Raw genomic sequence first — 57360 nt, 5'->3', positions numbered from 1 at the left:
AGGGGGCGAGGCCGACGGCGAGCGCCAGCAGTACCAGGGGCGACCAGGCGACGAGTTCGGCCCCGGCCAGCGCCGTCGGACGCAGGCCCACCACGGCGTTCACCGCCGGCCCGTGCGTCACCCGCCGCAGCAACCGCAGGAAGTACGCCGCGGCCAGCGCGCCGCCGACCGCGGCCAGTACGGCCAGGACCATCCACAGTGGACCGCCGTGCCGGACCGCGGCGTACACGGTGAACAGCTCGCCCCAGAAGCCGGCGAGGCCGGGCAGTCCGAGTGAACCGATCGCGGCGAACGCGAGCAGACCGGCGAGGCCCGGCGCGACCTCGCGCAGGCCGCCGAGCCGGTCCAGCTCACCGGTGTGCGCCCGGTCCTTCAGCGCACCGGCCAGGAAGAACAGCAGGCCGGTGAGCAGCCCGTGCGCGATGTTGCCGACCAGCGCGGCCTGGAACCCGGTGGCGCTCAGCGTGGCGATGCCGAGCAGTACGAAGCCCATGTGGCCGACGGAGGAGTACGCGATCAGGCGTTTCAGCTCGGTCTGCCGCAGGCACACCAGCGCACCGATGAGGATCGCGGCGGTGGCGAGCACGCCGAGCAGCGGGGCGAGCGTGCGCGCACCGCCCGGTACGGTGCCGACCGCGACGCGGAGCAGCCCGTACGTGCCCATCTTGAGCAGTACGCCGGCGAGGATCACGGAGCCGACCGTCGGCGCCTCGGTGTGCGCGTCGGGCAGCCAGGTGTGCAGCGGCCACAGCGGCGACTTCACCGCGAACGCCAGCGCCAGCAACGCGAACGCCACCACCTGCGTACCGTGGCCGAGGCCGGCGCCGCCGCGCTGGGTGAGCGTGACCAGGTCGGCCGTCCCCGCGCCCGCCACCACCACGAACACGCCGGCCAGCAGCAGCACCGACCCGAACAGCGTGTACAGCACGAACTTGGTCGCCGCGGCACGCCGGCGCGGGCCGCCCCACACCGCGATCACCGCGTACATGGGGAGCAGGACGATCTCGAAGAACACGAAGAACAGCACCAGGTCCAGCGACTCGAACACGCCGAGGATGCCGACCTCGATCGCCAGCAGCAGCGCCACCAGGTAGCGCCCGCGGTCGTCCGGTCGCGCCTCCTCGGCCGGCCCGCCCGGGTCGACGCCGGGCCGGTCCACCCCCGGCACCGGCACCCGCCACACCGTGTACCCGCAGCACAGCAGCGTGAGCAGGGTGGTGAGGACGACCAGCGGCCAGGAGATGCCGTCCACGCCGAGGTGGAAGCGCAGGTCGAGGGCCGGCGCCCAGGGCACGTCGAGCTGGTGCCACGGCCGGATCGCGCCCGTGCCGCCCGGCTCCCGGCCGAACGCCAGCGCCACCGACGCCAGGAACGCCAGCGCCGCGGCCACCGTCCCCACGACCCGGCCGGTACGGTCCGGCAGCAGCGCGGCGGCCAGCGCACCCAGCGCCGGTACGGCCAGCGTCGCGACCAGCAACACGGTCACCGCACACCTCCGACGAGTACGGCGACGAGGCCGAGGACGAGGGCGCCGGCGAGTACCGCGGTGAGGTAGCCGGGCAGGCCGGTGTGCAGGCGCGCCAGCGTACGGCCGAGGCGGCGCGCGCCGCGGGCCGTACCGGTGACGCCGCCGTCGACGACCCGGGCGTCGCCGAGCCACACCGCGGTCGCCACCGCCTGCACCGGCCGTACGACCAGGGCGCGCTGCACGTCGTCCAGCCGGAACCCGGCGGCGAACAGCGCACCCGCGCGGCCGAGTACGCGGGCCGGGTCGGCGGCGGTGTCCCGGCGCCACAGCAGGTACGCGCCGAGTACGCCGGCGGCGGTCATCGCCAGGCTGATCGCCACGACGACCGGGTCCAGCTCCGCCCCGCCGAACGCCCCGCGGCCGTACCCGGACGCCGCGGTGAACACCCCGAAGTGCCGCGCCGGCGCGTACGCGAACCAGCCGAACTCGGTGGTGCGCGGCACCAGGGTCAGCGCGCCGAGACCCACCGCCGGTACGGCCAGCACGACCAGCGGGATCCACATGGTCCGTGCCGGCTCGTGCCCCGCCGCGCCGCGCGACGCGCCGAAGAACGTCCGCAGCCACAGCCGCGTGGCGTACCAGGCGGTGATGGCGACGGTGACCAGGCCGGCGACGAGGACCAGCAGGTGCACCGGCGCCAGGCTCGCCAGCACCGTGCCGGACGAGCCGCGCGCCGCCGCGTCCAGTACCGCCTCCTTGCTCCAGAACCCCGCGAACGGCGGTACGCCGGCCAGCGCCGCGAGCCCGACCGTCATCGTCCAGAACGTGACCGGCATGCCGCGGCGCAGCCCGCCCATCCGGCTCATCAGGTTCGTACCGGCGGCGTGGATGACCGAGCCGGCCGCCAGGAAGAGCAGCGCCTTGAACGCCGCGTGTGTCAGCAGGTGGAAGATCGCCGCCTGGTCCGAACCGGCCGCGAGCGCACCCGCCATGTACGCCAGCTGGCTCACCGTCGACCAGGCGAGTACGCGTTTGATGTCGTCCTGCGCGGTCGCGGCGAGCGCGCCGAGCAGCATCGTCACCGCCGCCATGACCCCCAGTACGGTGAGCGCCGCCGGCGCGCCGAGGAACAGCGGGTACAGCCGGGCGACGACGTAGATGCCGGCGGCGACCATGGTGGCCGCGTGGATCAGCGCGCTGATCGGGGTGGGGCCGGCCATCGCGTCCGGCAGCCAGGTGTGCAGCGGGAACTGCGCGCTCTTGCCGGCGACCCCGGCGAGCAGCAGCAGGCAGGCGGCGGTGACCCGGGCGTGCGACAGTTCGCCGGACGCGGCGGCCCGGATCACGTCGTCGATCCGGAAGCTGTCGGCGCCCGTGCCCAGCAGGATCACGCCGAGCCAGAACCCGACGTCACCGACCCGCGTCACCAGGAACGCCTTGACCGCCGCGGCCGGCGCCTCCGGCAACGTACGGTCGTGCGCGATCAGCAGGTACGAGCAGATGCCCATGACCTCCCAGCCGACCAGCAGCTGGATCAGGTCGGAGGCCACCACCACGGTCAGCATCGCCGCGCAGAACAGGCTGACCTGCGCCGCGTACGGTGCGTACCGGTCGTCGCGGTCGAGGTAGGCCACCGAGTACACCTGCACGAGCAGGGCCACGGTGCCGACCGCGACCGCCACCGCCGCCGCGACCGGATCCACCCGTACGCCGACGTGCACGGTGACGTCGCCGAGGTCGGCCAGCGTCACCGAGCCCGTGGCCGTCTGCCGCAGCGCGGTGAGCGCGACGGCGGCCACCAGCGCCACCGCCGTCGCCGCGATCCCCAACGCCGCCGCGGTACGTCGCGCCGCGGGCCGTACGAGCAGGCCGGCGAGACCGGCGGCGCCCGGCACCGTCGGCAGCAGTACCGCGAGCACGGTCGGCAGGCTCACCGCGCCTCCCCGTCCGGGTCCGGTCGTACCGCGGCGCGCGGGGCATCGGCCTCGCGCGGGGCGTCGGTCTCGGTGGCGGCGCCGACGCCGTCGGTCTCCACCGAGGCGCGCAGCCGGAAGAACCGCAGGATCACCGCGAGCCCGACACCCACCTCGGCCGCCGCCAGCACGATCACGAACAGCGTGAACACCTGACCCGACCGCGGTACGCCGACGATCGAGGTGTCCGCGGTGACGAACATCAGGTTGACCGCGTTGAGCATCAGCTCGATGGACATGAGCAGCAGCACGGCGTTGCGTCGTACCAGGACGCCGTAGACGCCGACGCCGAACAGCAGCGCGGCCACCACGTACGGAATGACCGGGTGCATCAGCGGTCACCCCGGCGGGACAGCACGATCGCGCCGACCAGCGCGGCCAGCAGCAACACCGACACCACCTCGAACGGCAGCACCCACTGCCGGAACAGTGCCGCGCCGATCCGGGCCGCGGTACCCGGCGGCGGCTGGTCGACCCGACCCCACCGGTACGCGTCGACGAGCAGCGCGGCGAGCCCCAGCCCGGCCCCGCCACCCACCAGCAGCCCGGCGAACCGCGGCCGGTCCAGGTCCGGCGACGGGCCGATCGGCGCGCGCGTCAGCATCACCCCGAACAGCAGCAGCACCACGACGGCCCCGACGTACAGCAGGATCTGCACCCAGGCGACCAGCTCGGCCGTGAGCACCAGGTACATGCCGGCCAGCCCGCCCAGCGAGACCACCAGCCACAACCCGCACCGGACGAGGTGCCGACCGGTCACCACCAGCACGCCGGCGCCGAGCGTCACCGCGCCCAGCGCCACCAGCAGTACGTCCGCGACCGTCACGGCACCAACCCACCCATGGTGATCCATCCTGCCGTGTCGGGACGCACGGCGCGACAACACTCCGCAGCGGGTGTCAGGACCCGGCCGGCGGGTCCGGCTCCGACGGCGGCGTCGCATCGGACGGCGGTGTCGGGCCGGCAGGCGGCGTCGACCCGGACGGCGGGGCCGGATCCGCAGGCGGTGCCGCGGGGCGGGACGGCGGGCGGCTGACGCGTACCCGGGCGGCGGGTGCGGAACCCTTGCGCTCGGCGGCGGTGACCTCCTTGGCCGGCTCGCCGTTCGGGTCGTGCGCGGGCGGCGCCGGTACGGTCGCCATCCAGTCGCCGAGCCGTTCCTTCTCGTGCAGCAGGTCGCGGATGTCGTACTCCGCGTACTCGAACTCGGGGGTCCAGTACAGGGCGTCGAACGGGCACGCCTCGATGCAGATCCCGCAGTACATGCAGAGGGAGAAGTCGATCGCGAAGCGGTCCAGCATGTTCTTCTGCCGGGCCCGCGCCGCGCCGGGTACCTGCACGGTCTCCTTGTGCGAGTCGATGTAGATGCACCAGTCGGGGCATTCGCGGGCGCACAGCATGCAGACCGTGCAGTTCTCCGCCAGCAGCGCGATGACGCCGCGGGACCGGGGCGGCAGCTCCGGCTGGACGTCCGGGTACTGCTCGGTGTGCGCCGGCCGCACCATCGTCTTCAGCGTCGTGGCCAGTCCCCTGGCCAGGCCGCCGCCCGGTACCGATCCGCCCATGCCGCCCATCCTGCCACCGCGTACACCCGCCCGCCGGCGCGGCCGACGGCGGGGTTGTCAGAATCGAACCCGCCAGACCCGTCACACCGCAGGTCACGCCGTCGACGCGGGCCGCGCAGGAAGGACAGCCCGGTGGAATACGTACGACTCGGCACGAGCGGGCTCAAGGTGTCCCGGCTGTGCCTGGGCATGATGAGCTACGGCGACCCGGTGAACTGGCGCGAGTGGGTGCTGCCGGAGGCCGACGCGGCACCGTTCGTACGGCGCGCCGTCGAGGGCGGCGTCACCTTCTACGACACCGCCGACATGTACTCGCTGGGCGCCAGCGAGGAGATCACCGGCCGGCTGCTGCGCCGGTTCTTCACCCGCCGCGAGGACTACGTGGTGGCGACGAAGGTGTACCACCCGACCGGCGACGGGCCGAACGACCGCGGCCTGTCCCGCGCGCACATCATGGACTCGATCGACGCGTCGCTGCGCCGGCTCGGTACCGACTACGTGGACCTGTACCAGATCCACCGGTTCGATCCGGAGACGCCCGTCGAGGAGACGATGGCCGCGCTGCACGACGTGGTCCGCGCCGGCAAGGCCCGGTACATCGGGGCGTCGTCGATGTGGGCGTGGCAGTTCGCGAAGGCGCAGCACACGGCGGAGGCGCACGGCTGGACCCGCTTCGTGTCCATGCAGAACCACTACAACCTGGTGTACCGCGAGGAGGAGCGGGAGATGATCCCGCTGTGTGCCGACCAGGGTGTGGGCATAGTGCCGTGGTCGCCGCTGGCCCGCGGTTTCCTCGCCGGCAACCGCGGCCGGGACGGGCAGCAGCACACGGTCCGGTCCCGTACGGACCCGGGCAACCTCGGCTTCTACGCGTACGACGAGTCGGACTTCACGATCGTGGACCGGGTCGCGGACGTCGCCGAGGCGCACGGCGTACCGCAGGCGCAGGTGGCGCTGGCGTGGCTGCTGCACCAACCGGCCGTGACCGCGCCGATCGTGGGCGCGACGAAGGCGCACCACCTGGACGACGCGCTCGCCGCGACCGAACTGCGGCTGTCGGCGGAGGAGCTGGCGCTGCTGGCCGAGCCGTACCGGCCGAAGCCCGTCTCGGGTCACTCCTGACCCGCCGCGGGCCCCCGTCCACCGGGGGCCCGCGGTACCCGGTCAGGCGAAGTCGGCCGGGTGCAGCGTCACCGTGCCGCCGCCCGTACCGACGACGATCGCCGTCAACCCCGCCAGATCCTTCCGCCGTACTCCGGCGTCGCGCAGCGCGGCACGTACGTCACCGCGCCCCACCCGGTACAGGGGGCTGCTGGCGCCGGCGACCAGCCGCAGGTCCCGCCCGAACCCGGCCGGTACCTTCGCCGACCGGGCGTCGCGGGCGCCGCCGACGACCGCGGCGCGCACCGCGGCCCGACCGGTACCGCCGAGGTCGGTGACGGTGACGACCCGCTTGCCGGTCAGGTCGAACACGTCCCCCTCGTACGTGCTGCCGTCGCTGTCGGTCCACGGCCCGATCGCCACCCGCCCGGTACCGCCGGCCACCCGTCGCGCGGCCTCGTCGTACCGGGGGAGGTCGGTGGGGCGGAACCGCGCGTTGAACGTCTCGGCGTCGAGGGTGAGGTGATCGCCGGCGACCAGCGGCTGCACCACGCCGAGCGCACCGCTCTCGGCGAGCTGGGCCACCGCCTCGACCGCGGCGTCACCGGTCCAGCCATGCCGCTTTCCCAACCGGTTCACCAGATCCAGCGCCGCCGTCGAGTCGACCGCGTCCCCGCCGGCCAGCGCGCCGTACGTGCTGAGCCGGTTGGACCGGAGCAGGTCCAGTACCAGCTTCGGGTCGTCGTCGTACCCGCCGCTCAGCGGGAGCAGGAAGACCCAGAAGTGGGGGTCGGGCGAGGTGGCCGTCCACGCCCGCCACTCGTCCGGGTCGGCCGAGCAGGTCACCTTGGCGGAGTGGTTCGGCCGGATCGCCGGCAGCTTCGCCGTACAGGTGGCGAACGCGTGCTTGCCCGCCTTGTCCGTGGAGAACAGGCCGACGAGGTGGCCGCGCCGGGTGGTGTCCCCGCCGTCCGCCTTGACGGTGCCGGACTCCGAGCAGGACGACTCGTCGCAGTACCCGTTGTCGGCCTTGCCGACCTCGTACCGGGCGGGCGCCACCGGGTCACGGTCCCGGTCGACGCCGCCGTACCCGGCGATGCCCTTGTCGAACGCCGACTTCCGCACGTGCGTCACGTCGAACGCGACGTGCGCGGTGTCCGCGGCGCCCACCCCACCGTCCACCGCGACCAGCCGGTACGGCTCGTCCGCCGTCACGTACGCCACGCCGCCGCCCGGCAGCTTCAGCGGCGTGACCGCCGTCCCGTGCACCGACCGCGGGTACGCCGGGTCGGCGTCCACCGCCGCGTGCCGCGGGTCGTCCGCCCGCAGCCCCGCCTTCAGGTACGCGGCGAGATCGGTCGGCGACAGCTTCGACGGCAGCACGGTCAGCCCCGACCCGGCGGTCGCCCACTTCCCCACCAGATACCCGGCGCGCGCCGGATCGGTGGCGAGCACCCACCGCCGGTCACCCCGCACGTACGTGTTCCCGTCGCCGTCGGACACCACGTCGGCGCGTCCGCCGGCCCGCCGGACCGTCCCGTACGCCCGGCCCTTGACGTCCACGGTGAGGTCGACGGTCTGCTGGGTGTCGGTCTCGTCGACGGACAGCCCGCCGGTCAGGTGCACCGCGTCGGCGGCGGCGACCTCGGCCGCCGCGGCCAGCACCCGCTCGGTCGGCGACGGCGCGAAAAGCTTGTGGTAGAGCGGAATCCCGACGAGCCCCACGGCCAGCGCGAGCACCACCACGACCGCGAGACCACCCACCAGCATCCCGGTACGCCGGCGTCGCGTCGGCGGTGGCGGCGGTGGCGGCACGTACCCGGGCTCGTCCAGTCCGATCCGGATCGCGTACGGCTCGCCCGGCCGGTACCCCGCGTCCAGCGCCGACGGCGCGCCGGGCGCGGCACCGTACGCGTCGACCGGGGGCGCGGTCCGGGCGTACGGCTCGCCCGGCGCCGCGGTCGAAGCGTACGGCTCGCCCGGCGCCGCAGCGGAAACCGGCGGCGCGGGAGGAACTGGCGGCGCGGCGGAAACCTCGGGCGCGGCAGGAACCGGCGGCGCGGCGGAGACCTCAGGTGCGGTAGGAAGCGGCGGCGCGGCGGGAACCCCTGCTGCGGCGGGAACCCCGGTGGGAAGCCCAGGTGCGGTGGGAACCGGCGGTTCGGTGGGAACCTCGGGCGAGGTGGGGGCGCCGTCGGCCGGGCGCGCCCACGGCGACGGCGGCGCGCCGGGCGCAGCGTCCGAGGTGGGGCCCGCGGTGGGATCCGCGGGGGCGGGCCGGGCTTCGGGGTCGGGGCGCGGATCGTCGGGCTGTCTGTCGTTCTCGTTCAACGGGGGGATCTCCTCAAGTTCTGGCGGGGTTTCCACCGGAAGCGGAGGTTAGACGCGCTGCGACCGGCCCGGAACCGGCCGTACGGACGAGGACGATCCCGGTGCTACGCCGCCGATCCACCCGAATCGGAACCCGGATCCGCCGGTACGCAAGCGAACCCGCCCCGCCCGGCGGCCCGCGCAACGCGCCCGCAAAGCACGAACTCGCCCCGCACCGCGAACCCCGCACCGCGAACCCGCAGTGCGCGAAGCCGCCCCGCACCGCGCGGCGGTACGGGGCGGATCGGACGGTGGTGCGGCACCGGGCAACCCGGCGCATCCCGTCAGGAGCAGTTGTGCATGGCGGCGGTGGCGGAGCCGACCACGAGGTCGACCGCGCCGGACGCCGCGGTCAGGTGTACGGCGTTGACGGTGAGCCCGCCGTCGCCGCGTACCTGCTCGTCGACGACGAGGCGGAGGCCGTCGCCGAGGTCGACCGTCGAGTTCGGCCCGGTCGACACGTGCACCGGTACGCCGCCGACGGTCACGTGCACGGTGGCGGAGCCGGTCGTGCCGTCGCACCGGGCGGTGGCGGTGGCGCGTACCGCGGAGATCTGGACGAGGGGCAGGTCCTTGAGACCCACCGTCACGTCCGACACCGTGGTGGTGGCCGTGGCCGTACCGGTCGCGGTGGTCACGGTCGGGCAGACGGCGTGGGCGTGCGCGACCGCGAGGTCGAGCGTGGCCGTGCACCGGGCGTGCCGCGCCGTCGGGTCCGCCGTACGCACCGCGCCGGTGTCCGGCTGCGGCACGAGCCGTACGGACAGGCCCGGCAGGCCGGCGGACAGCGACAGCCCGTAGGCCCGGCCCGTCGCGTACGTGAGCCGGACGGTGGCGTTCGTCGACGACGCCGCGTACCTGTCGTCACCGCCGAACGTCGCCTTCACCGGTACGGTCGCGTCCGCGGTCAGCGGCTGCCGCACCGAGCGCACCACGCACGACGCGGTGCCCTTGCCGTCGGTCTTCGCGGTGCACGACTGCGCACCGTTCCCCGTACCCAGCGCGAAGCTCACGGTCCGCCCGTCGATGGCCGAGCCGGACTTCGTGGTGAGCACGGCCGACAGGGTCGCCGCCGCACCGTTCGCCACGTGCTTCGCCCCCGTGTACGCCAGCGTCGTGTCCTGCTTCGCCGGCGGCGGCGGGGTGCCACCGCCCCCACCGACGTCGTACTGGTAGAGGTTGTGGGAACGCATGATGCCGATGATGTTCTTGGCGTAGTTGGGATCCGTGGCGTATCCGGCCCGGGCCACCTCCGTGATGAACCGGTCCGGATCGTTCGTGTACCTGAACGCCGTGGCGTACCGCTTGTTGTCCCGGAGGAACTCGCCGTGGTCCTTGAAGGACCCCTCGGGCGAGGCGTAGTCCCGGAAGTACGCGTAGGCGGGGTGGCAGGTGGGGTCGCACTCGGTGGTCTTGCGCCGGGTGCAGCCGGTGCCGTTGGGGCCCGGGTCGTTCGGGCTGGTGCACTTGATGCCGAAGAAGTTGTTTCCCGGCGCCGCGTCGCCCCACGCGGACTCCCAGGCCGCCTGGGCGATCGTCACCGCGGCCGGTACCCCGGTGGTGCGTTCCGACGCCTGCGCGCCGGGGACGGCCCGGGCGATGAACGTGTTGGGTGGTTGCGCGGCGGCCCGGCCCGATCCGATCAGGGATCCGGTCAGGACGCTGGCGACGACCGCGAGTACCGCGACCGCGGCGAACCTGGTACGCCGGCGATGCGTGTCGCCGCGCGCGTGGTGTTCCGTCACTGCTGCCCCTTCGTGGTGTGTGGTGGCGGAAGGCGGACGCCTCCCGTCTGCTCCGCACCCACGAACTCGGCGGCCCCCGTGGCATCGCCGGTCCCCCTCAGCGGTCGTCAACCGCTTCCACATAAGGGGACTTTCATGATCGATTGAATACTTTTGTCAGCTGTACGCACCCCGTCCGGGTTGTCGGATCCTCGCTTGACGGCACCCGTTCCGACGTGTTCGGTGCAACTTGCAGCGGTCAAATTCTCAATACAGGTGCTAGGGTCCGAACGACCCCGGCGTACCGTTTCGACGCCGGTGGCCAGTACTGCGGGGGGTGCAGGGAAGGGACGCGGCCGATCGGGGCCGCGCCCTTTTCCCCGCTCAGGACTCCCCGCCCGTAGCCGGATTCCCCGGCGTACCAAGGGATTCCCGAGCCGGCGTCAGGACATCGCGACGCGCACGACGGCGGTCAACACCAGCTGCCCCAGCGACACCGGTACCAGCACCAGCCAGCAGAACCGCTGCAACTGGTCGGCGCGCAGGCGCGGGAAACTCACCCGTACCCAGATGATCACGAACGCGACCAGGAACACCTTGACCAGCGTCCACAGCCAGCCGAGCGCGTCGTCCGCGAACGGCCCGCGCCAGCCGCCCAGGAACAGCACCGTGGTCAGCGCCGAGATCACCACGATCCCCACGTACTCGGCGAGCAGGAACAGCGCGAACCGCAGCCCCGTGTACTCGGTCATGTAGCCGAACACCAGCTCGGAGTCGGCCACCGGCATGTCGAACGGTGGGCGCCGGATCTCCGCCAGCCCGGCCGTGAAGAACACCAGCAGGGCCGGCAGCTGCCACGCCAGCCACCACGGGTGCCACGCCTCGACGATGCCGGACAGTGACAGCGTGCCGGCCGCCATCGCCACGCTCGCCGCGGAGAGTACGAACGGCAGCTCGTAGCCGAGCAGCTGCGCCGCCGCCCGCAGCCCACCGAGCAGGCTGTACTTGTTCGCGCTGGACCACGCGGCCATGAGTACCGCGACGACGCCGACCCCGACGACCGCGAGTACCAGGAACAGGCCGATGTCGAGGGCCTGCCCGGCGAGCCCCGGCCCGAGCGGCAACACCAACATGACCGCCAGGTACGGCAGCAGGGCGAGGATCGGGGCGGCGCGGAACACGTGCCTGTCCGCGGCGGCCGGGACGACCTCCTCCTTCTGTACGAACTTGACGCCGTCGGCGACGAGCTGCGCCCAGCCGTGGAAGGCGCCGGCGTACATGGGGCCGAGGCGGCCCTGCATGTGCGCCATCACCTTGTGCTCGATCTGGCCCACCACCAGCGGCAGCACCAGGAACGCGACGATCACGCCGGCGAGCCGCAGTACCAGCTCGGCCCAGAGCGGCATCAGGCGTCACCCCACTCGCCCGGCGCCGGTACGCCCGGTGGCCGCATCGGCGCCCGCTTGCCGGCACCGGCCGAGCCGGCATGGCTCTCACCCGGTTCCTTGGCGCCGGGCCACGGCTTCGCCACCCGGCTCGCCAGGATGAAGTCCTTGCGCAGCGGGTGCCCCTCGAAGCCGTCCGGCAGCAGCAGCGGGCGCAGGTCCTCGTGCCCCGCGAACCCGATCCCGAACATCTCGTACGTCTCGCGCTCGTGCCACGCGGCCCCGGGGTACACCGGCACCACACTGTCCACAGTGGAGTCCGCCGGGTCGAGCAGGGTACGCACGAGCACCCCGTACCGGCCGGCGACCGACCACAGGTGCGCCACCACGCGGAACCCGTCCGGCAGCTCGTCGACCGCGGACAACCAGTCGAAGAAGTCGCAGCCCAGCTCGTCGCGCGCGGCGGTCAGCGCCGCCACCCACCGCCCCGGCGGTACGTCGACGGTGTCCCGCGCCCAGTCGCCGCCGCCGGACACGGACGCGACGCAGCCGTCGCCCAGCAGCTCGGCCAGCCGCGCGCCCACACCCGCGCCCGGCCCGTGGCCCGCGGCGCCGGACCCGTCTGCACTCATGCCGCCCCCGTCGAACGGAGTACGTCGGCGGTTCTCATGACCCGATCCTATTGCCGACCGGGTCCGTGCACCGTCTCGCGCCGGCCCACCGCGTCGCGCGGGTTTGCCCCGTTCCGCCCCGGTACGGCCGGCCGATCGGTCACCATGCTCCCCGGCCCCGTGCCCCGCGCCGCGGACGGCCGGGTCGCGCTGCTACAGACGCTACGGCCGTACCGGCGGGGCGGTCAGCGTGGCGGCGTCGGTGGCGCCGGCGCGGGCGACACCGGGTGCCAGCGGGTCGTCGCGGCGGGCGCCGCCGAGGCCGACCTGCTCGCGCGCGATCCGGTCCTGGAGCCGCAGGATGCCGTGCAGCAACGCCTCCGGCCGCGGCGGGCAGCCCGGCACGTACACGTCGACGGGGATGAGCTGGTCGACGCCCTTGGTCACCGAGTACGAGTCCCAGTAGGGGCCGCCGGAGTTCGAGCAGGCACCGAACGAGATCACGTACTTCGGCTCGGCCATCTGGTCGTACAGCCGCTTGATCGCGGGGGCCATCTTGTCGGTGACGGTTCCGGAGACGACCATCAGGTCGGCCTGCCGCGGCCCGTGCGCGAACGGGATGACGCCGAGCCGGATGAAGTCGTGCCGGCCCATCGACGCCGCGATGAACTCGATCGCGCAGCAGGCGAGGCCGAAGTTGAAGACCCACAGCGAATACCGCCGGCCCCAGTTCAGTACGAAGCGGATCGGCTCGCCGAGCACGCCGGCCACCCCGCGCCGCGGCGCGGGTGTCGGCAGCGGCACCGGTCCGGTCATCCCGCCTCCACGGTCCTCGTCGTACTCCCGTGCCCCAACCTACCGCCGGACGATGCGCCCGGACGACGCGCAACCACCCCCCGACCCGGTACGTGTCCGGCACGGGCAGACGCAGTGGCGGACGTACGGCCGGGACGGGTCGGGGTTCCACCAGACCGGCGGACCGACCGCGTTCGCCCCGCGGTACCAGGACCTGCGGAACGCGACGCTCGACGTCCCCTTGTCGACGCCCGGCGACTTCCCGGGCGGGTCGGCACGGTCGGCAAGGTCGCGGCGAGCACCGAGCACGACGCGAAGGACCCGGGGGGGCGGTCAGGTCCAGCGCAGGACGCCCTTGCGCCACGCGTACAGCAGGCCGAGGAGCAGGACGGCGACGAAGACGGCCATCTCGACGAGCGTCGTCGTACCGAAGCCGGGGCGGGCGAACACGAGCGCCCACGGGAACAGGAAAACGCTCTCCACGGCGAACAGCACGTACAGGTACGCGAAGACGTAGTAGCGGATCTCGGCCTGCGCCCAGTCACCGCCGACCGGGTCCACGCCCGACTCGTACGTCGTGAGCTTGCCCGGATCGGGACGGTGCGGACGAAGCAGCCGGTTCCCCGCGAACGCCGCACCGAACAGCACGACGCCCACGACCAGCAGGATGCCGAGCGTGGCGTACGAGCCGAGATAGCCAGACACGCCACAGAGCGTACGGGCCGATCACCGGTTCGGGCGACTCCTCGCCGGGGTGCCTCGCGCCGGGGTGGCACGATGGACCGGTGTTGATGGTCGGGTTCCCCGCCCGGACGCGCCCGGCGGCCAGTCTCGGCCGGCGGGCTTTCCTGGTTGTCCGACCAGCCATGACGTCGCAGATCGCGCCCGCGCCGACGCATCAGGACCAGCCCGTCGCGTACCGGAGCAGATCATGACGAATCCTCCCGGCGCCCGGGTGCCCGCCTCCGGCTCCTCGCCCGAGCGCCCGCACCGGCCCGACCGGGCCGAGCCCGACACCCAGCGTGCGGCGCAGGCCGAGCCGGTCGACCCCGCCCAGCACCGCCGCACCCGCCGGCGGCAGATGATCGCCGCGATCCTGGCGATCGTCGCGATCGTCGCGTTCGCGCTGATCCAGGGCTTTCTCGGCGCTCCGAACAAGATCCCCGGCACGCACTGACCGACGGCTCAGCCGACCGTGACGCTGGCCGAGTGCCAGCCGGTCGCGCCGTTCGGCGCCACGTCCGCCTGCGCGCCCGTCTGCGTGTACCCGGTGGAGTCGGTGGCGCGGACCCGCAGGACGTGGTCGCCGGGCGTGGCGTCCCAGTCGTACACCCACTGGCGCCAGGTGTCGGCCGTCGGTACGGGGGCCAGCCGCGCCGGCCGCCACGGACCGTCGTCCACGCGTACCTCGACGCGGCTGATGCCCTTGTGCTGCGCCCACGCCACCCCGGCGACCGCGACCCGACCGGCGGGCCGCCGCGCCCCGTCCCGCGGCGTGTCGATCCGGGACTCCGTCTTGACCGGCGCCTGCGCCGAGTACCCGCGGGGCACCCAGTACGCGTCGTAGTCGGCGAACGTGGTGAGTTCCAGGTCGACGAGCCACTTGCAGGCGGAGACGTAGCCGTACAGGCCGGGGACGAGCATCCGGACGGGGAAGCCGTGCTTGATCGGCAGCGGTACGCCGTTCATCGCCACCGCGAGCATCGCGTCGCGGCCGTCGAGTACGACGGCGGTGGGGGTGCCGATGGTCATGCCGTCGGCGGAGCGGCTGACGATCTGGTCGGCGTCGGGGTGGACACCGGCCTCGCGCAGCAGGTCGGCCAGCCGGACGCCGGTCCACCGCGCGTTCCCGATGTACGGCCCGCCGACCGGGTTCGACACGCAGCACAGCGTGATGTCCCGCTCGATCAGCGGCCGTTTCAGCAGCTCCTCGTACGTGAGCGTGACGGGGTGGTCCACCCGCCCGTGTACGGTCAGGCGCCACGTCTCCGCCGCCACCTGCGGCAGCGTCAGCGCGGTGTCCACCCGGTAGAAGTCGGCGTCGCCGGTACGCCACGGGCTCAGTCCGGGCAGCCGCAGGTCGGCGCCGGCCGGTACGGGTGGGGCGGGGCTCGCGGCGCGCGGGATGCGTACGGCGGCGCGGGACCGGTCGGCGGCGAACCGCGCCTTCTGCAACGCCCGCCCGCCGTACCCGGCGAGCGCGGCGGCGGCCACGGACGCGCCGGCGAGCGCGAGGAACCGGCGCCGCTCGTACCCCTCGGGGGTGATCTCGGGGTCGGGGGTGCGCAGCAGCAGGCCGAGGGTGCCGAGCCCGACGACGGCGCCGACCAGCGACGGCACCGGATCGAGCGGGCCGGCGTCCGGCTGCACCGCCGCCGCCACGACCCCGAGCAGGCCGAACGCGGCGAAGCCGAGCATGCCGATCCAGCGGCGCCGGGCGGCGAGCATCCCGAGTAGCGCGGCGATCGGGACGAGCAGTACGAGGATGCCGACGATCAGCGCGGTCTTGTCGTACGCCCCGAAAGTCCGGATGGCGAAGTCCTTGACCGCGGCCGGGGTCAACCGCACCACGCCGGCGCCGACCGCCTCGACCGGCGCCGACTCCGGCCGTACGAAGGCCGCCGCCAGCTCCGCCACGCCGAGCGCGACCGCGCCCGCGAGCACCCCGGCCACCGCGCCGGTCGTCCGCCGTCCCATGCCTTCCAGCATCGTTCGTCCGGGGCCGCACGGGCGCCCGCCAATGGTGACGATTCGCTGACGTCCGGGGCGAGCCACGACGAAGCCGGCGGCCCCTTCCGGTACGGAACCGGCGAGAGGCATGCCGCCTACCGGGACGTGACGCCCGCGATAGGACACCCTTACCGGCCCGACGTAGCATCCGAGGGAGGAGTAAGTGGGCCGTCTCCCAGCCGAACATGCGGCGATTCCCGGCCCGGCGACAGGAGGTACCTCGCCCGTGGCCAAGCAGGTCCGACAATTGGATCGGGTGGTCATCCGGTTCGCCGGTGACTCCGGCGACGGCATGCAGCTCACCGGTGACCGGTTCACCGCGGAGTCGGCGCAGCTCGGCAACGACCTGTCGACACTGCCGAACTTCCCGGCCGAGATCCGTGCCCCTGCCGGCACCCTGCCCGGCGTGTCGAGCTTCCAGCTGCACTTCGCCGACTACGACATCCTGACGCCCGGCGACGCGCCGAACGTGCTGGTCGCGATGAACCCGGCCGCGCTCAAGGCCAACCTGCGCGACGTCCCGCGCGCCGCCGAGATCATCGTCAACACCGACGAGTTCACCAAGCGCAACCTGGCCAAGGTCGGGTACGAGGTGAGCCCGCTCGACGACGACTCGCTCGACGCGTACGCGGTGCACCGGGTGCCGTTGACGTCGCTGACCGTCAAGGCGCTGGAGAGCTTCGACATCTCGAAGAAGGACGCCGAGCGGTCGAAGAACATGTTCGCCCTGGGTCTGCTGTCCTGGATGTACAACCGGTCGGTGGAGGGCACCGAGGCGTTCCTGCGCAAGAAGTTCGCGAACCGGCCGGAGCTGGTCGAGGCGAACGTCACGGCGCTGAAGGCCGGGTGGAACTACGGCGAGACCACCGAGGAGTTCGCCGTCCGGTACGAGGTGAAGCCGGCGAAGCTGCCCCCGGGCACGTACCGGAACATCACCGGCAACCTGGCCCTGGCGTACGGGTTGATCGCGGCGAGCGTGCGGTCCGGCCGGCCGCTGTTCCTCGGCGCGTACCCGATCACGCCGGCCTCGGACGTGCTGCACGAGCTGAGCAAGCACAAGAAGTTCGGCGTGGTGACGTTCCAGGCGGAGGACGAGATCGCGGCGGTCGGCGCGGCGCTCGGCGCGTCGTACGGCGGGGCGCTCGGCGTGACGTCGACCTCCGGCCCGGGTGTCGCGCTGAAGGGCGAGACGATCGGCCTGGCGGTCATGCAGGAGCTGCCGCTGGTCATCTGCGACATCCAGCGCGCCGGCCCGTCGACGGGCATGCCGACCAAGACCGAGCAGGCCGACCTCAACATGGCGCTGTACGGGCGGCACGGCGAGTCGCCGGCCGCGGTCGTCGCCGCGAGTTCCCCGTCCGACTGCTTCTACGCGGCGATGGAGGCGTGCCGGATCGCCCTGACGTACCGGGTGCCGGTGCTGCTGCTGTCCGACGGCTACCTGGCGAACGGGTCGGAGCCGTGGAAGCTGCCGAAGGTCGACGAGCTGCCCGCGATCACCGTCGACTTCGCCACCGAGCACAACCACGAGAACCCCGACGGCAGCACCAGCTTCTGGCCGTACCAAAGGGATCCGGAGACGCTCGCCCGCCCGTGGGCGATCCCCGGCACGCCCGGCCTGGAGCACCGGATCGGCGGCATCGAGAAGGCCGACGGCACCGGCGAGATCTCGTACGACCCGGCCAACCACGACACGATGGTGCGGCTGCGGCAGGCGAAGGTCGACGCGATCGCGCGCAGCATCCCCGATCTGGAGGCCGACGACCCGACCGGCGAGGCGAAGGTACTCGTCCTCGGCTGGGGCTCGACGTACGGGCCGATCGGGGCGGCGGTGCGGCGGCTGCGCGGCAGCGGCCACCAGATCGCGCAGGCCCACCTGCGCCACCTGAACCCGTTGCCCCCCAACACCGAGGAGCTGCTCCGCCGGTACGACAAGGTCGTGGTGCCGGAGATGAACCTGGGCCAGCTGTCCCAGCTGCTGCGCGGGAAGTTCCTGATCGACGTGATCGGCTACAACAAGGTACGCGGCCTTCCGTTCACCGCTGGCGAGCTGGAGACGGCGCTGGAGGAGATCGTCAAGAATGTCTGACCCCGTCACGATCCCGAACGGCCGGCACGCCCTGTCGCTGGTACCCAAGGCCGAGGACAAGCAGACCGCGAAGGAGTTCAAGAGCGACCAGGAGGTGCGCTGGTGCCCGGGTTGCGGTGACTACGCGATCCTGGCCGCGTTCCAGAGCTTCCTGCCGTCGCTCGGCATCAAGCGGGAGAACACCGTCGTCGTCTCCGGCATCGGCTGCTCGTCCCGCTTCCCCTACTACATGAACACGTACGGCATGCACTCGATCCACGGCCGCGCGCCGGCGATCGCGTCCGGCCTGTCGGTGTCCCGGCCGGACCTGTCGGTGTGGATGATCACCGGCGACGGCGACGCGCTGTCTATCGGCGGCAACCACCTGATCCACGCCCTGCGCCGCAACGTCAACCTGAAGATCCTGCTGTTCAACAACCGGATCTACGGCCTGACCAAGGGTCAGTACTCGCCGACCTCGGAGCTGGGCAAGGTCACCAAGTCGACGCCGTTCGGCTCGACGGACGCGCCGTTCAACCCGGTCTCGCTGGCGCTCGGCGCGGAGGCGTCGTTCGTCGCCCGTACGCTCGACTCCGACCGCAAGCACCTGACCTCCGTACTCGCCGCCGCGGCCGAGCACAACGGCAGCGCGTTCATCGAGATCTACCAGAACTGCCCGATCTTCAACGACGACGCGTTCGAGGTGTTGAAGGACCCGTCGTCGCGGGACGAGGCCGTGATCCGCGTCGAGCACGGGCAGCCGATCACGTTCGGCCCGGACGGCTCCCGCTGCGTCGTACGCTCCGGCTTCGGCCTGGCGGTCGCCGACACCGCGTCCGTCGACCCGGCCGACATCGTCGTACACGACGCGCACGACGCCGACCCGACGTACGCGTTCGCCCTGTCGCGGCTGCCCGCCGGCAGCGATGCGCTGATGCACACGCCGATGGGCGTGCTGCGCGACGTGCCGCGGCCCTCGTACGACGACCTGGTGCGGGCGCAGGTCGAGCACGCCGCGACCGGCGCCGTACCGGAGGAGGACCTGGACCGCCTGCTCTACTCGGGCGACACCTGGGCGATCGTCTGACCCAGCGGACGCCACCGACGGCCCGGACCGACCAGGTCCGGGCCGTCGTGCGTCAGGCGAGCGGGAGCACCATGGTCCGCTCGTACCGCGTGCCGTGCGGGCCGGTCTCCTCATGGGTCGCGGTGTGCCGGAACCCGTGCCGGCGGTACAGCGCGGTCGCGTGCTCGTTCCCCACGGTGACGGCCAGCCGGAGGGCGGTCGCGCCCCGCGCGCGGGCCCAGTCGGCCAGCTCGGTGAGGAGACGGTCGCCGACACCGCGGCCGCGCGCGGCGGGCAGCACGTACATGGAGACGATCTCGACGACGCCGGGGTCCTCGGCCGGGATCCCGCTGGCGATGCCGCCGGGCTGCCCGTCCACGAGGACCAGCAGGTTCCGGAAGGCGCCGCCGAGCCGGTCCCGCCACCGCTGCTCCGGCGCGTCCACCCAGTCCGCGTACGTCGAGCCGTACGCGTACGGCGCCTCGTGGAGCGCGGCGAGCCGCACCTCCCGCCACAGCGCCCAGTCGTCGGGCGTGATCACGCGTACCTCCGTCATGGCGGCATCGTCGCCGGTCACGGGGCCGGACGGCAACCGGGTAACGGCAGTCTGTGGACAGCGCCGGACGACCTGTGGACAACCGTGCCCGGAACGCCGAACGCCCCCGACCCGTGGAACGGGCCGGGGGCACCTGGGCGGCTGGCATGGCGGTCGCCTCTCGGCGAGTGGCGCGGCGCGGCTCCAGCCGGCCGGTCGTACGACCGGACCGCGGTATTCCGCGACGGCAATAGGTGAGGCCCGGGGACTCGAACCACACCAGCCGCCCTGCACAACGGCGTGCCCGCACCGACCATTCCGTACGCCGGTATGACGGCGCGCACACCATCTCCTGCGGGGCGGGCGGACGCGTGCGACGATCAACTCGTGCGGATTCTGATCAGGATCGTCATCAACGCGTTGGCGCTCTGGGCGTCGACCCTGCTGCCCGGCATCTCGCTCACCGGCACGACGGGGCACAAGGTGCTCTCGTTGCTCGCGGTCGCGGTGATCTTCGGTGTGATCAACGCCGTGCTGAAGCCGATCATCAAGGTCGTCGGCTGCGGGCTGTACGTGCTCACCCTCGGCCTCATCGCCGTCGTGGTGAACGCGCTGCTGTTCCTGCTCACCGGATGGCTCGCCGACAAGCTGCACCTCGGGTTCCACGTGGACGGCTTCTGGGCCGGGTTCTGGGGCGCGATCATCGTGTCCGTGGTCAGCTTCGTGCTGAGCCTCATCATCCCGGAGCCGCGGGACAAGGACTGAGCCGGCGCCGGCGGCGACCCGTCGTCGCCGGCCACACCCCCACGCCCGTCCACGATGCGGGACATCGCGCGTGAAGCCCGACACAACCGTTAGGACCGGCCCCGGGTACGCCCCTTACGGTGTGCCCTGTGGACGAAACGCGGCGCGGATACCTGTACGGGCTCGCGGCGTACGGGATCTGGGGTCTGTTCCCGATCTACTGGAAGCTGCTGAAGCCGGCCGGCGCCGTCGAGATCCTGGCCAACCGGGTCCTCTGGTCGGCGGTCTGCTGCGCCCTGCTGCTCGCCGTACTGCGCCAGTGGCGCTGGATCGCCGACGTCGCCCGCTCCCCCCGTACGGTGGCGAAGCTCGTCACGGCGGCGCTGCTGATCGCCGTCAACTGGGGCACGTACATCTACGGCGTCAACTCCGGGCACGTCGTCGAGACGTCCCTCGGATACTTCATCAATCCGCTCGTGTCGATCGCGCTCGGTGTCGTCGTCCTGCGGGAGCGGCTGCGCCGGCCGCAGTGGATCGCGATCGCGGTCGGCGTCGCCGCGGTCGCCGTCATCACCGTCGACTACGGCCGCCCGCCGTGGATCGCGCTGACGCTGGCGTGCTCGTTCGGCTGCTACGCGCTGGCCAAGAAGACCCTCGGCCTGCCCGCCGCCCGTGGCCTGTTCGCCGAGTCCGCGGTACTCGCGCTGCCCGCCGCCGGCTACCTCGCGTACCTGGCGTTCACCGGTGCCGGCACCCTCGGTACGGTCTCCGCCGGCCACACCCTGCTGCTCCTCGGCGCCGGCGTCGTGACCGCGATCCCGTTGCTGTGCTTCGCCTCCGCCGCGAACCGGCTGCCGCTGTCCGCCATCGGCGTCCTCCAGTACGTGGCGCCGATCCTGCAACTCGGCTGCGGCCTGCTGCTCTTCCACGAGCCGATGCCGCCCGCCGAACTCATCGGCTTCGTCCTCGTCTGGCTCGCCCTCGCCATCTTCACCGCCGACCTGGTACGCCAGCACCGCCGCACCGCGCGCCTGGTCGCCACCCGTACCCCCGACCCCTCCAACGCCTGAGCGTGTAGCCCGGCTCCGCGACGCGATCCCTGGTGAACGCGGCTCCGTGGTGAAGAGTCGGTCGGTGTAAACCCGAGCCCCGTGGGGACGGAGCGGCCGAGGTCGTCCGCCGGCACGGCGGCGCCCGGCTCCATGAAGGGGTTTCGGTGTAAACCCCAACCCCGTGGGGACGGAAGCGGGGCGAGGTCCGTTCGTTCGCTGGCAAGGCGGAGGAGCCCCCGTGTGCGAACGCACTCGGGGGCGACGACAACGCCGCCAGCGGACGAACGGGCCCGCCCCGCGACCTCAAACAGCAGCGCGTTCGACTTCTAGTAGGGATTCGCCCAGGAGGGCGGCGTGGGCGGCCTTGGCGCCGCCGCGGATGCCGAACAGCCGCTTGGAGAACAGCAGGTACACGACGGCGGCGATGTTGAACAGCAGCGCGCCGATGCGCAGCCAGGTGACCTTCTCGGCGAGTTCGTAGATCTCCAGGGGCAGGAACGCCGCGGTGGCCACGACGGTGAAGTACTCGGCCCAGCGTTTGAGGAGCCACAGGCCGACGCCTTCGACGAGTTCGATGAGGGCGTACGCGAGGAGGGCGGCGGAGATGACGAGCAGCAGGGTGTGGCTGAGGGTGAAGCTCTTGCGGATCTCGTCGACGATCGGCGAGTCGGTCAGGTCGTACCCGAACTTGTCGGCGAGGGGGCGGAACAGCGGCAGGTCGGACTCGAAGACGCGGTGCAGGTTGGCCTGCGAGTCGCGGAACCAGAAGACGGCGAACGCGCCGGCGGCGATGAGCAGCCCGCGGAGGAAACGCTCGACGGCGAGGACGCGGATGACGAGCCGGTCGCGGATGGCGGCGCCGCGCGGGACGAGGGGGGCGTGGTCGGCCGGGCCCGATGCGGCGACCGGGCCGATCGCGTAGTCGCCGCAGCGCAGGCAGCGCCATGCCTCGCCTTGCGGGGTGTCGGCGTGCAGCCGGTCGCGCAGGCCGGCCTCGTCCGGTGCGTACGTCACGTGCCCGCGCCGGGAGCACGCCCGCCTGTTCCAGTCCACGGATGCGAGCGTACGTTTCGCCCGCCACGCCCCGCCGCCGGTACGCCCGGCACGGTGGACCGGGCGTACCGGGTGGTCAGGCCGTGAAGCCGCCGTCGACGAGGATCGACGCACCGGTGACGTACCGCCCGTCGGGGCCGGCGAGGTGCGCGACCATCGCGGCGACGTCGGCACCGGTACCGAAACGGCCGAGCGGGATGAGGGCGCGCTGCTGCTCGGCGTGCGGGCCGTCGGCGGGGTTCATCTCGGTGTCGGTGGAGCCGGGGTGGACGAGGTTGGCGGTGATGCCGCGGGGGCCGAGTTCGCGGGCGAGGCCCTTGGTGAGGCCGACGAGCGCGGACTTGCTGGCCGAGTACAGGGTGAGGCCGGGCCAGGGTGCGCGCTCGGCGAGGTCGCTGCCGATGGTGACGATGCGCCCGTCCCCGTCCGGCAGGTGCGGCGCGGCGGCCTGCGCAGCGACGAACGGCGCCCGCACGTGTACGGCGAGGGTGCGGTCGACGTCGGCGTCGGTGAGGTCGGCGAGCGGTCCGGTCAGGTAGATCCCGGCGTTGTTGACGAGGATGTCGAGCCGGCCGAGGTCGGCGACGGTGCGCTCGACGGCGGCGCGTACGGCGTCGGGATCGGCGGCGTCAGCGGCGATCGCGAGTCCGCGCCGGCCGTGCTCCTCGATCTCGGTGACCACCTTGGCGGCCCGGTCCGCGGCCGTCGCGTACGTGAGGGCGACGTCGGCGCCGTCGGCCGCGAGCCGCCGCGCGATCGCTGCCCCGATGCCGCGGCTCCCGCCGGTCACGAGCGCCACCTTGCCGTCCAGTACTGCCATCTCCGCCTCCATTTTTGTATCGGTCGGCACAAATTAAGGCCCGGCTGGACGGCCGGACAAGGTTTGTGTAACGATCAGCACAGAAAGGGGGCGCGTCGTGCCACGTGGACGACCCCGCGGCTTCGACCGCGACGAGGCGCTCGCCCGCGCCATGGCCGTCTTCTGGGAACACGGCTACGAGGGCAGCTCGATGGCCATGCTCACCGGCGCCATGGGCATCAACTCCCCCAGCCTGTACGCCACGTTCGGCTGCAAGGAGAAGCTCTTCCGCGACGCCGTCGCCCTGTACGGCAAGCACGCCGGCTCGCGTACCGGCCGCGCCCTGGCCGAGGAACCCACCGCGCGGGCCGCGATCGCCGCGATGCTCGCCGACAACATCACCGAGTACACCCGGCCGGGTCAGCCGCGCGGCTGCCTCGTCGTACTGTCGGCCCCGGTCGGCGCGCCCGACCACGCCGACGTCCGGGAGTACGTGCGGGGGCTGCGGGACGACGTGCGCGCCACGATCCGGGCCCGGATCGACCGGGGGGTCGCCGACGGCGACGTACCCGCGGGTGTCGACACGGCGGCGCTGGCCGCCTTCTACTCCACTGTCCTCAATGGACTGTCCGTGCAGGCGCGCGACGGCCGGTCGCGTGCCGAGCTGACCGCCGTCGCCGACACCGCCCTCGCCGCCTGGGACGCCCTGGTCCCTGGCACGATCGACCGGTGACCGACGACCGTACGGCGACCGCCGTGGCCAACAACGCCGCCTGGTGCGCCGCCGTCTGCCGCGCGCACGGCCTGCCCACCACCACCGACCGGTACGCGTGGGCCAGCCCGCGCCGCACCCCGCCGTACTATCCGGATCTCGTGACGCTGGACCCGGACTGCCCGGTCGACGCGCTGGACCGGGTGGACGCCGGGCCGGGCTGCTCGGTCAAGGACAGCTTCGGCACGCTCGACCTCACCGGCCGCGGCTTCGGCGTCGTCATCGAGGCGACGTGGCTGCACACCCCCGCGTACGACGCGGTCGACGACGGGTGGGTCGCCGTCCGGGACGCCACGGCGCTCGCCGGCTGGGTCGACGCGTGGGGCGGCGGCACCGGCATCGTCGTACCGGAGCTGCTGGCCGACGCCGACGTCGCCGTCCTCGCCCGGTACGACGACGGTCGCGTCGGCGCGGGCGCCACGGTCAACCGCGCGGCCGGCGCGATCGGCGTGAGCAACCTGTTCGGGGCGGACCCCGGGCGGGCGTGGGCGGGCGCGGTGGCCGCGGCGTACCGGGTGTTCGGCCGGCACCCCGTCGTCGGGTACGAGCACGGCGACGACCTGGCCGCCGCCGTACGCGCCGGGCTGACCCCGTTGTCCCCGCTGCGGATCTGGCTGCACGCCTGACGATCGGGCCGGCGTGCTCCGGCCCCGTCGGACCCGAACCAGACCGGCGATCCTCGCCGTTGCCGGGCGAGGAGGTCACCCCCGGCGGCGTGGCGCGGTCAGTCGGTGTCGGGGCGGTAGAGGGTGACGAGCAGGCCGTACCGCGGGTGGTCGGGGCCGTCGTCCTCGGCGCCGTCGACCAGCTCGGACAACGCCTCGGCGAGCCGCGCCGCGCGTTCCGGCGTGAGCCGCAGGTGTCGTACGGTCAGCAGCGGGTCGTCGGTGACGCCGGCGAGCTCCTCGGCGACCGCGCCGACCATCGCGGTGGCGGGTCCGGTCTGCCAGCCGTCGATGTCCATCCGCCGGGCGCTGCGCTGGTAGTACTGCTCGGTGCCGCCGCGTACCTGCCGGGTTTCGACGACGCGGACCATGCCGGCCTCGCGCAGCACCTTGAGGTGGTGCGCGACGTTGCCCTTCTGCGCGCCGAGCGCCGCGGCGAGCTGGCTGATCGTCGCCGGTTGCTGGCCGAGCCGGAACATCAACCGCTGCCGGAACGGGTGGCCGAGCGCCTTGAACTGCGCCGGTGTGGAGACGTGCAGGACCTCGTCGCGTGGGGTGTCGGACACGCCATCAAGCGTCTGCAGTTCTTGACACTTTGTCAACCGGGGTGCTCTACTCCCTCCGTCGAAGGGGGCAGCACCATGGAACAGCACGAGGTCACGCGGGTCGTCGGCGACCTGCGCACGCTCGTCACCGAGCGGTACGTCTTCCCCGACGTCGCCGCCCGCGTCGCCGACCTGCTCGGCGAACGCGCCGCCGCCGGCCGGTACGACGGGGTCGCCGACCCGGCCGACCTCGCCGCGCGCGTCACCGCCGACGTACAGGAAGCCAACGGGGACAAGCATCTGCGGCTCATCGCCCATGCCGAACCGCTCGCCGACCTGCCCGGCGAGGAGGCCGTCGAGGCGGTGTTCGCCGCGCGGGCCGAGCGGACCATGGGCGGCATCGCCCGCATCCAGCGCCTCGACGGCGGCATCGGGCTGCTGGAGATCGAACCCGTGCTCTGGAACGCCGAACTGGTCGGCGACGCGATGACCGCCGCCATGACGATCCTCGCCCGTACGAGCGGGCTCGTCATCGACCTGCGCGGCTGCGTCGGCGGCGACCCCGGCGTCGTCGCGTACCTGTGCACGTACCTGCTGGCGCCCGAGACGCACCTCAACGACATGATCGAACGGGTGCCCGGCGGCGGCGAGCGCAGCACCCAGTTCCGGACCCTGCCGTACGTGCCGGGCCCCCGCTACGGCACCGAGCGTCCGATCGCCGTCCTCATCGGCCCGCGTACGTTCTCCGGCGGCGAGGAGCTGGCGTACGACCTGAAGCACACCGGGCGCGCCACCCTGTTCGGCGAGACCACCGCCGGCGGCGCACACCCGCGCATCGGCATCCGCCTGCACCCGTACCTGGAGGCGAGCGTCCCGGTCGCGCGCACCCGCAACGCGGTCACCGGTACCAACTGGGAGGGCACCGGCGTCGCCCCGGACGTACCGGTGGACGAGGCGGACGCGCTGGACGCGGCCCTCAAGTACCTGACCGGCTGATCCGTTGCGGGCACCTCATAGCCTGCCCGGCATGAGACCCCCCGTACGGTGCGTCCTGGTCGCGGCCGCGCTGGTGGCCGCCGTCGCGGTTCCCACCGCCGCGGCCGCCGCGCCGACCCCGAGCCCGTCGCCCGACCGCTGCGACACCGCGCTGTACGACCCGACCAGCGTGCTCGACGCCGCCGACCTGGCGCGGCTGCACGAGGACGCCGACCAGCTCGTCGACGACGGCGCCGAGTTCCACCTCCGGATGTACGGGACGCTCCCGTCCGGCGGGATCGCCGCCGCCGAGCAGGCCGACGAGGCCGCCTGCCCGACCTGGTACGAGTCCGGCTCACGGCGCAGCGACCTGCTCGTCGTCGCGGTGTCGGTCCACGACCGCCAGACCGGCATCTACTACGGCGACAACTGGTCCAGCGTGCTCGACGACAGCTGGCGGGACATCCAGACCCGGCGGATGAACCCCGACTTCCAGCAGTCCCGGTACGCGGACGGCCTGGACGCCGGCCTGCGCGCGCTGCACGAGCAGCTCACCCGTACCTCCACCACCGGGTACGGCGACGACCCGTACGCCGACCCCACCGACAGCCCGTCCGACCCGGCCGCCACCGGTACCGGCACGTCGGGGCTCACGTCCGGCACCGGCGTGCTCTGCATCTCCGTGGCCGTACTCGTCGCCTGCGTGGTCATCGCGCTGGTCCGCCGCTCGACCGGCGGCACCGCCACGTCCGGCGGCGGTGGCTGGGGCAGCGGATCCTCCACCTACCGCCCGTACGACAACGGCACCTCGTTCGCCGCGTTCGACACCGCCAGCTCGTACGACAGCGGCAGCAGCGACTCGGGCAGCGGCTTCGACTCCGGCGGCGGTGACTCGGGCGGGGGTTTCGACAGCGGCGGCAGTACCGACAGCGGCAGCAGCGGTGGGGACGGCGGCGGCTCGACCAGCTGGTGACCCGGCCCGCCGCGTGGCCCCGTCGATCGGCGCGGGCGCAACCGCCGACCAGGGGGCACGCGGCCGTGGCTCGGCTCAGCCGGTGCGGTCGACCACGTAGTCGCAGAGGATCTCCAGCGCCGCCCGCGCCGGTACGTCGGGCAGCGGGGCGAGCTGCGCCCGCGCCCGGTCCGCGTACTCCCGGACGGTGGCCCGGGCCCGCTGCATCCCGTCGGAGGCGCGGAGCAGGCTCAACGCCTCGGCGTGCAGGTCGTCGTCGGTGACCGGCCCCTGAACGATCTCGCTGAGCCGGCGCCCGGCGCGGTCACCGGCGTTCAGCGCGTACAGCACGGGGAGGGTGAGGACGCCCTCGCGCAGGTCGGTGCCGGGGGTCTTGCCCGACTGGTCGCTCTCCGACGCGATGTCGAGCAGGTCGTCCGCGAGCTGGAACGCCATCCCGAACGTCTCGCCGAACTCGGCCAGCGCCTCGACCGTCTCCGGCTCCGCCCCGCCGAACATCGCGCCGAACCGCGCCGACGTGGCGATCAGCGACCCGGTCTTCTCCGCGAGTACGTCGAGGTAGTGCACGATCGGGTCGGCGCCGCGCGGCCCGCTGGTCTCCCGGATCTGCCCGTGTACCAGCCGGGCGAACGTGCGCGCCTGGATCCGGACCGCCTCCGGGCCCAGGTCGGCGACCACGTCGGAGGCGCGGGCGAACAGGTAGTCGCCGGTGAGGATCGCCACCGAGTTGCCGAACCGCGAGTTCGCGCTCTCGGTACTGCGCCGCACGTACGCCTCGTCCATGACGTCGTCGTGGTACAGGGTGGCGAGGTGGGTCAGCTCGACGACGACCGCCGCGCGCACCACCTCGGGGCTGACCGGCTTGCCGAAGTGCGAGCCGAGCAGCACCAGCAGCGGGCGGGTGCGCTTGCCGCCGGCGGGGATCAGATGCCGGGCGACCTCCGTGACGAACGGGTCGGCGCCGGCGACGGCGTCCATCAGCTCGCGCTCGACCTCCGCCAGCCCGGCCACCAGCGAGCCGCGCAGCTCGTCGTCGCCGAAGTCCAGCCCGGGTACGACCATCGTCGCCATCGGATCCGCCTGCGTCCTTGCCACGTCACCCACGATGCCACACCGCCTCTCTGCCCGAACGGTGGAGCCCGCCGCACACGGTCAGGGCGCCCCGCGTCGCGGTACGCGACGTGCGGGACGCCCTGACCCGGCGGGACAAGCCTGCGTCAACCCACGAACTGGGCGGCGCTGTTCGCCACGTCCAGCAGGACGCTGGGCCAGACGCCGAGGAGCAGGGTGACGATCGCGCCGATCGCCAGCGCGGCCGAGGTGAGCGCGCCGGGCACCGCCACGGTCGGCGCGTCGGCGGCCGGCTCCTGCAGGTACATCAGCACGACGACCCGCAGGTACGGGAAGGCCAGCAGGACGCTGGACAGTACACCGAAGATCACCAGCGTGGTCTGGCCGCCGCCGAGCGCCGCCGAGAACACCGCGAACTTGCCGGTGAAGCCGGAGGTCAGCGGAATACCCGCGAACGACAGCATCAGGAACGTGAACACGCCGGCGAGTACCGGGGCCTTGCGGCCGAGGCCGGCCCAGCGGGACAGGTGCGTCGCCTCGCCGTCCTGGTCCCGGACCAGGGTCACCAGCCCGAACGCGGCCAGCACCGTGAAGCCGTACGTCACCAGGTAGAACAGCGACGACGAGATGCCGTCCTTCTGCATGGCGAGCACCCCGGTCAGCACGTACCCGGCGTTCGCGATCGACGAGTACGCCAGGAGGCGCTTGATGTCGGTCTGCGTGACGGCCAGGATCGCGCCGATGACCATGGTGAGGACCGCGATGACGCCGATGACCGGCCGCCAGTCCCACCGGCTGTCCAGGAACGCCACGTAGAAGATCCGCAGGATGCCACCGAACGCGGCGACCTTCGTGCAGGACGCCATCAGCGCGGTCACCGGCGTCGGCGCGCCCTGGTACACGTCCGGGGTCCACACGTGGAACGGGACCGCCGCGGCCTTGAACAGCAGGCCGATCGCCAGCATCGCCAGGCCGATGAACATCAGCAGGTCGCTCTTGCCCGACGAGATCGCCGCCACGGCGATGTCGTGGAACTTCACCGAGCCGGCGAAGCCGTACAGCATGGCGATGCCGTACACGAAGAACGCCGAGGAGAACGCGCCGAGCAGGAAGTACTTGACGGCGGCCTCCTGCGACAGCAGGCGACGGCGCCGGGCCAGCGCGCACATCAGGTACAGCGGGAGGGAGAAGACCTCCAGCGCCACGAACATCGTCAGCAGGTCGTTCGCCGAGACGAACAGCATCATGCCGCCGAGCGCGAACAGCGACAGCGGGAAGATCTCCGTCTGGCTCGGCTGCCGCCGGGCCTGCTCGGCGTCGGCCTCGCTGCCGGCGGTGACCGCCGCCTGCGCGACGAACGCCCCGCCGCGCTCCACCGACCGCTCCGCGATCAGCAGCGTGGCCACGATGCCCAGTACGAGTACCGCGCCCTGGAGGAACAGGCCCGGACCGTCGACGGCGAGCGCGTCACCGGCGGTCAGGGTCGGCTTCTTCGCGTAGTTGCTCAGCGCCAGCCCGATGATCGTGGCCAGCCCGGCCACCTGCGCCACCAGCGACACGAGCACCTGCACCGGGTACCGCAGGGTGCGCGGCAGGAACGCCTCGGCCAGGACCCCGACGCACGCCATCCCCAGCAGGATCAGGATCGGCGCGATCGCACCGTAGTTGATGTGCGGCAGCGTGATGTCCGCCGCGAGTACCGGGTTCACTTGTGCTCCCCTACCGCGCTAGGGACCGGATCGGACTTGCCGATGTCGTGCATGGTCGCGGTCACGGCGGGGCTGATCACGTTGATCACCGGCTTCGGGTAGACCCCGAGTACCAGGATCAGCAGGATCAGCGGCGCGACGACCCACTTCTCCCGACCGGTCAGGTCCTGCTTGAAGCCGTCCGACTTCGCCAGCTCCGGGTTCAGCGTGCCCTGCATGGACCGCTGGTACATCCAGAGGATGTAGCCGGCGGCGAGGATGACGCCCGACGTCGCCACGATCGCGAGCGCCTTGTGCGTGGTGAACGTGCCGAGCAGGACCAGGAACTCGCTCACGAACGGCGAGGTGCCCGGCAGCGCCAGCGACGACAGCCCGGCGATGAAGAAGCACCCGGCGAGCACCGGTACCAGCTTCGCCGCGCCGCCGAAGTCCCGGACGTTCGCCGAACCGCGCCGCTGTACGAGCATCCCGACGATGAGGAACAGCGCGCCGGTCGACAGGCCGTGGTTGAGCATGTAGAGCACCGCGCCCGTACCGGCCTGGCTGGTGAAGGCGAAGATGCCGATGCCGATGAACCCGAAGTGCGCGATCGACGTGTACGCCACGAGCCGCTTCAGGTCGTTCTGCCCGACGGCGAGCAGCGCGCCGTAGATGATCCCGATGACCGACAGGGCCAGCGCGAGCGGCGCGAAGAACCGCGACGCCTCCGGGAACAGCGGCAGGCAGAACCGCAGGATCCCGTACGTGCCGACCTTGTCGAGTACGCCGACGAGCAGCGCGGCAGCACCGGCCGGCGCGGCGCCACCGGCGTCCGGCAGCCAGGTGTGGAACGGGAAGAACGGCGCCTTGATCGCGAACGCCAGGAAGAACCCGAGGAAGATCCAGCGCGCCACCCCGGTGTCGAGGTTCGCGTGCTGCAACGAGTTCCAGTCGAGGGTGTGCCCGCCGACGACCCACAGGCCGATCACCGCGGCCAGCATCAGCAGACCGCCGAACAGCGAGTACAGGAAGAACTTGACCGCCGCGTACTGCCGGCGCTGGCCACCGTACGACCCGATCAGGAAGTACATCGGGACGAGCATGACCTCGAAGAACACGTAGAACAGGAAGATGTCCGAGGCGGCGAAGACGCCGACCATCGTCGCCTCCAGCGCCAGCAGCAGCGCCATGTACGTGTTCACCGAACGCTTCGACCGCTCGGCGTCGTGCCAGCTCGCCACGATGACGATCGGGACCAGGACCGCGGTCAGGGCCAGCATCACCAGCGCGATGCCGTCCACCTGGAACGTGAAGTTGATGCCCCACGTCTTGATCCACGGGTACGAGTCGTGGAACTGGAACCGCTTGCCGTTGGCCTGGAAGACCACGCACATCACCGCGGTCACGACCAGGACGGCCAGCGACCAGACCAGTGCCACGACCTTGGCGAGCTGCGCGTTGCTGCGCGGCAGCAGCGCCACCACCAGCGCACCCACCGCCGGCGCAACAGTCAGCACCGGAAGGAACGGAAACCCACTCATGCCCGCTCTCCGCTTCGTTCCGACCGGTCATGAGGCACGACGCGCGGTGCTTCCCGATTCGCTCGCATACGCTCGCTCATCCGAGCTTCACCGCCATGAGCGCCGCTACCACGACGAGTGCACCTCCGAGGATCGTCAACGCGTACGACCGGACGAAGCCGGTCTGGAGTCGACGCAGCCGGCTCGAACTGCCGCCGACGATGGCGGCCAGCCCGGTCACGATGCCGTCGATTCCCTTGCCGTCAAAGAAGACCGCCGCGCGGGTCAGCAGCTTGCCGGGCAGTTCGAAGACGGTCTCGTTGAAGACGTCCCCGTACAGGTTCTCCCGGGCCGCGCGGACGATCGGGCTGCGGGCCGGCTGCTCGACGAGCGCCGTACCGCGGCGGAACAGCAGCCAGGCGATCGCGACGCCGACCAGCACGACGGCGAGGCTGATGCCGATCATCATGGCCCTGTTGGGCTCGTGGCCCGGCACCTCCGTGGTGCCGAACACCGGCTCCAGCCAGGTCGTGAAGCCGCCGTACACCAGCAGGCCGCCGGCCGCGACCGAGCCGACCGCGAGCAGGATCATCGGCAGCTTCATCACGCCGGGCGACTCGTGCGGGTGCTCGATGTCGTCCGTCCACCGCTTCTTGCCGTGGAACGTGAGCACGAACAGCCGCGTCATGTAGAACGCGGTCAGGCCGGCGCCGAGCAGCGCGGCCAGGCCGAATACCCAGCCCTGCCAGCCGCCACGGGCGAACGCCGCGTCGATGATCGGGTCCTTCGAGAAGAACCCGGACAGCGGCGGGATCCCGATGATGGCCAGGTATCCGAGGCCCACCGTGGCCCAGGTGACCGGCATGTACCGCCACAGGCCACCGAACCGGCGGAGGTCGGTCTGGTCCTTCATCCCGTGCATGACCGAACCGGCGCCGAGGAACAGCCCGGCCTTGAAGAAGCCGTGCGCCAGCAGGTGCAGGATGCCCAGCGCGTACGCCCCGCCGCCGAGACCGACGGCGAGGAACATGTACCCGATCTGGCTGACCGTCGAGTACGCGAGGACGCGCTTGATGTCGTCCTTCGCGCAGCCGATGACGCACCCGAGCAGCAGCGTGAACGCGCCGACCGCGACCACGATGGTCTGGCCGAGCGAGGTGGCGTCGAAGATCGGGTTCGACCGGGCGATCAGGTACACGCCGGCGGTCACCATCGTCGCCGCGTGGATCAGCGCCGACACCGGGGTCGGGCCCTCCATCGCGTCCGGCAGCCACGCCTGCAGCGGGAACTGGCCGGACTTGCCGCACGCGCCGGCGAGCAGCAGCAGCGCCATCGCCAGCGTCACCCCGTGGGGCAGCGCGCCGACCCCGTTGAACACGGTGGCGAAGTCGGTGCTGCCGAGGTTCGCGAACATCAGGAACATGGCGACCAGGAACGCGGCGTCACCGACCCGGTTCATCAGGAACGCCTTCTTGCCCGCGGTCGCCGCGGCCGGCCGGTCCTGGTACCAGGAGATCAGCAGGTACGACGCGAGACCCACGCCCTCCCAGCCGATGAACGTCATCAGGAAGCTGTTGCCCAGCACCAGAAGCAGCATCGCCGAGGCGAACAGGTTGAAGTACCCGAAGAAGCGGCGACGGCCCGGGTCCTCCTTCATGTAGCCGACCGCGTACACGTGGATGAGGAAACCCACGCCGGTGATCAGCAGGACGAAGGTGGCGGAGAGCGGGTCGTACAGGATGCCCCAGTCGACCTTGAACCGGCCGACCTGGATGAAGTTGAAAAGGTCGAGCGACACGGCCTTGTGGCCGAGCCCGCGCAGCGTGAAGAAGTACCAGAGCCCGAGGACGAACGACGCCCCGATGCTGGCGCAGCCGAGGATGTGGCCCCACCGGTCCGCCTTGCGGCCCAGCAGCAGCAACACCGCGGCGCTCGCCAGCGGGATCGCGATGAGCAGCCAGACGCTCGACAGGGCACCGGTGGCGCTCTGGTACTGCACCTGTTCGGCCAGTGTCATCGAAATGTCCTCAGTACTTCAGCAGGTTGGAGTCGTCGACGGAGGCCGAGCGGCGCGTTCGGAAGATCGACATGATGATCGCAAGACCGACCACCACCTCGGCCGCGGCCACCACCATCACGAAGAACGCCATGATCTGCCCGTCCAGCGAGCCGTTGATCCGCGCGAACGTGACCAGCGCCAGGTTGCCCGCGTTCAGCATCAGCTCGACGGACATGAAGACCACGATCGCGTTGCGCCGGATCAGTACGCCGACCGCGCCGACACAGAACAGCGCCGCGGACAGCACCAGGTAGTACGTCGGGGTCACTGGTTTCCGCCTCCCGTCAGGGTGTCCTTCGGGCGGGTGTCCTCGGCGGTCAGCTCGCGCGGCTCGACGAGCGGCGAGATGCTCCGCGCCGACCGCGTCCCGTCCGGGAGGATCGCCGGGGTGGCCACCGAGTTGCTGTGCGCGAACACGCCCGGACCCGCCTTCGGCGCCGGGTGGTTGCCCTCGGCGAACCGCTCCCGGGACTGTTCCTTCTGCGTCTTCTTCTCGCCGTTGCGCTGCACGTGCGCCAGGATCATCGCGCCGACGGCGGCGGTGATCAGCAGGGCGCTGGTGACCTCGAAGGCGAACACGTACCGGGTGAACATCAGCGCGGCGAGGCCCGGCACGTTGCCGCCGTGCGTCGCGTTCGCCTGCTCCAGGCCCTTCGCATCGATCGAGCCGAGCGCGCGGGCGATGCCGCCGCCGAGCAGGCCGGCGAGGCCGAGGCCCACCAGGATGCCCGCCGTACGCTGCCCGCGCAGCGTCTCGATCAGCGAGTCGGACACGTCCCGTCCGACCAGCATCAGTACGAAGAGGAACAGCATCATGATCGCGCCGGTGTACACGATGATCTGGGCCATGCCGATGAACGGCCCGGCCTGGATGATGTAGAAGATCCCCAGGCAGAACATCGTGACCACGAGGAACAGCGCCGAGTGCATGGCGTTGCGGGCGGCGACCATCGCGATCGCGCAGCCCAGCGCGATGATGCCGAGGACCCAGAACGCCACCTTCTCGCCGGTACCCATCGCGCCCGGGCTGGCGAGCGCGAGCACCTGACCGGCGAGCGGATGCGCGAGTACGTGGGTCATGCCGCACCCCCCGACTTGCGCGCCGTCTCCTGCTGGACCGAGTACTCGGCGCCGGCGGACATGCCCGGGTTCTCCAGGGCGCCGACGTAGTAGTCCTGCTCGGAGTGGCCGAGGCGCATGTCGTGCGGCGGCTGCTCCATGCCCGGCAGCAGCGGCGCGAGCAGCTGCTCCTTCGTGAAGATCAGGTCCTGCCGGCTGTCGTTGGCCAGCTCGTACTCGTTGCTCATGGTCAGCGAACGGGTCGGGCACGCCTCGATGCACAGGCCGCAGAAGATGCAGCGCAGGTAGTTGATCTGGTACGTCCCGGCGTACCGCTCACCGGGCGAGAAGCGCTCCTCGTCGGTGTTGTCGGCACCCTCGACGTAGATCGCGTCGGCCGGGCAGGCCCACGCGCACAGCTCGCAGCCGACGCACTTCTCCAGCCCGTCCGGGTGCCGGTTCAGGATGTGCCGGCCGTGGTACCGGGGTGCCGTCGGCCGCATCTTCTCCGGGTACTTCTCGGTCACATGCGGCTTGAACATGTTCGCGAGGGAGACCCCGAAACCCTTGATGGGTTCGAACACGACTCACTCCTCGCTGCCGCCGGAGGCGGCAGTCTCGCTCGGGCCGCCCGCGGCGGCACCACTACCGGCCGATCCCTTGCTGCCGGCCCCGACCGGTTCCTCGGCGCGCTCCGCTTCGAGCCGCTTCAGCCGCGGATTCGGCGGTACCACCAGGTCGAGCGGCGGCACCGGGTAGCCACCGACGCCGGTGTCGATCTCGCGCTTCAGCTGGGTGCGGTCGTCCTTCTGCTTCTCCGGCCACACGAGCACCAGCAGCAGCACCGTGACCACGATCCCGGCGAGTACCAGGTACTTCGTCTGGTCGTTGTTGCGCGCCGCCACCCGCAGCCCGGCCAGGATCAGGATCCAGACCAGGTTGACCGGCATGAGGACCTTCCAGCCCAGCTTCATGAGCTGGTCGTAGCGCACCCGGGGCAGCGTCGCCCGGATCCACACCAGGACGCCCATGAAGATGATCGTCTTGGCCAGGAACCAGATGATCGGCACCCAGCCGGAGTTCGCGCCGGACCACAGCGAGATCGGCCACGGTGCGCGCCAACCGCCGAAGAACAGCGTCACGCACAGGGCGGAGATCGTCACCATCGCGATGTACTCCGCCAGGTAGAACATCGCGAACTTGAACGACGAGTACTCGGTCAGGTATCCGCCGGTCAGCTCCGACTCGCCCTCGGGCAGGTCGAACGGGGTCCGGTTGCCCTCACCCAGCGCCGAGATGAAGTAGATGACGAAGCTCGGCAGCAGCGGGATGAAGTACCAGCTGGGGATGTGCGTGGTGAAGACGCCGAGCTCCAGGGACGCGCCGTGCGCCTGCGCGGCCACGATCTCCGAGGTGGACATCGAGTGCGCGGTCATGAACACCGCGACCATCGACAACCCCATCGCGACCTCGTACGAGATCATCTGGGCCGCGGCGCGCATGCCGCCCAGCAGCGGCCAGCTCGTACCGGAGGCCCAGCCGGCGAGGACCGTGCCGTACACCGCCATCGACGAGGCGGCCAGGATCACCAGCACCGCCACCGGTACGTCGGAGACCTGGAGCATCGTGTGGTGCCCGAAGATGCTGACCTCGGGCCCCAGCGGGATCACCGCGAACGACAGGAACGCCACCGCGCCGGAGATCACCGGGGCGATGAAGTACACCGGCTTGTCGGCCAGCGTCGGGATGATCTCTTCCTTGAACGCCAGCTTCAGACCGTCGGCGAGGCTCTGCAGCCAGCCGAAGCCGCGGGCCTTCCGGTTCGGCCCCGGACGCACCTGGAAGGCGCCGATCACCTTGCGCTCGAACACGACCGCGAACAGCGTCAGCAACAGCAACAGGACGAAGGCCGCGACGACCTTGATGAGAACGATCCACCAGACGTCGTGCCCGAACCCGGCGGGCTGCCCGCCCGCCGCCAGCCCTGCGAGGCCGGAGGTGTTCACTGGTCCTCCTCCTTGGTCTGCTGCGCGAGCAGCGGGCCGCTCGTGCCGCCACCGTCGGCGGCGATCGCGACGACCGCGCCGGCGTCGGTGCCGAGCGTGCGCCGCACCGTACTCCCGGCGGAGTTGGTCGGCAGCCACACCACCCGGTCCGGCATGTCGGTGATCCGCAACGGCAGCGTGATCGCGCCCCGCCCGGTCGACACCGTGACCGGCGCCCCGTCCGCGGCGCCGATCTCGGCGGCGGTGGTCGCGGACAGCCGTACCACGGCGGCCCGGGCCGTACCGGCCAGGTAGTCGGCCTCGTCCTGCAGGCTGCCCAGGTCGAGCAGGTGGTGCCAGCTCGCCAGGACCGCCTGGCCGGCGCCCGGCGTGGGCGGCTCGGCGGGCAGGTGGTTCGGCGGGGTCGGGCGTACCTCGTGCGCGGGCAGACCGGCCAGCTCCGCGCGGATCCGGCGCGGGTCACCCGTACCGAGCGCGATGCCCAGCTCCGCGGCGATCGCGTCGAGTACCCGGGCATCGGTCATCGCGCCGGTCGACAGCACCGTCTCGAAGATCCGCAGCCGGCCCTCCCAGTTCAGGAAGGAGCCGGACTTCTCGACCGCCGGGGCGACCGGCAGCACCACGTCGGCGTGCCGGGTCACCCAGCTGTCCCGGAGTTCCAGCGAGACCAGGAAGCCGACCGCGTCGAGCGCCTGCTCGGCGGCGTCCGGGTCGGGCAGGTCGCCCGGGTCGACACCGCCGACGACCAGGCCGGCGAGCTGCCCGGTGGCGGCCGCGACCAGGATCTCCGCGGTGTCCCGACCCGGCGTACTCGGCAGCGACTCGACGCCCCAGTACGACGCGAGCTGCACCCGGCCGGACAGGTCGGTGACCGGACGCGCACCCGGCAGCAGCGTGGGCAGGCAGCCGGCGTCGACCGCGCCGCGGTCACCGGCGCGGCGCGGCACCCAGGCCAGCCGGGCGCCGGTCACGTCGGCCAGCAGCGCCGCCGCGGACAGCCCGCCCGGCACCGCGGCCAGCCGCTCGCCGACCAGGACCACCGCGCCCGCGGTACGCACCGCCTGGCGCGCCGCCTCGATCTCGGCGACGCCCACCGGCGCGTCACCGGCGAGCGCGGACAGGATCTCCGCCTCGGTACCGGGGGCGGCCTGGATGAGCGTGCCGCCGGTCTTGGCGACCGCCGGGGTCTCGAACGGCTGCACCGAGAACAGCCGCAGCCCGTGCTTGCGGAAACCCTTGCGCAGCCGCAGGAAGACCGACGGGGCCTCCTCCTCCGGCTCCAGCCCGGCCAGCAGTACCACCGGCGCGTGCTCCACGTCGGTGTACGTCACGCCACCGTTGTTCGGGCTGACGCCGGCCGCGTAGTCGGCCAGGAACGCCGCCTCCTCGGCCGAGTGCGGCCGCACCCGGAAGTCGATGTCGTTGGTACGCAACGCGACCCGTGCGAACTTGGCGTACGCGTACGCGTCCTCGACGGTGAGCCGGCCGCCGGTCAGCACCCCGACACCGCCGGCGTCACGTGCGGCGGCCAGGCCCTCCGCGGCCTTCGCCAGCGCCTCGGTCCAGGACGCCTGGCGCAGCTCGCCGTCCTCCCGCACCAGCGGGTACGTCAGGCGGTCGTGGGCCGTCGCGTACCGGAAGGCGAAGCGGGCCTTGTCGCTGATCCACTCCTCGTTGACCGCGGCGTCCTCGCCGGACAGCCGGCGGGTGACCTTGCCGCGCCGGTGGTCGACGCGGATCGCGTCACCGGACGAGTCGTGCTCGTTGATCGCCGGCGACGACACCAGGTCGAACGGCCGCGACCGGAACCGGTAGTCGCTGGAGGTCAGCGCGCCCACCGGACAGATCTGGATCGTGTTGCCCGAGAAGTACGAGTTGAACGGGTCGCCTTCGGAATTCAGTGCCCCGTCCGCAATGCCGTCTCGGTCGCCACCGGCGACGCCGACGTACGGCGAGTCGGAGTAGACGCCGATCTGCTCCGCCGCGCCCCGCTCCATCAGGTCGATGAACGGGTCGCCCGCGATCTCCTCGGAGAACCGCGTGCAGCGCTGGCAGAGTACGCAGCGCTCCCGGTCCAGCAGCACCTGCGTCGAGATCGCCAGCGGCTTCGGGTACTCCCGCTTCTGCTCGACGAACCGCGAGTCCGGCCGGCCGGCGCTCATCGCCTGGTTCTGCAGGGGGCACTCGCCGCCCTTGTCGCAGATGGGGCAGTCGAGCGGGTGGTTGATCAGCAGGAACTCCATGATCCCCTCCTGCGCCTTCTTGGCGACAGGCGAGGAGAGCTGCGTCTTCACCACCATGCCCTCGGTGCAGGTCGTGGTGCAGGACGCCAGCGGCTTGCGCTGACCCTCCACCTCGACGAGGCACTGCCGGCAGGCGCCGGCCGGGTCCAGCAGCGGGTGGTCGCAGAACCGCGGGATCGCGATGCCCAACTGCTCGGCGGCCCGGATCACCAGCGTGCCCTTCGGCACGGTGGCTTCGACGCCGTCGATGGTCAGGGTGACGGTCTCGACCGCCTGGCCCTGCTGCGGAGCAATGGTCATGTCAGTGCGCTCCCACGAGTTCGCGAGCGTCGAGCAGGGGCTTCGTACGGCCCTCGATGTAGTCCAGGTAGTCCTGCTTGAAGTACTTGATGGACGAGGTGACCGGGGAGGTCGCACCGTCGCCCAGCGCGCAGAACGACCGGCCCAGCAGGTTGTCGCAGGCGTCCAGCAGGGTGTCGAGGTCGTCGTGGGTGCCCTGGCCGGACAGGATCCGGCGCAGGATCCGGACCATCCAGTAGTTGCCCTCACGGCACGGGGTGCACTTGCCGCACGACTCGTGCGCGTAGAACTCGATCCACCGGTACGTCGCGTACACCGGGCAGTCCTGGTCGGAGAAGATCTGCGTCGCCGTGGTGCCCAGCATCGAGCCCTGCGCCGCCACCGAGTCGAAGTCCAGCGGGACGTCCAGGTGCTCGGCGGTGAACATCGGCGTCGACGACCCGCCCGGCGTCCAGAACTTCAGCTCGTGGCCCGGCTGCATGCCGCCGGCCAGCTCCAGCAGCTCCCGCAGCGTGATGCCCATCGTGCACTCGTACTGCCCGGGGTTCACGACGCGGCCGGACAGCGAGTAGATCATCGGGCCGGACGACTTCTCCGTACCCATCTGGCGCCACCAGTCGACCCCGCCGAGCACGATGTACGGCACGGACGCGATGGTGCCGACGTTGTTCACCACGGTCGGCGAGGAGTAGAGCCCGTGCGTCGCCGGGAACGGCGGCTTCAGTCGCGGCTGACCGCGGAAGCCCTCCAGCGAGTCCAGCAGCGCCGTCTCCTCGCCGCAGATGTACGCCCCGGCTCCACTGTGGACGACCAGCTCGACGTTCAGCCCGGTACCGAGGATGTTGCGGCCCAGGTAACCCCGCGCGTACGCCTCGGCGACGGCGTTGCGCAGCCGGCGAGCGGCGTGCACCGCCTCACCGCGGATGTAGATGTACGCCCGCTCGGCGCGGATCGCGTAGCACGTGATGATGACGCCCTCGATCAGCGAGTGCGGGTCGTTCATCATCAGCGGCAGGTCCTTGCAGGTACCCGGCTCGCCCTCGTCGGCGTTGACCACCAGGTAGTGCGGCTTGCCGTCGTTCTGCGGGATGAACGACCACTTCAACCCGGTCGGGAAGCCGGCGCCGCCGCGGCCGCGCAGCCCGGAGTCCTTCACCAGCTGGATCAGGTCGTCCGGGTGGGCCTTCAGCGCCTTCTTCAGCCCCTGGTACCCGTCGAGCTTCTCGTACGTGTTGATGCGCCACGCGTCCGGCGACAGCCACCGCTTGGTCAGCACGGGCGTCAGCTTGTTGAGCACATCCTGCGAGGGAGACAACTTACTTGCCCTCCTGCTTCGAGGGGATCGGCGTGTTCGGGTCGAAGCCCGGCACCGAGATGCCGTGGTCGGCGGCCAGCCGGGCGCCGCGCAGCGTCGGCTCGCCGGTCGCGTTCTCGGCGACCGCGCCGGGTCGACCGTCGCCGTACCCGGCGAGCTGCTCGCCGATGCCGGCCAGCCCGGCCGGGGTGGCACCGCGGTCCGGCATGGGGATCTCGCCGGCCTGCAGCCGCTTCACGATCTCCAGGCCCTTCTCCTCGTCGACGTTGTTGTAGAACTCGTAGTCGACGGTGAGGACCGGCGCGTAGTCGCACGCGGCGAGGCACTCGGCGTGCTCCAGCGTGATGCTGCCGTCCTCGGTGGTCTCCTCGTGGCCGACCCCGAGATGCTCCGACAGCGCCTTGTACGTCTTGTCGCCGCCCATCATCCCGCACAGCGTGTTGGTGCAGACGCTGACGAGGTGCTTCCCACCGGTACGGCGCTTGTACATGGTGTAGAAGGTCGCGACCGCGCCGACCTGCGCCCGGGTGATGCCGAGCTGCTCGGCGCAGAACCGTACGCCGTTCGGGGTGACCTTGCCCTCGACCGACTGCACCAGGTGCAGCAGCGGGAGCAGCGCGGACCGCTCGCGGCCCTCCGGGAACCGCGCCCTGATCTCGGCGGCGCGGGTCCGGAGTTCCTCGGTGTCCAGCTCTTCGTACGACATCAACGATCAACCCCACCCATGACCGGGTCCAGCGATGCGCCACCGGCGACGACGTCGGCGAGCAGGCCACCCTCGGAGATCGCGGGCAGCGCCTGCAGGTTCACGAAGCTGGGTTCCCGCACGTGCACGCGGTACGGCCGGGTGCCGCCGTCGGACACGGCGTGGCAGCCGATCTCGCCGCGCGGCGACTCGACCGCCGTGTACACCTGGCCGGCCGGTACCCGGAAACCCTCGGTGACCAGCTTGAAGTGGTGGATCAGGGCCTCCATCGACTGGCCCATGATCTTGGCGACGTGGGACAGCGAGTTGCCCATGCCGTCGGTGCCGATCGCGAGCTGCGCCGGCCACGCGACCTTCTTGTCCTCGACCATCACCGGGCCCGGCTCCAGCCGGTCCAGCGCCTGCTCGATGATCTTCAGCGACTCCCAGCACTCGTGGAACCGGACCATCCAACGGCCGAACACGTCGCAGGTGGTCTCGGTCGGCACCTCGAAGTCGTACGTCTCGTAGCCCAGGTACGGCGTGGTCTTGCGGAGGTCCCACGGCAGACCCGCGGACCGCAGTACGGGGCCGGTCACGCCCAGCGCCAGCGCACCCGACACGTCCAGGTACGCCACGCCCTTGGCCCGCTCGTGCAGGATCGGCTGACCGTTCATCAGGTTCTCGTACTGCTTCAGCCGCTTCGGCATGACCTTGAGGAACTCGCGGATCGCCTCGACGGCCTCCGGCGTGAAGTCCTGCGCCACCCCACCGGGCCGCACGTACGCCATGTTCATCCGGAGGCCGCTGACGAGCTCGAAGATCTCCAGGACCATCTCGCGCTCGCGGAACCCGATGATCATCATCGTGGTCGCGCCCAGCTCCATGCCGGTCGTCGCGAACCACACCAGGTGCGACGCGATCCGGTTCAGCTCCAGCATGATCACGCGGATCAGCTCGGCCCGCTTCGGCAGCTCGATGCCGAGCAGCTTCTCGACGGCCAGGCAGTACACCGTCTCGTTGGCGATCGGCGACAGGTAGTCGGCGCGGGTGACGAACGTGGAGCCCTGCGTCCAGGTGCGGTACTCCATGTTCTTCTCGATGCCGGTGTGCAGGTAGCCGATGACCGGGCGGACGTCGGTGACGGTCTCGCCCTCCATCTCCAGCACCAGCCGCAGTACGCCGTGCGTCGACGGGTGCTGCGGGCCCATGTTGATGACCAGCTTCTCGTGGTGCAGCGGGTCGTCGGAGCCGACGATCGTGTCCCAGTCGCCGCCGGTGACCGTGTACACCTTGCCCTCGGTGGTGTCCCGGGACGTGGCCGCGTAGGGGTCCTTGTTCGGGGTGGTGCTCACTTGTATGCCCTCCGCTCGTCCGGCGGTGGAATCTCGGCGCCCTTGTACTCGACCGGCACGCCACCCAGCGGGTAGTCCTTCCGCTGCGGGTAGCCCTCCCAGTCGTCCGGCATGAGGATCCGGGTCAGGTTCGGGTGCCCGTCGAACACGACGCCGAACATGTCGTACGTCTCGCGCTCCTGCCAGTCCGCCGTCGGGTACACCGGCGTCACGGTCGGCACGTGCGGGTTCTCGGTGGTGACCGCGACCTCCAGCCGCACCCGCCGCCGGTACGTCATCGACAGCAGGTGGTACGTCACGTGCAGCCGGCGCCGCTCGCCCAGGTAGTCGACGCCGGACACGGACGAGCAGAACTCGTACCGCAGGGCCTCGTCGTCGCGCATGGTCTTGCAGACCTCGGCGATGAAGCGCGGCCGGACGTAGATGGTCAGCTCGTCGCGGTCCACGTTGACCATCTCGATGGCCTCGTGGAACTGCGGGAACGCCTCCGCCAGCGCGTCCACCGTCTCGTCGAAGTACGACCCGTACGGGCGCTCGGCGGGGACGGGCAGCGGCCGGCGGCGGACCAGGCCGCCCATGCCGGACGTGTCGCCCGAGCCGTGCACACCGAACATGCCCTGCTCCGCCGGCACGCTCGTCGGCACCGCGCCGCCGGCGACCACCTCGTCCAGCTCGGCCTCCGCCTGCAGCGGGTCGATGCTGTCCGTCGGGTGCTTCACCGGCAGCGCGTCCGGCTCACCCGCGGCAGCGTGCCCCGGATACACCTTCTCGTCCGCGGGCCCCTCGGTCACGTCCCGGCCCTGCGGGAGCCTCTCGCCGGCCGGCTTGGCGTCGGCCGCCGGCTCGTCGTCCGCAGGGTGGGGAAGCTTCTCGTCGGCCACCGACTACCCCTTCCACCGGTCGCGCACGACGGGCGCCTTGTCGCCGTTCTCGTGCATCCAGTTCTCGATCCGGAGCTGCTCCTCGCGCCCCTCGGCCGCGGCCGCCGTCCACTGCCGGCGCTTGGCCTTGTTGTACCGGTAGCTCGACGGCATGGTGCCCGGCCGCACCGCCGGCGCCGGTACCGTCTTCGCGATCTCGGCGAGCTGCGCGCGGCGCTTCTCGCCGAGCGGCTCGTGCAGGATCTTCTCGTGCAGCTTGAGGATCGCGTCGAGCAGCATCTCCGGCCGCGGCGGGCAGCCCGGCAGGTACATGTCCACCGGGACGACGTGGTCGACGCCCTGCACGATCGCGTAGTTGTTGAACATGCCGCCGGAACTGGCGCACACGCCCATCGACAGCACCCACTTCGGGTCGGCCATCTGGTCGTAGATGCGGCGCAGCACCGGTGCCATCTTCTGGCTCACCCGGCCCGCCACGATCATCAGGTCGGCCTGCCGCGGCGAGGCGCGGAAGACCTCCATGCCCCACCGACCCGTGTCGTACCGGGCGGCGCCGGTGGTCATCATCTCGATCGCGCAGCACGCCAGGCCGAACTGCGCCGGCCACATCGACGTCTTGCGTACGACGTTCACCAGCTTCTCGACCGAAACCAGCAGGATGCCGGGGAGGTTCTCCTCCAGACCCATGTCGCGCCCCCTCAGTCCCAGTCCAGCCCGCCGCGCCGCCAGACATAGGCGTACGCGATGAAGACGGTGACGATGAACAGCAGCATCTCGACGAACCCGAAGGTGCCGAGCATGTCGAACGAGACCGCCCACGGGTACAGGAAGATGATCTCGATGTCGAAGACGATGAACAGCATCGCCGTCAGATAGAAGCGGATCGGGAACCGGCCCGCGGGCACCGGCGCCGGCTCGATCCCGCACTCGTACGCCTCAAGCTTGGCCTTGTTGAACCGCTTCGGGCCGACCAAGGGGGCGATGGTGCAGGAGAACAGCGCGAACAGAGCGCCGAGGACGAGCAACCCCGCAATCGGCACGTACGGCGCGATCGACATCGCCTTTGTCTCCAGTTCCCGGCGCGCCGGGTGGCGCGCGCGTCTGCCTGCCTAATGCACTCTCTTCAAAACCGACTTACCCTATTGCGCGCCGGCGTCCGCGCTGCTAGCGGGGGTGGCCGGCGCGCGACCCGCTACACCGCGGGCGCGACGCGGGTCAGCGTGTTGATGATCCGGTCCATCGCGTCACCCCCACGGGGGTCGGTGAGGTTGGCCAGGAGCTTCAGCACGAACCGCATCAGCATCGGGTGCGGCATGCCGTGCCGGGTGCACAGCTTCATGACCTCGGGATTGCCGATCAACTTCACGAACCAGCCGCCCAGCCGGTAGTAGCCCCCGTACCGGTGGGACAGCTCCTTCGGGTAGTAGCGCAGCATCCGCTCGCGGGCCGGACCGGGCTGCCGGGCCAGCGCCTGCGCCGCGATCTCCGCGGCCAGCTCGCCCGACTCCATCGCGTACGCGATGCCCTCGCCGTTGAACGGGTTGACCATGCCGCCCGAGTCGCCGACCAGCATGACGCCGCGGGTGTAGTGCGGCACCCGGTTGAAGCCCATCGGCAGGGCCGCACCGCGCACCGGACCGTCCGCGTACTGCTCGTCGTTCATGGTCCAGTCGTCCGGCGTACTGGCCAGCCAGTCCGTCAGCATCTGCCGGTAGTTCGCCTGGCCGAAGCTGCTCGACGAGTTGAGTACGCCGAGCCCCACGTTCACCCGGCCGTCACCGAGACCGAAGATCCAGCCGTACCCGGGGAGCAGGTTGTCCGCCCCGGTGCGGCCGTCCCGCAGCTCCAGCCACGACTCCAGGTAGTCGTCGTGGGTGCGGGCCTCGGACCGGTAGTAGCGCCGGACGGCGACGCCGATCGGCCGGTCCTCCCGCTTGTTGATGCCGAGCGCCAGCGCGAACCGGCCGGACACGCCGTCGGCGGCGAGCACCAGCGGCGCCCGGTACTCCACCGGCTTCTTGTCCCGGCCGGACGTCGCGGTGACGCCCACGACCCGGCCGGCGGCGTCGGTGATCGGACCGGTCACGTTCGTCTCGGTGAGCAGCCGTACTCCGGCGGCGACGGCGCGCTCGCTGAGCAGCTCGTCGAAGTCCAGCCGGGTACGGGTGAGCCCGAAGTCCGGGTACGTGGCGAGGTCCGGCCAGTCCAGCTCCAGCCGGATGCCGCCGCCGATCACCCGCAGCCCGCGGTTGCGCAGCCAGCCCGGCGCGTCGATGTCGACGCCCATCTTGATCAGCTGCTTGACCGAGCGCGGGGTCATCCCGTCGCCGCAGACCTTCTCCCGCGGGAACGAGGTCTTCTCCAACTGGAGGACGTCCAGCCCGTGCTGGGCCAGGTAGTACGCCGCGGCCGAACCGCCGGGGCCGGCGCCGACGACGATCACGTCGGCCGTGCCCGACACGGCCTCGGAGTCGGCGGACCGGCCGGCTGCGTCCGCCGTGCCCGGCACGGCGTCGGTCGGTACGGCGGTGTCGGTGGCACTGCCGGAGTCGGTCACGGTGACCTCTCAAACGAACGATCGATGGGGGCGATCGGGCCGCTTGTGAAGACTTTCACGAGCGCCGATATGGAGTCTAGGACGCACTGCTGGGCCGCCACCGGTTAGGCGAACCTAACTGCCTCACCGGTCATGATCATGACCTGCGGCTTCCCCTTCACCATGTCATCACGGCGACCGGAGCTTCGCACGGGTACCGGCAGAGCACCCGCCGACGCCGGATCGTCACCTTCCGGTACGCGCCGGCGATTCGGAGCGCGGTGCCGCGCCGGGGTCACCGGCGGGTGGCCCGGTGCAGCGCCACGATGCCGCCCGACAAGTTCCGCCAGGCCACGTCCGTCCAGCCCGCGGCGCCGATCCGGGTGGCCAGGTCGGCCTGCTCCGGCCACGCCTGCACCGACTCCGGCAGGTACTCGTAGCCCGCCGGGTTGCTGCCGATCCGCCCGGCCACGATCGGCAGCGCGCGCACCAGGTACTCCTCGTACACGACGCGGAAGGGGCGGAAGGTCGGGTGGCTGAACTCGCAGATCACCAGTCGCCCGCCGGGCCGCGTGACCCGGGCGAACTCGGCGATCGCCGCGTCGATGTCCGACACGTTGCGCAGCCCGAACGTGATCGTCACCGCGTCGAAGCTGTGGTCCGCGAACGGCAACGCCATCGCGTCGCCCGCCACCCGCGGCGCCGTACGCCCGGCGCGCTGGCCGCGCCGCAGCATCCCCAGGGAGAAGTCGCACGCGACGACCTCGGCACCGGACCGCGCCAGCTCGACCGTCGACACCGCCGTACCGGCCGCCACGTCCAGGCACCGGTCGCCCGGCTGCAACCCCAGCGCGCGTCGGGTGGCCCGGCGCCACAGCCGGTCCTGCCCCATCGCGATCACCGTGTTGGTCAGGTCGTACCGCTCGGCGATGTCGTCGAACATCGCCGCCACCTCGCGCGGCTTCTTGTCCAGCGTCGCCCGGGTTCCGTGCTGTTCGGTCACGCCACCACTCTGTCAGACCGCCCGGTCAGCTCGACGCCGACCGCCGAAACCCCCGGTGGGCCGGGTGCGGGCGGTGGGGCCACCCGCACCCGGCGGTCCGTCAGGCGCGTGCCCGGCGGCGCGCCAGGACGAGTACCGCGGCGCCGGCGACGAGCAGTGCCGCGCCGGCTCCGCCGATCAGGCCGAGCCGGGTACCCGTGACGGGCAGCGAACCGGAGCCGCCGCCGCTGCCACCGGCCGCGGTCGGCGACGCGGACGGCGACGCCGACCCGGACTCCAGCGCGATCCGTACCGGGGCGGTGTTGTTCTTCGGGTCGGGGTCGTGGGCACCGTCGTTCGCGGTGACCCGGCCGGTGCCGAGGTCCGCGGAGGTGACCTTGAGCTGGAAGGTCAGCACCCCGGACACGGCGCCCTTCGTACCGGTGGGCAGGAACTCGCCGTCGTGGAAGCACCGGACGTCGTGGCCGTCCGTCCCGCCCTGCGGGTCGCACATGTACGGCTCGGAGTGGTCGCCGACGGCGAGCGTGGGCGTACCGACGAGGGTGGTACCGCTGGGTTTGTCGGCGTACACGGTGAAGCCGCGGCCGTCGCCGGGGCCGGCGTTCGTGACCGTCGCGCGGACCGTCACCACGTCACCCACCCGCGCCCGGTACGACGGCACCGTGACCTGCACGTCCGCCGGGTTGTCCGCGATCCGGTACGCGAAGGTCGTGGTGTTGTCGCCCGGGTCGCGGTCGGCCGTGTGCGGGGTGACGCGCCGGGTGGGCGCCGCCAGCCGCGCGGCGAGCGACCGGCCGCCGCGCGCGGACCTCGCCGCCGCACCGGTCGCCGGCGACACCTCGAACGTGCCCTTCTCCTCCGCCAGACCCAGCGCGTGCGGGTCCGCCGCCAGGTGCAGCAGGCTGTCGCCCTTGTCGTCGACGAACGCCAGCACCCGGTCCGGACCGAGGTCCACGTCCGGGAGTACGCAGGTGGTGGCGGTCCCGGTCGTCGTGCACTCCTGGTACCGCTCGGCCAGCGACGCCCACGACCAGCGGGTGTCGACCGTGAACGAGACGCCGTGCACCGTGGTACTGCCGGCGTTCGCGACGGCGAGGGCCAGCGGCCGGCTGTGCCCCGGCTCGATCGGCGACGCCACCGGCTCGGCCAGCGCGACCAGGTCGACACCCGGGTCGGTCACCGTGACCGGGAAGCTGCCGCTGTTGTCGCCCGTGTACTCGTCCGTCGTGTCGCTGGTGACGGACGCGACGACCGGGCCGGCGTTGCCCGGGGTCGCCGCCGCGGTCGGCGTCACGACCAGCCCGTACGAGTCGGTGCCGGGCTTCGCGTACGAGTCGACGTGGCAGGTCTCGACCAGGTTCGCCACGGTGCAGCCGGCGTGCCCGGCGAACGTGACGGCCGCCTTCGCCGGGTCGACCCCGGACGCGTCGATCGTGACGACCACGTTGGTCGCCGCGTCGGAGCCGGACTTGACCACGTCGACGGTCATCGGCTTGCCGGCGGAACCGGCCGCGACGCTGTGCGCGGGCATCTCGACCCGGAGGTCGTTGTCCACGTAGTCGGCGTACGCGGGGAGGGCGGTGGCCAGGGCCGCGGTCGCGCCGAGGGTCACGGCGAAACCGGCCCGGAGCCGGCGGGAGTGTCTGGGATCCATGCAGGTCCTGTTCGCAGGTCGGCCGGTGGGGACACGGCCCCGGACGGGCGCCGCGGATCCGGCCGACGGACAACGGGGCGCGAGAACTCTAAGGAACCTTCCCGGTTTCCGGACCATCCGTTCGGCCCACGTTCGCCGACCGATCGCCCGACGCCCCGGTACGTCCCGGCGCCGGCCCCGCTGGGTTGCGCGGCGGCGCTACGCTCCCGCAGTCCGATTCGAGGGAGGGCCGATGGCCGGGAACGGGCCGGAGCCGCGCGATCCGCTGCTGCCGCACCTGGTGTGGGAGGGCGTGCTGTTCGTGGTCGCGCTCGGCTGCGTGACCGTGATGGTCGCACTCGCCCCCGCGGGCGGCGGCGGCACCCTCCTGACGAACTTCCTGATCACCGCCGGCACCACCGGGCTGCTCGCCTCGGGCGTCGCCGTGTCCATGCGTACCGCCACGCCGAACCTCGCGGCCGGCGCGATCTTCTCCGGTGCCGGCCTGGTCACCGCCTGGCTGGTCGGCCAGCACCACTGGTCCCTGCCCGTCGCCGGGTTCGTCGCGGTCACCGCCGCCACCCTCGCCGGCGTACTCCTCGGCGGGCTCACCGGCGTGCTGTCCGTACCGGGCTGGGCGGTGACATTCGGTGCGGCGACGGCGATCCAGGGCGCGATGATCGCGCTGACCCCCGCCGGCGCCGTCACCATGGCGGACGTGACGACGCCGTCCGGCGCCCTGTGGTTCACCCTCTTCGTACTGGTCAGCCTCGGCGGCGGCGCCGTGTGGCTGATCCCCCCGGTACGCCGGGTCTTCGGGTCGTCCCGGCGGGTCGGCGACCCGGCCATGTGGGGCGGCATCGCCGCGGTCGGCGCGGTCGGCGGGCTGACCGTGTCCTGCCTGCTCGCCGGCCTGTCCGGGGTGGTCTTCACGCAGTGGATCCGGTCCGCCACGGTCGTCCCGGGCAACACCCTCGCGTTCGCGCTCGGCGCCGTACTGCTCGGCGGAGTCAGCGTCTTCGGCCGCCGCGCCGGCATCGCCGGCACCCTGCTCGGCGTCGTCGCGATCACCGCGCTCCAGACCGCGCTGGCGCTGCGGGGTTCGAGCAGCGGCGTCATCGCGGTCCTGGCCGCCGCGGCGATCGTGCTCGGACTGCCGGTCAGCCGCCTGCTGGAAACCTTCTCCAGCCGGATGTCCGGCCGGCCACCCGCCGCGGCCGGCGCCCCGCTCGCCCCCGCGATGCCCCCGTCCGACCCCGCCTTCACCGCGCCGCCCGGAGCCCCCGGGACCGCGCCGGCCAGCGGCCCGACGTACGAGGTGGGTCCGCTCGGCGGGTACGACGCGGCCCCGCCGCACGCGGAGACGCCGGTGGGTACGGGGCCGTACACGGAGACGCCGACGTTCGGCGCACCGCCGCCGGCCGCGCCCGGAGTACCGCCGGGGTCGGGTGCGCCGCGGCAGGACGGCCCGGACGGAACCGTCAGACCAGGTTGAGCCGGGTACGCGGGTCGTCGAGCGCGATCGACGACACGTGCGACCGCACCCGCTCGTCGGTCGGGTCGTCGGCGGGCGTGTGGTGCACCCGCAGGTGGTTGTAGAGGGTGTCCCGCTGGGCCGGGATGCGGTCCGCGTTGCGGATCATCCAGACGAGCTGGAGCAGGTTGGAGCGGTGCCGCGCGCCGGCGGAGGAGATCACGTTCTCCTCCAGCATGATCGACCCGAGGTCGTCGACGCCCATGTGCAGCGAGAGCTGGCCGACGTCCTTGCCGGTGGTCAGCCAGGACGACTGCAGGTGGTTCACGTTGTCCAGGAACAGCCGGGCCACCGCGAGCAGCCGCAGGTACTCCTGGTTCGTCGCCTGGGTGCGGCCCTTCAGGTGGTTGTTCTCCGGCTGGTACGTGTACGGGATGAAGGAGCGGAAACCGCCGCTCCGGTCCTGTACGTCACGGATCATCCGCAGGTGCTCGATGCGCTCCGCGTTGGTCTCACCGGTACCCATGAGCATCGTCACGGTGGACTCGATGCCCATGCCGTGCGCCTGCTCCATGACCTCCAGCCAGCGCTCGCCGGACTCCTTGAGCGGCGCGATGACCGTGCGCGGCCGGGCGGGCAGGATCTCGGCGCCGGCGCCGGCCAGCGAGTCGAGGCCGGCGGTGTGGATGCGCCGCAGCGCCTCCTCGGTCGACACGCCGGACACCTTCGCCATGTGCACGATCTCGCTGGCGCCCAGCGAGTGGATCACCAGCTCGGGGAAGCGCTCCTTGATCGCCGCGAACGTCGTCTCGTAGTACTCGACGCCGAAGTCGGGGTGGTGGCCGCCCTGGAACATGATCTGGGTGCCGCCCAGCTCGACGGTCTCGGCGCAGCGGGCGAGGATCTCGTCGAGGTCGCGCACCCAGCCGCCGGCGTGCTTCGGCGCCCGGTAGAACGCACAGAACTTGCAGGCCGTGAGGCACACGTTCGTGTAGTTGATGTTGCGTTCGATGATGTACGTGACGATGTTGTCCGGGTACCGCCGGCGGCGCACCACGTCGGCCGCCTCGCCCAGCGCGTGGAACGGCGCATCGGTGTACGCGAGCAGCGCCTCCTCGGGCGTGATCCGCCCGCCGTCCGCCGCACGCTGCAGGATCTCGTCGACAACCCGGTTCTCCGTCACGGACCCGAGGGTACGCGGTGCCCCGGGCGCCGCTCGTCCGCCGCCGGTTGCGGGCGACGGCCCTCACGGCGGTTCGCGGCGCGCCAGCCGGTCCCGTACGTGCGCGGGCAGGAGTTCGCGCAGCTGCTCGGGCAGCAGCGGCAGGTCGAGCAGGCTGAGCTTGGCCTGGCTGCGCTGCCGGTGGACCCGCACGTCCAGCCGTACGACGAGGCCGGCGTCGCGGTGCAGCTCGGCGTGCACCGTACGGCCGGGTTCGAGGTGGTCGACGACCTGGCCGTCGGTCTCGACCGCGGCCCGGCCGACCGGCTCCTCGTCCGTACCGGACCGCCCCGGCCCGGCCGGCTGCGGCGGGGCCGGCAGCAGGTCGAACTCGACGCGTTCCCCGGCCCCGAGTACGAGGGGGCGGCTGATGCCGGACATCGGCGCGACCGGGGTGATGACCACGGCGTCGGTGACCGGGGACAGCAGCGGCCCGCCGGCCGAGTAGCTGTGCGCGGTGGAACCGGTGGGCGTGGCCATGATCACCGCGTCCGCCCGGTAGTACCCGTACTGCTGGTCGTCGATGGTGAGGATGGCGTTGACGGTGCCGTCGCCGGGCCGGCGGGACAGCGCCAGGTCGTTGAACGCGACGCGCCGGTCCGTACCGATGGTGATGCGCAGGCAGCTGTGGTGTTCCACGGTGACGTCGCCGGCGGCGAGCCGGTCGAGCGCGCCGAGCAGTTCGGGCGGCTCGATCTCCACGAGGAAGCCGAGCCGGCCCATGTTGACCCCGAGTACGGGGCGGGGGTCGTCGACGACGAGCCGCAGCGCGCCGAGCATGGTGCCGTCGCCGCCGACGCTGACCAGCGCGTCGGAGCTGGCGAGTTCCGCCTCCGGCACCGGCACCGCACCCGGTACGCGGTGCCCGTCGAACTCGGCGACGTGCACCGCGACCCCGCGCCGGCCGGCCCAGTCGACGACGGCGCCGGTCACCGCCGACACGTCCCGCCGCGGGTGCAGTACCAGCCCGAGCCTGCCGAGTTCCGCCATGCCACCACCTCACCACGCCCCACCCGGTACGCGGGGCGAATCGCCCGGTGGTGTCCGGCACGGTCAGCGGTCGAGGAGGTTCCGGAGGCCGGTGACGGACCAGGCGCGGTCGACCCGGTCCCCGCGTACCCGGAGGATGTCGTGCCCGGCGACCTGCCGCTCCGTACCGTCGGCGTCGACGGCGTCGGCGATCCAGCGGCAGGTGACGTACCCGGCGGTGCCGTCACCGCCGACGATCGGGCCGACCTCGGTGCGGTACCGCAGCTCGCGGTACCGGGCGCGGAAGGCGCCGATCCAGTCGGCGGTCGCCTGCCCGCCGGCCAGGTCGTCGGCGCCGCTGTCGGCCGCGGTCTGGCTGCCGAACAGGACCCGGAAGTCGTCGGTGAGCATCCGCGGGCCGATGGCCAGCTCCCCGTTCCACAGGTCGGTCCAGTCCTGCCACAGGCGTACGCCGTGCCGGTGCGCGTCGTCGGCGGCGGCACCGGTGCCGGTGTTCGTGGTGTCGGTGTTCGTGGTGTCGGTGTTCGTGGTGTCGGGGTTCATGGTGTCGGGGTTCATGGTGTCGGTGTTCGTGGTGTCGTTCATGTCGGTGGTTCCCTTTCGTGTCAAGCGATCCGGGAACCATCGTTCACCCGCACCGCGACACCGTCCTGTCGGTGTTTGCGATCACGTCGAGGCCGACGAGCTCGTGCCCGAGCGCGTCCACGGCGGACAGGTCGACCGGCCGCGGCGGCGCCACCTCGGCGAGCGACTCGGCCGCCACGATCCGATCCAGCCGGAACCCGCGTACGCCGTCGCGCAGCCGGCACCACCCGATCAGGTACCAGTGGTCGCCGCCGAGGAACCCGACCGGCTCGACGTCACGCTCGCTCACCGCCCCACCCCGGTCCGTGTACGCCAGGCGCAGCACGCGCCGCCCGGCGAGCGCGACCCGTACGGCGTCCGGTACGCGTACCTCCGCGGGCGGGCCGATCATCCGTACCCGGTCGGCGAGGTCTGCGGCGGCGGCCCGCTCGGAGGCGGGGAGTACGGCGAGGATCTTCTGCAGGGCGGTGCGCGCGGTGTCGGCGAACGGCGAGGCGGCGAGCGCGTGCAGCCCGGCGGCGAGCGCGGTCGCCTCGGTGGCGGTGATCGCCAGCGGCGGCAGCGTACGGGCCGGGTCGAGCACGTAGCCGCCGGACCGTCCCGTCCGCGCGTGGATCGGCACGCCGGCCTGCTGCAACGCGGCCAGGTCGCGCTCGACGGTACGGGCGCTGACCTCGAACCGGGCGGCCAGCCACCGCGCGCTGCGGGGCCGGGGCGCGACCGCGCGCAGCTCCTCGACCATGGCGTACAGCCGGTCGGTGCGGTTCACGGGTGGTGAATCTACCGGCCGGGTCAGACGGTCTCGTCCGTACGGCCGCGCAGCGTCCGCAGCATGCGGGCGTCCGTGAAGCCCACCGCGCGCGCCGCCGACTCCACGCTCGCGCCCTGCCCGATCAGGTACCGGGCGCGCTCCACCCGCAACGACTGCTGGTACCGGAGCGGGGTGAGGCCGGTCGCGGCGGTGAACCGGCGGGTCAGGGTGCGCTCGCTGACGCCGGTCCTGGCGGCGAGATCGGCGAGCGGGAGCGGTTCAGCGAAGCGCTCGTCGATCAGGTCCTGCGCCCGGTGTACCGAGTCGGACACGTGCGCGCGGTGCCGCAGCAGCGCGCTGGCCTGCGGCGCGTCCCCGTTGCGCCGGGCGTACACGACCATGGAACGGGCGACGCGGGCGGCGAGCGCGGGGCCGTGCCGGGTGGCGATCAGGTGCAGCGCCAGGTCGATGCCGCTGGCGATGCCGGCGGAGGTGACGACGCGGCCGTCGACGACGTAGAGCACGTCGCGGACCACCGTGGCCCGCGGGTACCGCCGGGCGAACTCCTCCTGCACCTCGTGGTGCGTGGTGCACCGGCGGCCGTCGAGCAGCCCCGCACGGCCGAGCGCGTCGGCACCCGCGCAGACGCTGGCGACGGTACCGCCGGCGGCGTGATGGTCGGCGATCCGTTGCGCCGTCGCCGAACCGATCGGGGTCGGGCCGCGCAGCAGCGACGCCCGCCAGCCCGGTACGAGGACCAGGTCGTCCGGGCCGAGCGCCGGCCACGACAGGTCGGCGTGCAGCGTGACGCCCTGCGCGGTCGGTACGTCCGGCTGCTCGGCCACGTACCGCAGGTCGTACGGGTGGCCGAGGTCGGTGGCGGCGGAGAACGCCTGCGCCGGCCCGGCCAGGTCCAGCAGGTGCAGGCCGGGCACCAGTACGAACGCGACGGTGGTCATGATCCGGTCAGTTCGTCGACGGTGGCGACGGTGGCGAAGCGGCCGGCCAGCGCGTACCGGGTGCGGGTGAGGATCGCGTCGGTCGACAGCGTCCGCGGGTCCGCCAGGATCTCCTCCACGGTACGGCCGGGCGGCGCGTCGGGGTGCTCGATCGGGTTGGTGGCGGTCGCGTCGATCGCGAACGTCACGTCGTACCCGAGGTCGGAGGCGAGCCGGGCGGTCGTCTCGCAGCACTGCTCGGTACGGATCCCGGCAACCGTCAGCGACCGTACGCCGCGGGCGGTCAGCAGTTGCTGGAGGTTGGTCGTGGTGAAGGCGTTGTGCGAGGTCTTGGTGAGGAGCGGCTCGCCGTCGAGCGGTTCGAGCCCGGCCATCAGGCGTACGTGCCCCTCGGCCGGGTCGAACGCGCCGCCGGTGCCGGGCTCGGTGTGCAGCACCCAGACGACGGTGTCGCCGCGGTCGCGCGCGGCGGCCACGAGCCGGTTCACCTTCGGCACGATGTCCGGGTTGGAGTTCGCCGCCCACAGGGGCCGAGTCCGGAACGATTCCTGTACGTCGATCACGATCGTCGCTGCGGTCATGCCTCCATGCTCGCCCGCGCGACGGGCCGCCGGCCAGCCCGGATCCGGCCGGCCCCCGGAACGATCCGGTCAGCCGTCGTAGTCGACGGTGACCTGCTCGGTGACCGGACTGGACTGGCAGGTCAGCACGTACCCGGCGGCCAGCTCGTCCGGCTCCAGCGCGAAGTTGCGGGCCATCCGTACCTCGCCGTCGACGACCCGGGCGCGGCAGGTGGAGCAGACTCCGCCGCGGCACGAGTACGGCAGCTCGCTGCGGACCTCCATGGCCCGGTCGAGGATCCGCTCGTCGTACCGCATGCGGAAGGTGCTGGCGCGCCCGTCGAGCCGGATCGTGACCTCGCTGCCGCCGGTCTCGGGCGGCGCGGACGGCGGCGGCGGGGGCTCCTCGGCGACGTGGAACAGCTCGGTGTGCACCGCCCCGTCGGCCACCCCGGACTCGGCGAGCACGTGCTGCGCCCCCACGACCATCCCGTACGGCCCGCACAGGAACCATTCGTCCACAGTGGACGGTGGTACCAGCGCGGGAAGCACGCGGCGCAACCGGTCCGGATCCAGCCGGCCGGACAGCAGCTCGGCGTCCTGCGGCTCCCGGGACAGCACGTGCACCAGGTGCAGCCGCGCCGGGTACCGGTCCTTGAGGTCGGCCAGCTCCTCGGCGAACATCACCGAACGCGAGTCACGGTTGCCGTACAGCAGGGTAAATCGGCTGTGCGGCTCGATGGCGAGCGCGGTGGCGACCAGGGACAGCACCGGGGTGATCCCGCTGCCCGCGACGATCGCGGCGTAGTGCTTGCGGCGCAACGGATCCAGGTCGGTGGTGAAGTGCCCGAGCGGCGGCATCACCTCGATCCGGTCGCCCTCCGCCAACCCGTCCGCGACGTACGCGGAGAAGGCGCCGCCGGGGATCAGCCGCACCCCGACCCGCAGCGCGCCGGTCTCGGCCAGCTCCGCCGGCGTCGAGCAGATCGAGTACGAGCGGCGCACGTCGGCGCCGTCCGCGTGCCGCAACGTCAGGTGCTGCCCGGCCCGGAACCGGAACGTCTCGCGCAGCTCGTCCGGCACCCCGAACGTCAGCGCGTACGCGTCGTCGGTGAGGCGGTCGATCGCCGTCACCGGCAGCTTGTGGAACTCGGGGCGGCGCCGCTGCGGCCGGCGCACGGTCACGGTCGGCATCAGTGCTCCTTGACCCGGTCGAACGGTTCGGCGCAGGACGTGCAACGCCACAGCGCGGTGCACGGGGTCGCCGAGAACCGGGACAGCTCAACGGTTTCCGCCGATCCGCAGCGCGGGCAGCGTACCGCGAGCGGTAGCGCCACCGGTCCGGCCAGCCGGGTCGGACCGGGCGGCGCGATGCCCGCGCCGGCCAGCTTCGCGCGACCCGCCGCGGTGATGTCGTCCGTACTCCACGGCGGGTCCAGCGCCACCCGTACCTCCGCGTCCGGCGCCCCCGCGGCGGCCAGCGCGTCCCGTACGTCGGCCGCGATCGTCGCCAGCGCCGGGCATCCCGAGTACGTCGGGGTGATCGTCACGACCGTCCCCTGTGGACCCGTCGACACGTCGCGCAGGATGCCCAGCTCCGCGATCGACACCACGCGCAGCTCCGGATCCGGTACGGCGCCGGCGATCTCGCGCAGCGCCACCGCCGCCGCGGGTGCCGTACCGGCGCCGGTCACCATGCCGCACCCGGGAAGATCCGGTGCAGGTACTGGAGTTCGGCGAGCAGGTAGCCCATCGCCTCGGTGTGCACGCCGTCCCGGCCACCGCCGGGCCGCCAGCCGTCGTCCGGCCGCGGCACCGTCGCCTCCGCCAGCGCGGACTCCACAGTGGACAACCAGTCGGCGCGCAGCGTACCGGGCGCCACGGCCACGCCCGCGGCGACCAGACCGTGCGGTACCCAGTCGGAGAACAGCTCGTGCGTGTACGGCCAGACCTGCTCGACCGCCGCCGTCATCCGCTCGTGCCCCACCGCCGTACCGTCGCCGAGCCGGCGCGTCCACAGCGCCGCGTGCTCCACGTGGTACGCCGTCTCCTTCGTGGCCTTCGCCGCGATCGCCGCCAGCCGCCGGTCCGTCGACGACCGGAGCGCCGCGTACAACCCGTGCTGGTACGTGGCGAGGAACAGCAGCTTCGCGATCGTCACCGCGAAGTCGCCGTTCGGCAGCTCGACCAGCTGACAGTTCCGGAACTCGCGCTCACCCCGTTGGTACGCAAGGGAATCCTCGTCACGGCCGGCACCCTCCACCTCCGCCGCGTACGACAGCAGCAGGCGCGCCTGCCCGAGCTGGTCGAGCGCGATGTTCGCCAGCGCGACGTCCTCCTCCAGCTCCGGCGCGTTCGCCGTCCACTCCGCCAACCGCTGCGCGGCGACCAGCGCGTCGTCCCCCAACCCCACCAGGTACCCGAACCTGTCCACATCGGACGGTGCTCCGTCAGCTGGGGCGTCCCCGGTTCCGGCCGCCACGGGTGGCTGACTCT

At 72.1% G+C, this 57360-nt stretch carries 53 protein-coding genes and 1 pseudogene (1 of these 54 only partly in view); 11 read left to right on the top strand and 43 right to left on the bottom strand.

The annotated features are described in order from the left end of the window. From Aru02nite_RS32570 to Aru02nite_RS32550, 5 genes are all read right to left on the bottom strand, one after another. On the bottom strand, window positions 1-1486 hold the 5' portion of the coding sequence (locus Aru02nite_RS32570; RefSeq protein WP_203664088.1) for a complex I subunit 4 family protein. It extends 62 nt beyond the left edge of the window; the window shows 1486 of its 1548 coding nt (coding positions 1-1486); its start codon is at window positions 1484-1486; its stop codon lies off the left edge, out of view. Next, window positions 1483-3402 carry an NADH-quinone oxidoreductase subunit 5 family protein gene (locus Aru02nite_RS32565; protein ID WP_203664087.1) on the bottom strand — a complete coding sequence of 640 codons (1920 nt, stop codon included), beginning with the start codon at window positions 3400-3402 and terminating at the stop codon, window positions 1483-1485. The genes Aru02nite_RS32570 and Aru02nite_RS32565 overlap by 4 nt, the downstream gene beginning before the upstream one ends. Beyond that, window positions 3399-3773, bottom strand: a complete 375-nt coding sequence (gene nuoK / locus Aru02nite_RS32560) for an NADH-quinone oxidoreductase subunit NuoK (protein WP_203664086.1) — start codon at window positions 3771-3773, stop codon at window positions 3399-3401. The genes Aru02nite_RS32565 and nuoK (Aru02nite_RS32560) overlap by 4 nt, the downstream gene beginning before the upstream one ends. Next, entirely contained in the window at window positions 3773-4267 is a 495-nt protein-coding gene (locus Aru02nite_RS32555) for an NADH-quinone oxidoreductase subunit J family protein (RefSeq protein ID WP_203664085.1), read from the bottom strand. The genes nuoK (Aru02nite_RS32560) and Aru02nite_RS32555 overlap by 1 nt, the downstream gene beginning before the upstream one ends. A 73-nt stretch (window positions 4268-4340) precedes the next feature. After that, entirely contained in the window at window positions 4341-5015 is a 675-nt protein-coding gene (locus tag Aru02nite_RS32550) for a NuoI/complex I 23 kDa subunit family protein (protein ID WP_203664084.1), read from the bottom strand. 123 nt (window positions 5016-5138) lie between these two features. Between Aru02nite_RS32550 and Aru02nite_RS32545 the strand changes: the two genes are divergently transcribed. Further along, entirely contained in the window at window positions 5139-6128 is a 990-nt protein-coding gene (locus Aru02nite_RS32545; RefSeq protein WP_203664083.1) for an aldo/keto reductase, read from the top strand. Window positions 6129-6170: 42 nt separating this feature from the next. Here Aru02nite_RS32545 and Aru02nite_RS32540 read toward each other — a convergent pair whose 3' ends face one another. From Aru02nite_RS32540 to Aru02nite_RS32515, 6 genes are all read right to left on the bottom strand, one after another. Further along, a complete protein-coding gene (locus tag Aru02nite_RS32540) occupies window positions 6171-7871 on the bottom strand; it encodes a hypothetical protein (RefSeq protein WP_203664081.1) in 1701 nt (566 codons plus the stop codon). 890 nt (window positions 7872-8761) lie between these two features. Next, a complete protein-coding gene (locus Aru02nite_RS32535) occupies window positions 8762-10222 on the bottom strand; it encodes a choice-of-anchor P family protein (protein WP_203664079.1) in 1461 nt (486 codons plus the stop codon). A 422-nt stretch (window positions 10223-10644) separates the two neighbouring features. After that, window positions 10645-11607: a complex I subunit 1/NuoH family protein gene (locus Aru02nite_RS32530; protein ID WP_203664077.1), complete on the bottom strand. Its 963-nt coding sequence runs from the start codon at window positions 11605-11607 to the stop codon at window positions 10645-10647. Then, on the bottom strand, window positions 11607-12218 hold the full coding sequence (locus tag Aru02nite_RS32525; RefSeq protein ID WP_203664076.1) for an NADH-quinone oxidoreductase subunit C: 612 nt from the start codon (window positions 12216-12218) through the stop codon (window positions 11607-11609). The genes Aru02nite_RS32530 and Aru02nite_RS32525 overlap by 1 nt, the downstream gene beginning before the upstream one ends. 201 nt (window positions 12219-12419) lie before the next feature. Beyond that, window positions 12420-13013 (bottom strand): NADH-quinone oxidoreductase subunit B, encoded by a 594-nt coding sequence (locus Aru02nite_RS32520; protein ID WP_239077087.1) that lies wholly within the window; start codon window positions 13011-13013, stop codon window positions 12420-12422. A gap of 312 nt (window positions 13014-13325) precedes the next feature. Beyond that, window positions 13326-13697, bottom strand: a complete 372-nt coding sequence (locus tag Aru02nite_RS32515; RefSeq protein WP_203664075.1) for an NADH-quinone oxidoreductase subunit A — start codon at window positions 13695-13697, stop codon at window positions 13326-13328. Window positions 13698-13923: 226 nt separating this feature from the next. Here Aru02nite_RS32515 and Aru02nite_RS32510 point away from each other — a divergent pair, with 226 nt between their 5' ends. Further along, a complete protein-coding gene (locus tag Aru02nite_RS32510; protein ID WP_203664074.1) occupies window positions 13924-14169 on the top strand; it encodes a hypothetical protein in 246 nt (81 codons plus the stop codon). An 8-nt stretch (window positions 14170-14177) separates the two neighbouring features. On the opposite strand, the gene Aru02nite_RS32505 is transcribed toward Aru02nite_RS32510, so the two are convergent. After that, window positions 14178-15689, bottom strand: coding sequence for a molybdopterin-dependent oxidoreductase (locus tag Aru02nite_RS32505; protein ID WP_203664073.1), 1512 nt, complete (start codon window positions 15687-15689; stop codon window positions 14178-14180). 259 nt (window positions 15690-15948) lie between these two features. Between Aru02nite_RS32505 and Aru02nite_RS32500 the strand changes: the two genes are divergently transcribed. Together Aru02nite_RS32500 and Aru02nite_RS32495 are read left to right on the top strand one after the other, a co-directional pair. Beyond that, the gene (locus Aru02nite_RS32500) at window positions 15949-17811 is read left to right on the top strand and encodes a 2-oxoacid:acceptor oxidoreductase subunit alpha (RefSeq protein WP_203664072.1); all 1863 of its coding nucleotides are present in this window, start codon (window positions 15949-15951) and stop codon (window positions 17809-17811) included. Beyond that, window positions 17804-18877 (top strand): 2-oxoacid:ferredoxin oxidoreductase subunit beta, encoded by a 1074-nt coding sequence (locus tag Aru02nite_RS32495; RefSeq protein ID WP_203664071.1) that lies wholly within the window; start codon window positions 17804-17806, stop codon window positions 18875-18877. Before Aru02nite_RS32500 ends, Aru02nite_RS32495 begins: the two co-directional genes overlap by 8 nt. 52 nt (window positions 18878-18929) lie before the next feature. Here the strand turns inward: Aru02nite_RS32495 and Aru02nite_RS32490 are convergent, their stop codons facing one another. Further along, entirely contained in the window at window positions 18930-19412 is a 483-nt protein-coding gene (locus Aru02nite_RS32490) for a GNAT family N-acetyltransferase (RefSeq protein ID WP_203664069.1), read from the bottom strand. A gap of 366 nt (window positions 19413-19778) precedes the next feature. Here Aru02nite_RS32490 and Aru02nite_RS32485 point away from each other — a divergent pair, with 366 nt between their 5' ends. Together Aru02nite_RS32485 and rarD are read left to right on the top strand one after the other, a co-directional pair. Beyond that, the gene (locus Aru02nite_RS32485) at window positions 19779-20156 is read left to right on the top strand and encodes a phage holin family protein (protein WP_203664067.1); all 378 of its coding nucleotides are present in this window, start codon (window positions 19779-19781) and stop codon (window positions 20154-20156) included. Between the two features lie 128 nt (window positions 20157-20284). Beyond that, window positions 20285-21205, top strand: a complete 921-nt coding sequence (gene rarD / locus Aru02nite_RS32480) for an EamA family transporter RarD (RefSeq protein WP_203664065.1) — start codon at window positions 20285-20287, stop codon at window positions 21203-21205. 285 nt (window positions 21206-21490) lie between these two features. Here the strand turns inward: rarD and Aru02nite_RS32475 are convergent, their stop codons facing one another. Next, the gene (locus Aru02nite_RS32475; protein WP_203664064.1) at window positions 21491-22240 is read right to left on the bottom strand and encodes a DUF2127 domain-containing protein; all 750 of its coding nucleotides are present in this window, start codon (window positions 22238-22240) and stop codon (window positions 21491-21493) included. 76 nt (window positions 22241-22316) lie between these two features. Beyond that, on the bottom strand, window positions 22317-23060 hold the full coding sequence (locus tag Aru02nite_RS32470) for an SDR family NAD(P)-dependent oxidoreductase (RefSeq protein ID WP_203664061.1): 744 nt from the start codon (window positions 23058-23060) through the stop codon (window positions 22317-22319). Between the two features lie 97 nt (window positions 23061-23157). Between Aru02nite_RS32470 and Aru02nite_RS32465 the strand changes: the two genes are divergently transcribed. Then, window positions 23158-23772, top strand: coding sequence for a TetR/AcrR family transcriptional regulator (locus Aru02nite_RS32465; protein WP_239077086.1), 615 nt, complete (start codon window positions 23158-23160; stop codon window positions 23770-23772). Then, entirely contained in the window at window positions 23769-24437 is a 669-nt protein-coding gene (locus tag Aru02nite_RS32460; RefSeq protein ID WP_203664059.1) for a hypothetical protein, read from the top strand. Before Aru02nite_RS32465 ends, Aru02nite_RS32460 begins: the two co-directional genes overlap by 4 nt. 98 nt (window positions 24438-24535) lie before the next feature. Here Aru02nite_RS32460 and Aru02nite_RS32455 read toward each other — a convergent pair whose 3' ends face one another. Beyond that, entirely contained in the window at window positions 24536-25042 is a 507-nt protein-coding gene (locus Aru02nite_RS32455; RefSeq protein WP_239077085.1) for a winged helix-turn-helix domain-containing protein, read from the bottom strand. Between the two features lie 75 nt (window positions 25043-25117). Here Aru02nite_RS32455 and Aru02nite_RS32450 point away from each other — a divergent pair, with 75 nt between their 5' ends. After that, the gene (locus Aru02nite_RS32450; RefSeq protein WP_203664057.1) at window positions 25118-26017 is read left to right on the top strand and encodes a S41 family peptidase; all 900 of its coding nucleotides are present in this window, start codon (window positions 25118-25120) and stop codon (window positions 26015-26017) included. A 31-nt stretch (window positions 26018-26048) separates the two neighbouring features. Then, window positions 26049-26969, top strand: coding sequence for a TPM domain-containing protein (locus Aru02nite_RS32445; protein WP_203664055.1), 921 nt, complete (start codon window positions 26049-26051; stop codon window positions 26967-26969). Window positions 26970-27044: 75 nt separating this feature from the next. On the opposite strand, the gene Aru02nite_RS32440 is transcribed toward Aru02nite_RS32445, so the two are convergent. From Aru02nite_RS32440 to Aru02nite_RS32355, 18 genes and pseudogenes are all read right to left on the bottom strand, one after another. Further along, on the bottom strand, window positions 27045-28040 hold the full coding sequence (locus Aru02nite_RS32440) for a polyprenyl synthetase family protein (RefSeq protein ID WP_203664125.1): 996 nt from the start codon (window positions 28038-28040) through the stop codon (window positions 27045-27047). A 146-nt stretch (window positions 28041-28186) separates the two neighbouring features. Further along, a complete protein-coding gene (gene nuoN, locus Aru02nite_RS32435; RefSeq protein ID WP_239077084.1) occupies window positions 28187-29749 on the bottom strand; it encodes an NADH-quinone oxidoreductase subunit NuoN in 1563 nt (520 codons plus the stop codon). After that, window positions 29746-31269 carry an NADH-quinone oxidoreductase subunit M gene (locus Aru02nite_RS32430; protein ID WP_203664054.1) on the bottom strand — a complete coding sequence of 508 codons (1524 nt, stop codon included), beginning with the start codon at window positions 31267-31269 and terminating at the stop codon, window positions 29746-29748. Before Aru02nite_RS32430 ends, nuoN begins: the two co-directional genes overlap by 4 nt. 76 nt (window positions 31270-31345) lie before the next feature. Next, window positions 31346-33265 (bottom strand): NADH-quinone oxidoreductase subunit L, encoded by a 1920-nt coding sequence (nuoL, locus tag Aru02nite_RS32425; protein WP_203664053.1) that lies wholly within the window; start codon window positions 33263-33265, stop codon window positions 31346-31348. A 10-nt stretch (window positions 33266-33275) separates the two neighbouring features. Continuing rightward, window positions 33276-33575: an NADH-quinone oxidoreductase subunit NuoK gene (gene nuoK / locus Aru02nite_RS32420; RefSeq protein WP_203664052.1), complete on the bottom strand. Its 300-nt coding sequence runs from the start codon at window positions 33573-33575 to the stop codon at window positions 33276-33278. Then, window positions 33572-34387, bottom strand: coding sequence for an NADH-quinone oxidoreductase subunit J (locus Aru02nite_RS32415; RefSeq protein ID WP_203664051.1), 816 nt, complete (start codon window positions 34385-34387; stop codon window positions 33572-33574). The genes nuoK (Aru02nite_RS32420) and Aru02nite_RS32415 overlap by 4 nt, the downstream gene beginning before the upstream one ends. Beyond that, a complete protein-coding gene (gene nuoI, locus Aru02nite_RS32410) occupies window positions 34384-34950 on the bottom strand; it encodes an NADH-quinone oxidoreductase subunit NuoI (RefSeq protein ID WP_275408767.1) in 567 nt (188 codons plus the stop codon). The genes Aru02nite_RS32415 and nuoI overlap by 4 nt, the downstream gene beginning before the upstream one ends. Window positions 34951-34953: 3 nt before the next feature. Further along, the gene (nuoH, locus tag Aru02nite_RS32405) at window positions 34954-36372 is read right to left on the bottom strand and encodes an NADH-quinone oxidoreductase subunit NuoH (protein WP_239077083.1); all 1419 of its coding nucleotides are present in this window, start codon (window positions 36370-36372) and stop codon (window positions 34954-34956) included. Continuing rightward, window positions 36369-38915 carry an NADH-quinone oxidoreductase subunit G gene (locus Aru02nite_RS32400; protein ID WP_203664050.1) on the bottom strand — a complete coding sequence of 849 codons (2547 nt, stop codon included), beginning with the start codon at window positions 38913-38915 and terminating at the stop codon, window positions 36369-36371. Before Aru02nite_RS32400 ends, nuoH begins: the two co-directional genes overlap by 4 nt. Before the next feature lies 1 nt (window position 38916). Then, window positions 38917-40230: an NADH-quinone oxidoreductase subunit NuoF gene (gene nuoF / locus Aru02nite_RS32395; protein ID WP_203664049.1), complete on the bottom strand. Its 1314-nt coding sequence runs from the start codon at window positions 40228-40230 to the stop codon at window positions 38917-38919. A 10-nt stretch (window positions 40231-40240) separates the two neighbouring features. Continuing rightward, window positions 40241-40936, bottom strand: a pseudogene (gene nuoE, locus Aru02nite_RS32390) (NADH-quinone oxidoreductase subunit NuoE); the annotation flags it as partial. Continuing rightward, on the bottom strand, window positions 40936-42270 hold the full coding sequence (locus Aru02nite_RS32385; protein WP_203664045.1) for an NADH-quinone oxidoreductase subunit D: 1335 nt from the start codon (window positions 42268-42270) through the stop codon (window positions 40936-40938). The gene Aru02nite_RS32385 and the pseudogene nuoE, both read right to left, overlap by 1 nt. After that, a complete protein-coding gene (locus tag Aru02nite_RS32380; RefSeq protein WP_203664120.1) occupies window positions 42267-42884 on the bottom strand; it encodes an NADH-quinone oxidoreductase subunit C in 618 nt (205 codons plus the stop codon). Before Aru02nite_RS32380 ends, Aru02nite_RS32385 begins: the two co-directional genes overlap by 4 nt. 270 nt (window positions 42885-43154) lie before the next feature. Next, window positions 43155-43838, bottom strand: coding sequence for a NuoB/complex I 20 kDa subunit family protein (locus Aru02nite_RS32375; protein WP_203664043.1), 684 nt, complete (start codon window positions 43836-43838; stop codon window positions 43155-43157). Window positions 43839-43849: 11 nt separating this feature from the next. Continuing rightward, a complete protein-coding gene (locus tag Aru02nite_RS32370) occupies window positions 43850-44209 on the bottom strand; it encodes an NADH-quinone oxidoreductase subunit A (RefSeq protein WP_203664041.1) in 360 nt (119 codons plus the stop codon). 134 nt (window positions 44210-44343) lie between these two features. Further along, entirely contained in the window at window positions 44344-45612 is a 1269-nt protein-coding gene (locus Aru02nite_RS32365) for a geranylgeranyl reductase family protein (RefSeq protein ID WP_203664119.1), read from the bottom strand. Window positions 45613-45982: 370 nt separating this feature from the next. After that, entirely contained in the window at window positions 45983-46690 is a 708-nt protein-coding gene (locus Aru02nite_RS32360; protein ID WP_203664039.1) for a demethylmenaquinone methyltransferase, read from the bottom strand. Window positions 46691-46790: 100 nt separating this feature from the next. Next, window positions 46791-48344, bottom strand: coding sequence for a DUF11 domain-containing protein (locus Aru02nite_RS32355; protein ID WP_203664037.1), 1554 nt, complete (start codon window positions 48342-48344; stop codon window positions 46791-46793). Window positions 48345-48576: 232 nt separating this feature from the next. Between Aru02nite_RS32355 and Aru02nite_RS32350 the strand changes: the two genes are divergently transcribed. Next, window positions 48577-49818 (top strand): ABC transporter permease, encoded by a 1242-nt coding sequence (locus Aru02nite_RS32350; RefSeq protein WP_203664035.1) that lies wholly within the window; start codon window positions 48577-48579, stop codon window positions 49816-49818. On the opposite strand, the gene mqnC is transcribed toward Aru02nite_RS32350, so the two are convergent. The 9 genes from mqnC to paaC all read right to left on the bottom strand — a co-directional run bounded on the left by mqnC (window position 49805) and on the right by paaC (window position 57346). After that, the gene (mqnC, locus tag Aru02nite_RS32345; protein WP_203664034.1) at window positions 49805-50980 is read right to left on the bottom strand and encodes a cyclic dehypoxanthinyl futalosine synthase; all 1176 of its coding nucleotides are present in this window, start codon (window positions 50978-50980) and stop codon (window positions 49805-49807) included. The genes Aru02nite_RS32350 and mqnC overlap by 14 nt on opposite strands. A 63-nt stretch (window positions 50981-51043) precedes the next feature. Further along, window positions 51044-52009, bottom strand: a complete 966-nt coding sequence (locus tag Aru02nite_RS32340) for an NAD(+)/NADH kinase (protein ID WP_203664033.1) — start codon at window positions 52007-52009, stop codon at window positions 51044-51046. A gap of 63 nt (window positions 52010-52072) precedes the next feature. After that, a complete protein-coding gene (locus Aru02nite_RS32335; RefSeq protein ID WP_203664032.1) occupies window positions 52073-52594 on the bottom strand; it encodes a hypothetical protein in 522 nt (173 codons plus the stop codon). Between the two features lie 43 nt (window positions 52595-52637). Beyond that, on the bottom strand, window positions 52638-53363 hold the full coding sequence (locus tag Aru02nite_RS32330; RefSeq protein ID WP_203664031.1) for a helix-turn-helix transcriptional regulator: 726 nt from the start codon (window positions 53361-53363) through the stop codon (window positions 52638-52640). A 23-nt stretch (window positions 53364-53386) separates the two neighbouring features. Beyond that, the gene (locus Aru02nite_RS32325; RefSeq protein WP_203664030.1) at window positions 53387-54304 is read right to left on the bottom strand and encodes a GlxA family transcriptional regulator; all 918 of its coding nucleotides are present in this window, start codon (window positions 54302-54304) and stop codon (window positions 53387-53389) included. After that, the gene (locus Aru02nite_RS32320) at window positions 54301-54885 is read right to left on the bottom strand and encodes a cysteine hydrolase family protein (protein WP_203664029.1); all 585 of its coding nucleotides are present in this window, start codon (window positions 54883-54885) and stop codon (window positions 54301-54303) included. The genes Aru02nite_RS32325 and Aru02nite_RS32320 overlap by 4 nt, the downstream gene beginning before the upstream one ends. A 69-nt stretch (window positions 54886-54954) precedes the next feature. Next, entirely contained in the window at window positions 54955-56058 is a 1104-nt protein-coding gene (paaE, locus tag Aru02nite_RS32315) for a 1,2-phenylacetyl-CoA epoxidase subunit PaaE (RefSeq protein ID WP_203664028.1), read from the bottom strand. After that, window positions 56058-56561 carry a 1,2-phenylacetyl-CoA epoxidase subunit PaaD gene (paaD, locus tag Aru02nite_RS32310; protein ID WP_203664026.1) on the bottom strand — a complete coding sequence of 168 codons (504 nt, stop codon included), beginning with the start codon at window positions 56559-56561 and terminating at the stop codon, window positions 56058-56060. Before paaD ends, paaE begins: the two co-directional genes overlap by 1 nt. Then, a complete protein-coding gene (gene paaC / locus Aru02nite_RS32305; RefSeq protein ID WP_203664118.1) occupies window positions 56555-57346 on the bottom strand; it encodes a 1,2-phenylacetyl-CoA epoxidase subunit PaaC in 792 nt (263 codons plus the stop codon). Before paaC ends, paaD begins: the two co-directional genes overlap by 7 nt. Window positions 57347-57360 lie beyond the last annotated feature (14 nt).

The organism is Actinocatenispora rupis (assembly GCF_016861975.1).
Lineage (GTDB): Bacteria > Actinomycetota > Actinomycetes > Mycobacteriales > Micromonosporaceae > Actinocatenispora > Actinocatenispora rupis.
This window is presented reverse-complemented; position numbering and strand designations above follow the sequence as displayed.

Coding starts and splice junctions, on each gene's coding strand:
- Aru02nite_RS32445 (WP_203664055.1), top strand. CDS start 26,049: ATGAGACCCCCCGTACGGTGCGTCCTGGTCGCGGCCGCGCTGGTGGCC.
- nuoL (WP_203664053.1), bottom strand. CDS start 33,265: ATGACACTGGCCGAACAGGTGCAGTACCAGAGCGCCACCGGTGCCCTG.
- Aru02nite_RS32335 (WP_203664032.1), bottom strand. CDS start 52,594: ATGAACGACACCACGAACACCGACACCATGAACCCCGACACCATGAAC.
- Aru02nite_RS32510 (WP_203664074.1), top strand. CDS start 13,924: ATGACGAATCCTCCCGGCGCCCGGGTGCCCGCCTCCGGCTCCTCGCCC.
- Aru02nite_RS32430 (WP_203664054.1), bottom strand. CDS start 31,269: ATGAGTGGGTTTCCGTTCCTTCCGGTGCTGACTGTTGCGCCGGCGGTG.
- Aru02nite_RS32350 (WP_203664035.1), top strand. CDS start 48,577: ATGGCCGGGAACGGGCCGGAGCCGCGCGATCCGCTGCTGCCGCACCTG.
- Aru02nite_RS32440 (WP_203664125.1), bottom strand. CDS start 28,040: ATGGCGACGATGGTCGTACCCGGGCTGGACTTCGGCGACGACGAGCTG.
- Aru02nite_RS32370 (WP_203664041.1), bottom strand. CDS start 44,209: ATGTCGATCGCGCCGTACGTGCCGATTGCGGGGTTGCTCGTCCTCGGC.
- Aru02nite_RS32320 (WP_203664029.1), bottom strand. CDS start 54,885: ATGACCGCAGCGACGATCGTGATCGACGTACAGGAATCGTTCCGGACT.
- Aru02nite_RS32520 (WP_239077087.1), bottom strand. CDS start 13,013: ATGACCGGACCGGTGCCGCTGCCGACACCCGCGCCGCGGCGCGGGGTG.
- paaE (WP_203664028.1), bottom strand. CDS start 56,058: ATGCCGACCGTGACCGTGCGCCGGCCGCAGCGGCGCCGCCCCGAGTTC.
- Aru02nite_RS32495 (WP_203664071.1), top strand. CDS start 17,804: ATGTCTGACCCCGTCACGATCCCGAACGGCCGGCACGCCCTGTCGCTG.
- paaD (WP_203664026.1), bottom strand. CDS start 56,561: ATGGTGACCGGCGCCGGTACGGCACCCGCGGCGGCGGTGGCGCTGCGC.
- Aru02nite_RS32450 (WP_203664057.1), top strand. CDS start 25,118: ATGGAACAGCACGAGGTCACGCGGGTCGTCGGCGACCTGCGCACGCTC.
- Aru02nite_RS32325 (WP_203664030.1), bottom strand. CDS start 54,304: ATGACCACCGTCGCGTTCGTACTGGTGCCCGGCCTGCACCTGCTGGAC.
- Aru02nite_RS32415 (WP_203664051.1), bottom strand. CDS start 34,387: ATGACCCACGTACTCGCGCATCCGCTCGCCGGTCAGGTGCTCGCGCTC.
- Aru02nite_RS32525 (WP_203664076.1), bottom strand. CDS start 12,218: ATGAGTGCAGACGGGTCCGGCGCCGCGGGCCACGGGCCGGGCGCGGGT.
- Aru02nite_RS32490 (WP_203664069.1), bottom strand. CDS start 19,412: ATGACGGAGGTACGCGTGATCACGCCCGACGACTGGGCGCTGTGGCGG.
- Aru02nite_RS32375 (WP_203664043.1), bottom strand. CDS start 43,838: ATGGGTCTGGAGGAGAACCTCCCCGGCATCCTGCTGGTTTCGGTCGAG.
- Aru02nite_RS32470 (WP_203664061.1), bottom strand. CDS start 23,060: ATGGCAGTACTGGACGGCAAGGTGGCGCTCGTGACCGGCGGGAGCCGC.
- Aru02nite_RS32400 (WP_203664050.1), bottom strand. CDS start 38,915: ATGACCATTGCTCCGCAGCAGGGCCAGGCGGTCGAGACCGTCACCCTG.
- Aru02nite_RS32550 (WP_203664084.1), bottom strand. CDS start 5,015: ATGGGCGGCATGGGCGGATCGGTACCGGGCGGCGGCCTGGCCAGGGGA.
- Aru02nite_RS32340 (WP_203664033.1), bottom strand. CDS start 52,009: ATGGCGGAACTCGGCAGGCTCGGGCTGGTACTGCACCCGCGGCGGGAC.
- Aru02nite_RS32505 (WP_203664073.1), bottom strand. CDS start 15,689: ATGGGACGGCGGACGACCGGCGCGGTGGCCGGGGTGCTCGCGGGCGCG.
- Aru02nite_RS32355 (WP_203664037.1), bottom strand. CDS start 48,344: ATGGATCCCAGACACTCCCGCCGGCTCCGGGCCGGTTTCGCCGTGACC.
- Aru02nite_RS32380 (WP_203664120.1), bottom strand. CDS start 42,884: ATGTTCGGTGTGCACGGCTCGGGCGACACGTCCGGCATGGGCGGCCTG.
- Aru02nite_RS32530 (WP_203664077.1), bottom strand. CDS start 11,607: ATGCCGCTCTGGGCCGAGCTGGTACTGCGGCTCGCCGGCGTGATCGTC.
- nuoK (WP_203664086.1), bottom strand. CDS start 3,773: ATGCACCCGGTCATTCCGTACGTGGTGGCCGCGCTGCTGTTCGGCGTC.